Source organism: Sediminicola luteus (genome assembly GCF_040566555.1).
Lineage (GTDB): Bacteria > Bacteroidota > Bacteroidia > Flavobacteriales > Flavobacteriaceae > Sediminicola.
The window spans coordinates 1-57,671 of record NZ_JBEWYP010000009.1; the positions used below are offsets into that span (position 1 = coordinate 1).

The 57,671-nt window shown below is 39.6% G+C and carries 48 protein-coding genes and 1 tRNA gene (1 of these 49 running past the window's edge); 26 read left to right on the forward strand and 23 right to left on the reverse strand.

All coding sequences use genetic code 11. From position 1 onward, the window contains the following. Positions 1-41 precede the first annotated feature (41 nt). Positions 42-326 (reverse strand): GIY-YIG nuclease family protein, encoded by a 285-nt coding sequence (locus ABXZ32_RS13690; protein ID WP_354619254.1) that lies wholly within the window; start codon positions 324-326, stop codon positions 42-44. Between the two features lie 146 nt (positions 327-472). Continuing rightward, positions 473-545 (reverse strand) — tRNA-Phe (locus ABXZ32_RS13695). A 101-nt stretch (positions 546-646) separates the two neighbouring features. Here ABXZ32_RS13695 and ABXZ32_RS13700 point away from each other — a divergent pair. The 6 genes from ABXZ32_RS13700 to ABXZ32_RS13725 all read left to right on the forward strand — a co-directional run bounded on the left by ABXZ32_RS13700 (position 647) and on the right by ABXZ32_RS13725 (position 8,499). Next, positions 647-1,375, forward strand: coding sequence for a type III pantothenate kinase (locus ABXZ32_RS13700; protein ID WP_354619255.1), 729 nt, complete (start codon positions 647-649; stop codon positions 1,373-1,375). Beyond that, a complete protein-coding gene (locus ABXZ32_RS13705) occupies positions 1,376-2,638 on the forward strand; it encodes a hypothetical protein (RefSeq protein ID WP_354619256.1) in 1,263 nt (420 codons plus the stop codon). Between the two features lie 32 nt (positions 2,639-2,670). Continuing rightward, positions 2,671-4,047 (forward strand): tetratricopeptide repeat protein, encoded by a 1,377-nt coding sequence (locus ABXZ32_RS13710; protein ID WP_354619257.1) that lies wholly within the window; start codon positions 2,671-2,673, stop codon positions 4,045-4,047. Between the two features lies 1 nt (position 4,048). Then, positions 4,049-4,648 (forward strand): LPS export ABC transporter periplasmic protein LptC, encoded by a 600-nt coding sequence (lptC, locus tag ABXZ32_RS13715; protein WP_354619258.1) that lies wholly within the window; start codon positions 4,049-4,051, stop codon positions 4,646-4,648. Positions 4,649-4,852: 204 nt separating this feature from the next. Continuing rightward, positions 4,853-6,142 carry a hemolysin family protein gene (locus ABXZ32_RS13720; RefSeq protein ID WP_354619259.1) on the forward strand — a complete coding sequence of 430 codons (1,290 nt, stop codon included), beginning with the start codon at positions 4,853-4,855 and terminating at the stop codon, positions 6,140-6,142. Positions 6,143-6,378: 236 nt separating this feature from the next. After that, the gene (locus ABXZ32_RS13725; protein WP_354619260.1) at positions 6,379-8,499 is read left to right on the forward strand and encodes a peptidylprolyl isomerase; all 2,121 of its coding nucleotides are present in this window, start codon (positions 6,379-6,381) and stop codon (positions 8,497-8,499) included. A 56-nt stretch (positions 8,500-8,555) separates the two neighbouring features. Here the strand turns inward: ABXZ32_RS13725 and ABXZ32_RS13730 are convergent, their stop codons facing one another. Together ABXZ32_RS13730 and ABXZ32_RS13735 are read right to left on the reverse strand one after the other, a co-directional pair. Next, the gene (locus ABXZ32_RS13730; protein WP_354619261.1) at positions 8,556-9,488 is read right to left on the reverse strand and encodes a GYDIA family GHMP kinase; all 933 of its coding nucleotides are present in this window, start codon (positions 9,486-9,488) and stop codon (positions 8,556-8,558) included. Further along, on the reverse strand, positions 9,485-10,804 hold the full coding sequence (locus ABXZ32_RS13735) for a hydroxymethylglutaryl-CoA reductase, degradative (RefSeq protein ID WP_408017260.1): 1,320 nt from the start codon (positions 10,802-10,804) through the stop codon (positions 9,485-9,487). The genes ABXZ32_RS13730 and ABXZ32_RS13735 overlap by 4 nt, the downstream gene beginning before the upstream one ends. Positions 10,805-10,973: 169 nt before the next feature. On the opposite strand from ABXZ32_RS13735, the gene ABXZ32_RS13740 reads away from it, so the two are divergent. Together ABXZ32_RS13740 and ABXZ32_RS13745 are read left to right on the forward strand one after the other, a co-directional pair. Continuing rightward, positions 10,974-13,139 carry a S9 family peptidase gene (locus ABXZ32_RS13740; RefSeq protein WP_354619263.1) on the forward strand — a complete coding sequence of 722 codons (2,166 nt, stop codon included), beginning with the start codon at positions 10,974-10,976 and terminating at the stop codon, positions 13,137-13,139. A gap of 14 nt (positions 13,140-13,153) precedes the next feature. Further along, the gene (locus ABXZ32_RS13745; RefSeq protein ID WP_354619264.1) at positions 13,154-14,686 is read left to right on the forward strand and encodes a peptide MFS transporter; all 1,533 of its coding nucleotides are present in this window, start codon (positions 13,154-13,156) and stop codon (positions 14,684-14,686) included. Between the two features lie 2 nt (positions 14,687-14,688). Here ABXZ32_RS13745 and ABXZ32_RS13750 read toward each other — a convergent pair whose 3' ends face one another. The 5 genes from ABXZ32_RS13750 to surE are packed head-to-tail and all read right to left on the reverse strand — an operon-like array spanning position 14,689 to position 19,513. Further along, positions 14,689-16,710: a ComEC/Rec2 family competence protein gene (locus ABXZ32_RS13750; RefSeq protein WP_354619265.1), complete on the reverse strand. Its 2,022-nt coding sequence runs from the start codon at positions 16,708-16,710 to the stop codon at positions 14,689-14,691. Continuing rightward, positions 16,700-17,278, reverse strand: coding sequence for a C40 family peptidase (locus tag ABXZ32_RS13755; RefSeq protein WP_354619266.1), 579 nt, complete (start codon positions 17,276-17,278; stop codon positions 16,700-16,702). Before ABXZ32_RS13755 ends, ABXZ32_RS13750 begins: the two co-directional genes overlap by 11 nt. A gap of 46 nt (positions 17,279-17,324) precedes the next feature. Then, positions 17,325-18,437, reverse strand: a complete 1,113-nt coding sequence (gene lpxB, locus ABXZ32_RS13760; RefSeq protein ID WP_354619267.1) for a lipid-A-disaccharide synthase — start codon at positions 18,435-18,437, stop codon at positions 17,325-17,327. A gap of 22 nt (positions 18,438-18,459) precedes the next feature. Beyond that, complete coding sequence (locus tag ABXZ32_RS13765; protein ID WP_354619268.1) at positions 18,460-18,741, reverse strand: hypothetical protein; 282 nt, start codon at positions 18,739-18,741, stop codon at positions 18,460-18,462. Then, positions 18,734-19,513, reverse strand: a complete 780-nt coding sequence (surE, locus tag ABXZ32_RS13770) for a 5'/3'-nucleotidase SurE (protein ID WP_354619269.1) — start codon at positions 19,511-19,513, stop codon at positions 18,734-18,736. Before surE ends, ABXZ32_RS13765 begins: the two co-directional genes overlap by 8 nt. A 213-nt stretch (positions 19,514-19,726) precedes the next feature. On the opposite strand from surE, the gene ABXZ32_RS13775 reads away from it, so the two are divergent. Together ABXZ32_RS13775 and ABXZ32_RS13780 are read left to right on the forward strand one after the other, a co-directional pair. Beyond that, complete coding sequence (locus ABXZ32_RS13775; protein WP_354619270.1) at positions 19,727-21,856, forward strand: carboxy terminal-processing peptidase; 2,130 nt, start codon at positions 19,727-19,729, stop codon at positions 21,854-21,856. Positions 21,857-21,948: 92 nt separating this feature from the next. Then, a complete protein-coding gene (locus ABXZ32_RS13780; RefSeq protein WP_354619271.1) occupies positions 21,949-22,749 on the forward strand; it encodes a DNA/RNA non-specific endonuclease in 801 nt (266 codons plus the stop codon). Here the strand turns inward: ABXZ32_RS13780 and rodA are convergent. The 6 genes from rodA to ABXZ32_RS13810 form a co-directional block, all read right to left on the reverse strand. After that, complete coding sequence (gene rodA / locus ABXZ32_RS13785) at positions 22,746-24,029, reverse strand: rod shape-determining protein RodA (RefSeq protein WP_354619272.1); 1,284 nt, start codon at positions 24,027-24,029, stop codon at positions 22,746-22,748. The two genes, ABXZ32_RS13780 and rodA, sit on opposite strands and share 4 nt — an antisense overlap. Continuing rightward, positions 24,019-25,887, reverse strand: coding sequence for a penicillin-binding protein 2 (gene mrdA / locus ABXZ32_RS13790; RefSeq protein WP_354619273.1), 1,869 nt, complete (start codon positions 25,885-25,887; stop codon positions 24,019-24,021). The genes rodA and mrdA overlap by 11 nt, the downstream gene beginning before the upstream one ends. Positions 25,888-26,381: 494 nt before the next feature. Beyond that, positions 26,382-27,200: a rod shape-determining protein MreC gene (gene mreC / locus ABXZ32_RS13795; protein WP_354619274.1), complete on the reverse strand. Its 819-nt coding sequence runs from the start codon at positions 27,198-27,200 to the stop codon at positions 26,382-26,384. Positions 27,201-27,292: 92 nt separating this feature from the next. Continuing rightward, positions 27,293-28,321 carry a rod shape-determining protein gene (locus ABXZ32_RS13800; protein ID WP_354619275.1) on the reverse strand — a complete coding sequence of 343 codons (1,029 nt, stop codon included), beginning with the start codon at positions 28,319-28,321 and terminating at the stop codon, positions 27,293-27,295. A gap of 55 nt (positions 28,322-28,376) precedes the next feature. Beyond that, positions 28,377-29,909, reverse strand: a complete 1,533-nt coding sequence (gene purH / locus ABXZ32_RS13805; RefSeq protein WP_354619277.1) for a bifunctional phosphoribosylaminoimidazolecarboxamide formyltransferase/IMP cyclohydrolase — start codon at positions 29,907-29,909, stop codon at positions 28,377-28,379. Between the two features lie 95 nt (positions 29,910-30,004). Continuing rightward, positions 30,005-30,457, reverse strand: coding sequence for a GAF domain-containing protein (locus ABXZ32_RS13810; protein WP_354619278.1), 453 nt, complete (start codon positions 30,455-30,457; stop codon positions 30,005-30,007). Between the two features lie 144 nt (positions 30,458-30,601). Here ABXZ32_RS13810 and ABXZ32_RS13815 point away from each other — a divergent pair, with 144 nt between their 5' ends. From ABXZ32_RS13815 to ABXZ32_RS13825, 3 genes are all read left to right on the forward strand, one after another. Then, the gene (locus ABXZ32_RS13815; RefSeq protein WP_354619279.1) at positions 30,602-31,015 is read left to right on the forward strand and encodes an HYC_CC_PP family protein; all 414 of its coding nucleotides are present in this window, start codon (positions 30,602-30,604) and stop codon (positions 31,013-31,015) included. 106 nt (positions 31,016-31,121) lie between these two features. Beyond that, the gene (locus tag ABXZ32_RS13820; RefSeq protein ID WP_354619280.1) at positions 31,122-33,356 is read left to right on the forward strand and encodes a TonB-dependent receptor; all 2,235 of its coding nucleotides are present in this window, start codon (positions 31,122-31,124) and stop codon (positions 33,354-33,356) included. A 52-nt stretch (positions 33,357-33,408) separates the two neighbouring features. Beyond that, entirely contained in the window at positions 33,409-33,765 is a 357-nt protein-coding gene (locus tag ABXZ32_RS13825) for a heavy-metal-associated domain-containing protein (RefSeq protein ID WP_354619281.1), read from the forward strand. Positions 33,766-33,835: 70 nt separating this feature from the next. Here the strand turns inward: ABXZ32_RS13825 and groL are convergent, their stop codons facing one another. From groL to miaB, 7 genes are all read right to left on the reverse strand, one after another. Next, a complete protein-coding gene (gene groL / locus ABXZ32_RS13830; protein ID WP_354619282.1) occupies positions 33,836-35,464 on the reverse strand; it encodes a chaperonin GroEL in 1,629 nt (542 codons plus the stop codon). 20 nt (positions 35,465-35,484) lie between these two features. Then, entirely contained in the window at positions 35,485-35,763 is a 279-nt protein-coding gene (locus ABXZ32_RS13835; RefSeq protein WP_062056033.1) for a co-chaperone GroES, read from the reverse strand. Between the two features lie 140 nt (positions 35,764-35,903). Further along, positions 35,904-36,260, reverse strand: coding sequence for a preprotein translocase subunit SecG (gene secG / locus ABXZ32_RS13840; protein WP_062056031.1), 357 nt, complete (start codon positions 36,258-36,260; stop codon positions 35,904-35,906). Positions 36,261-36,267: 7 nt separating this feature from the next. Then, positions 36,268-37,185: a hypothetical protein gene (locus ABXZ32_RS13845; protein WP_354619283.1), complete on the reverse strand. Its 918-nt coding sequence runs from the start codon at positions 37,183-37,185 to the stop codon at positions 36,268-36,270. Between the two features lie 6 nt (positions 37,186-37,191). Beyond that, entirely contained in the window at positions 37,192-37,710 is a 519-nt protein-coding gene (locus ABXZ32_RS13850; RefSeq protein ID WP_354619285.1) for an LptE family protein, read from the reverse strand. Position 37,711: 1 nt separating this feature from the next. After that, positions 37,712-38,992, reverse strand: coding sequence for a sigma-54 interaction domain-containing protein (locus ABXZ32_RS13855; protein ID WP_354619286.1), 1,281 nt, complete (start codon positions 38,990-38,992; stop codon positions 37,712-37,714). 72 nt (positions 38,993-39,064) lie between these two features. Then, on the reverse strand, positions 39,065-40,510 hold the full coding sequence (miaB, locus tag ABXZ32_RS13860; protein ID WP_354619287.1) for a tRNA (N6-isopentenyl adenosine(37)-C2)-methylthiotransferase MiaB: 1,446 nt from the start codon (positions 40,508-40,510) through the stop codon (positions 39,065-39,067). Positions 40,511-40,666: 156 nt separating this feature from the next. Between miaB and ABXZ32_RS13865 the strand changes: the two genes are divergently transcribed. From ABXZ32_RS13865 to ABXZ32_RS13900, 8 genes are all read left to right on the forward strand, one after another. Further along, entirely contained in the window at positions 40,667-41,911 is a 1,245-nt protein-coding gene (locus ABXZ32_RS13865; protein WP_354619288.1) for an LVIVD repeat-containing protein, read from the forward strand. A gap of 121 nt (positions 41,912-42,032) precedes the next feature. Beyond that, positions 42,033-44,528: a type I DNA topoisomerase gene (gene topA, locus ABXZ32_RS13870; protein ID WP_354619289.1), complete on the forward strand. Its 2,496-nt coding sequence runs from the start codon at positions 42,033-42,035 to the stop codon at positions 44,526-44,528. Positions 44,529-44,530: 2 nt separating this feature from the next. Continuing rightward, the gene (locus ABXZ32_RS13875; RefSeq protein ID WP_354619290.1) at positions 44,531-45,688 is read left to right on the forward strand and encodes a formimidoylglutamase; all 1,158 of its coding nucleotides are present in this window, start codon (positions 44,531-44,533) and stop codon (positions 45,686-45,688) included. Between the two features lie 117 nt (positions 45,689-45,805). Then, positions 45,806-47,164, forward strand: a complete 1,359-nt coding sequence (gene porK, locus ABXZ32_RS13880) for a T9SS ring complex lipoprotein PorK/GldK (RefSeq protein WP_354619291.1) — start codon at positions 45,806-45,808, stop codon at positions 47,162-47,164. 74 nt (positions 47,165-47,238) lie between these two features. Then, positions 47,239-47,892: a type IX secretion system motor protein PorL/GldL gene (gene porL / locus ABXZ32_RS13885; RefSeq protein WP_354619292.1), complete on the forward strand. Its 654-nt coding sequence runs from the start codon at positions 47,239-47,241 to the stop codon at positions 47,890-47,892. A gap of 55 nt (positions 47,893-47,947) precedes the next feature. Then, positions 47,948-49,516 (forward strand): type IX secretion system motor protein PorM/GldM, encoded by a 1,569-nt coding sequence (gene porM, locus ABXZ32_RS13890; protein WP_354619293.1) that lies wholly within the window; start codon positions 47,948-47,950, stop codon positions 49,514-49,516. A 109-nt stretch (positions 49,517-49,625) separates the two neighbouring features. Further along, positions 49,626-50,528: a type IX secretion system ring subunit PorN/GldN gene (gene porN / locus ABXZ32_RS13895; RefSeq protein WP_354619294.1), complete on the forward strand. Its 903-nt coding sequence runs from the start codon at positions 49,626-49,628 to the stop codon at positions 50,526-50,528. Between the two features lie 79 nt (positions 50,529-50,607). Beyond that, complete coding sequence (locus tag ABXZ32_RS13900) at positions 50,608-51,669, forward strand: NAD(P)/FAD-dependent oxidoreductase (protein WP_354619295.1); 1,062 nt, start codon at positions 50,608-50,610, stop codon at positions 51,667-51,669. Here ABXZ32_RS13900 and ABXZ32_RS13905 read toward each other — a convergent pair. Then, the gene (locus tag ABXZ32_RS13905; protein WP_354619296.1) at positions 51,659-52,042 is read right to left on the reverse strand and encodes a DUF983 domain-containing protein; all 384 of its coding nucleotides are present in this window, start codon (positions 52,040-52,042) and stop codon (positions 51,659-51,661) included. The genes ABXZ32_RS13900 and ABXZ32_RS13905 overlap by 11 nt on opposite strands. A gap of 64 nt (positions 52,043-52,106) precedes the next feature. Here ABXZ32_RS13905 and ABXZ32_RS13910 point away from each other — a divergent pair, with 64 nt between their 5' ends. The 5 genes from ABXZ32_RS13910 to ABXZ32_RS13930 form a co-directional block, all read left to right on the forward strand. Further along, positions 52,107-54,029, forward strand: coding sequence for an ABC-F family ATP-binding cassette domain-containing protein (locus ABXZ32_RS13910; protein ID WP_354619297.1), 1,923 nt, complete (start codon positions 52,107-52,109; stop codon positions 54,027-54,029). A 180-nt stretch (positions 54,030-54,209) separates the two neighbouring features. Next, positions 54,210-55,100: a leucine-rich repeat domain-containing protein gene (locus tag ABXZ32_RS13915; protein WP_354619298.1), complete on the forward strand. Its 891-nt coding sequence runs from the start codon at positions 54,210-54,212 to the stop codon at positions 55,098-55,100. Positions 55,101-55,112: 12 nt separating this feature from the next. Next, positions 55,113-56,015 (forward strand): leucine-rich repeat domain-containing protein, encoded by a 903-nt coding sequence (locus ABXZ32_RS13920; protein WP_354619299.1) that lies wholly within the window; start codon positions 55,113-55,115, stop codon positions 56,013-56,015. A gap of 158 nt (positions 56,016-56,173) precedes the next feature. Next, entirely contained in the window at positions 56,174-57,307 is a 1,134-nt protein-coding gene (locus tag ABXZ32_RS13925; protein ID WP_354619300.1) for an efflux RND transporter periplasmic adaptor subunit, read from the forward strand. Further along, positions 57,307-57,671 carry the start of an efflux RND transporter permease subunit gene (locus ABXZ32_RS13930; RefSeq protein ID WP_354619301.1) on the forward strand. 2,911 nt of this gene lie beyond the right edge of the window, so the window shows 365 of its 3,276 coding nt (coding positions 1-365); its start codon is at positions 57,307-57,309; its stop codon lies off the right edge, out of view. Before ABXZ32_RS13925 ends, ABXZ32_RS13930 begins: the two co-directional genes overlap by 1 nt.

Below are 57,671 nucleotides of genomic sequence, written 5' to 3' on the forward strand. Positions count from 1 at the left end.
GTGGTGCCTCCAGTCCCGAAGTTTCGGGAGAACCAGGGACTTTAATTTTTGTTGAGGATGTCCTCGAGGATTGTCGGGTTGTCAATTAATTTTTCAATGAAACTTCTGCTTTTCATCCTTTTGACGAATCTCTCCAGATACACGGCATCTTCTTTTGAGGTCACTTCTTTTTCCAGCTTTATATGCCAGTCATTGGCTATTTTGGTGTAATTGGTTTTGAAGTGGTGATCTAGGTGTTGTTTCAGCCTATTGCCAGGGTCAGAAGTTTCCCCAACATAATATTTGTCGGCCGAATTGCTGTATAATATGTATATCCAGTGACTCATGGGTTTCTTAAAAAAAATCCTTAACGAAGCACCTATTTTTTTGTGGTGCCTCCAGTCCCGAAGTTTCGGGAGAACCAGGGACTGTATTTTTTATTGAGGATATTTCTTAAAAACAAAAAATCCCTACCGAAGTAAGGATTTTTTTGTGGTGCCTCCAGGAATCGAACCAGGGACACATGGATTTTCAGTCCATTGCTCTACCAACTGAGCTAAGGCACCATGCCGTTTAAGCGGTTGCAAATATAATTTCAATTTTGCGATATCCAAACAAAAATCAAAAAAAAGCAAATAGTTTTTTTTCAAATGATGATCTTTGTAGTATGAACCTGATAGTTGACGCTGGTAATACTTTTGTTAAACTCGCTGTGTTTGATGGAGATAGGATGCTATCTGATCAAAAAGTGGAGTTGGATGGATTCTGTAAAAAAATCAAAGAATTTTTTGAGGAATACCCAGATATTAATCATTCCATCGTCTCTTCAGTAGGTTTTTTGGAGAAAAAGCATCTCGCAATGGTCGCTATTTTTAGTAAGGTCCATATTTTAAGCTCCAAAAGTTTGGTTCCATTCAAAAATTCTTATGCTTCGCCCCACACCTTGGGGGTGGATAGGATCGCATTGGCAACCGCTGCTTTTTATTATAACCCAAAAGGAAATACGCTGGTCATTGATGCAGGGACCTGTATCACATATGACATGATTAACGATATAGGAGAATACTTGGGGGGAGCCATATCTCCTGGGATTGCAATGAGGTATAAGGCCCTACATGAACAAACCTCCAAATTACCGCTACTTGAAACCGATGATATATTGGATTTTATTGGTAATACTACCGCATCATGCATCCATAGCGGAGTAGTGAACGGGGTTTGCAATGAAATAGATGGGGTAATTGAGCAATATAATGCCAGATTTATAAATTTAACAGTTATTTTAACGGGAGGGGATATGCAATTTTTGTCAAAACGATTAAAAAATACCATATTTGCGCATTCTAAATTTCTCCTAGAGGGGTTAAATTATTTGCTCGAATACAATAAACGATAAATGATCAAAAAATTTGTAATTGCAATTGTCTACTGTGCAACTTGTATTATCTATTCCCAAAACGGTACAGTATCCCCTTATTCATTTGGTATTGGCGATTTAAAAGCGGCAGGAACTGTTGAAAATCAGTCGATGGGTGGCGTAGCCATTTATGCGGACAGCATCCATATCAATCTTAGAAACCCTGCGGCCTACAGTAAATTGTCACTGACCACTTATACTGCCGGACTTACCAGAAAAGAATCAAGATTAAAAACATTTGACGATCAGGAAAATGCTTCTGTGTCCAATCTGGAATATTTGGCCATTGGATTGCCCTTGGGGAAAGGCTTTGGTCTAGGGTTTGGACTGATGCCATACTCTTCCGTAGGATACAACTCTGTAACACAAGGGGTCAACGCAGAAGGTGCTTCCCTAACCTATTCAGCTTCTGGTGAAGGGGGTCTGAACAGATTATACACTTCCCTAGGTTATGAAGTTTTTAAGGATTTCAGTATTGGTGCCACAATGAACTTTAATTTTGGAACCTTGAACAACGAGAGGGTCCAGACCGTAGAAGGGGTGCAATTTGGTACTTTGGACAGGAGAGAATCAAGAGTAAACGGATTCGATTTTAACTATGCAGCCAATTATACGCCCAAAATTTCTGAAAAATATAGGCTATTTACATCAGTAAGTGTTAATACCCAAATGAATTTAGTTTCAGAAAATACACGTACTATTGGATCATTTTCCTTGTCAACAGGGGCTGATGTTGAGGTAATTAATGTAAATTTGCAAGCACAGGGCTTAAAGAGTACCGAAATTAAGGTACCCACAACCACTACTTTGGGGCTCGGAATTGGAGAGGATAAGAAATGGTTTGTTGGAGCAGAATATAGTTTGCAGGGGTTGTCTTCTTTTGAAAATGAATTTTTGAATAGAAACAATGTAGATTATAACGATGCCAGTACTTTTGGTTTTGGTGGATTTTATGTACCTGATTATTCTTCTTTCACAAGTTACTTTAAAAGAGTAACTTATAGGGCGGGAGCCAAGCTTACGAAATCAGGTTTGGTGATCAATGATAAGGAGATAAATAACTTTGGCATAACTTTTGGAGTTGGATTACCATTGGGAGGAAGTTTCTCAAATCTCAACATCGGTTTCGAGTTGGGAAGAAGGGGAACAACCGATGCCGATCTAGTTGAAGAGAGTTACCTAAAAATGAATTTAGGGCTTTCGTTAAACGATAGGTGGTTCCAAAAAAGAAAAATAAATTAATAAGAACATTAACCATTTAAACTCATAAGAAAATGAAAAAGATACTTTACATCGCTGTCTTCACAGTATTGGGGTATGGGAGTATATATAATGCTCATGCTCAGGCTCAAAATCCTGAATGCAGCAATAACCTTTCTATATATGTTGAGCACGCCAAAGTAAAAAATTACGATGCTGCCTACACGCCATGGAAAATGGTTTATGACAATTGTCCTGATCTAAACTGGGCCAACTTCCCATATGGTGAACGTATTCTTGCCGATAGAGTGGAAAAAGCTACTGGAGCAGAAAAGACAACGGCCATTAACCAAATGGAGAAATTATATGATGATAGGCTAAAATATTTTCCTCAAAAAACAAATAAGGCCGAGACCATTATCGATAAGATCATCTTAAAATACGATAATAAATTAGCCTCAAACAGTGAGATCTACGAGCAATTGCATAAAGCTTTTACTGAAGATCAAGATAACTTTACAAATCCAAAGGCTTTGTACCTTTATTTCTCAAGTCTAGTGGATTTGAATGCTGAAGGAAGCAAGGATCTAGATTTGGTATTCTCCACGTATGATGCTGTAATGGCCAAAATAGATGTAGAGAACGATAAGTATACGACCATAATTCAAAAATTACTTCCAAAAGAGGATGCAAATACGTTGACTTCTAAGGAAAAAAGCCAGTTGAAGTCGGCCAACAGCTATTCTGAAACATATGGTAAAATATCTGAAAGTATCGATGGTAAACTAGGTGCCTTGGCAAATTGCGAAAACTTGATTCCATTATATGAGAAGAATTTTGAAGCTAAAAAGACCGATGTAAACTGGGTAAAAGGTGCCGTTGGTAGAATGTTCTCCAAAGAATGTACAGATGATCCTTTGTTTAAAAAATTATTCGAAGCTCAATTGGCTTTGGATCCATCAGCAGAGGCTTACATGTACGGGGCAACTTTAAAGTTGAAGGCAGGTGATTCTAAAGGAGCTGTATCAGATTACAACAAAGCACTAGAATTGGAAACCAATGCAAAAAAACGTTCAGACATTGCTTATAAAATTGCAACTACCTATGTAAGGTCTAGCAAATCCTCAGCAAGGAGTTATGCCCAAAAGGCGTTGGATGCCAACCCTTCCAATGGTAAGGCTTATTTGTTGATCGCAAGTCTATATGCTAGTAGTGCCAATGATTGTGGTACTACCACTTTTGAAAAAAGAGCAATTTATTGGAAAGCTGCCGATGTTGCAAGACAAGCCGGTAGAGTAGATCCTGCATTAAGTGGTAGATCTGCACAGGCTGCAACTAGTTATGCGTCCAAAGCTCCTTCAAAAGAAGATATATTCAACTCTGGAATGGCTGGTAAAACTGTTTCTTTCAGCTGTTGGGTTGGAGGTAGCGTAACTGTGCCTAGCTTATAAGATGTACAATCTTTTTAAAAATAATTTCAAGAGCATTGCCGTAGTTTTTTCTATGGCAATGTTTTTTTTATCCTGTAAGGACAATTATAAAAGAGTGGGGAAGGAGGCAGCGGAATTGATATATCCCCAAGGCGTAGCCGAAAATTTCACACTTACCTATACAGAAACTAAAAACGATGTGGGTAGCGAAGGTGTTGAGTCCACCAAGATTATTGCCGTTTTGTCCAGTCCCAGCACAGAAGATTTTGATAACCTCAGATTTAGGCATAGAACTTTTCCCGATGGCTTGAAGGTCGATTTTTACGATGACCAAAATAATAAAAGCATCATAAAGGCCGATTATGGGATTATTTATTCTGATACAAATTTGATAGATTTACAGGGTAATGTGGTGATCGAGACCCATGATGGTAAAATGCTTGAAACACCCCAGCTATATTGGGATAGGGCAAATGAATGGATTTTCACCCAGGCAAAATTTAAGTATACCAATCCGGAAGACGGTACTGTAATGGACGGGGAAGGAATGGATTTTAATAAAGATTTTAGTTTTTTCAGCGCCCATAGGACCTATGGTTTTATGAGTATTAAAGAAGAGTAATATGATCAAAGTTTTAAGATATACAGAATACCTTTATTTAGTGGTTGCTATCATTTCAATATATAAAATAATAACTCTTTGGAGTGTATCTCCTCAAGAGACCTACCTTTTTATTTTTTTTGCAGTAGTATCTTTGGGTATGTTCTTTTTCCGAAGAAATTATAGAAAGAAATTTGAACAACGTAAAAAAGACAATCAGAAATAGTGGAAGCCTCTATCATTGTAATCGTTGCAACACTTTTATTGTCCGCTTTTTTTTCGGGAATGGAAATAGCATTCATTTCTGCGAATAAGATTCATATAGAAATAGAGAAAAAACAGGAAGGTATTCTTGCCAAAGTGCTCACTAGGCTTACTCGGAAACCATCCAAGTTTATCGCTTCCATGCTTATAGGCAATAATATCGCCTTGGTGGTCTATGGTTTTTATATGGGGGATCTCCTCATGAATTGGTTTCAAGGGTTGTATCCGTCGCCATATGGTTTGGTCAATATCATGTTGACCGATTTTAGTTTAGTGGCCCAAACTATTATTTCTACTTTGGTCATTCTTTTTACGGCAGAGTTTTTGCCCAAGGTGCTTTTCCAGATCTATTCCAATACCCTTCTTAAGTTATTGGCAGTCCCAGCCTATCTTTTTTATATACTTTTCTCTGTTATTTCCGAGTTTGTTATTTGGGTATCCGATTTTATACTAAAGGCCTTTTTCAAAACAGATGGGGATGAGGTGCAATTGGCATTTAGTAAAATTGAATTGGGGGATTACATCACCGAGCAAATGGGAACCGTGGAGGAGGAAGATGATGTTGATTCTGAGATCCAGATCTTTCAGAATGCCCTAGAATTTTCTGCTGTAAAAGCAAGGGAGGTCATGATACCTCGAACTGAGATCACTGCGGTAGAGTTACATGAAAAACCAAAAAATTTAGTCAAGCTTTTTACTGAGACAGGGTTTTCAAAAATTCTTATATATAAGGATACAGTGGACAATATCATAGGCTATGTGCATTCCTATGAGCTTTTTAAAAAGCCAAAGACGATAAAAAGTGTACTACTGCCAGTCGAATTTGTCCCTGAGACCATGATGATCAGTGACATTTTAAACGTCCTTATTAAAAAACGAAAGAGTATTGCTGTAGTTTTGGATGAATACGGAGGGACCTCTGGTATCATGACTGTGGAGGATATTGTAGAAGAGCTTTTTGGCGAGATTGAGGATGAGCACGATTCCACAGACCTGCTTGAAGAAAAAATTGACGATTATAATTATAAGTTTTCCGCTCGGCTAGAGGTGGATTATATCAACGAAAATTATAAGCTCAACCTACCGGAGAGTGACGAATATGAAACCCTAGGTGGACTTATTGTCAATGAGACAGGTGAAATTCCAGAGCAAGATTCTCAAATTGTAATCGGTAATTTTACGTTTACGGTGTTGGAGGCATCCAATACAAAGATCGACCTGGTCAGTCTTCAAATTTCGAATAACGATTAGGATACCTTTATAATTCCCAATTAATTTACTGGTATCCCTACAATAAAAAAGGGGCCGTAAATCTTCATTTATGAGGTAGTGTCCTCCTATTATTTTTGCTTATTCCTTGTAATGGAACCACAATAGATTTAGAATCCATCAGTTATCCCATATTTTCTTTGCTATTTATAAAATAAAAATTTTAATACAAGAAAGAAAATGGTAATTTCGCCAACTGATTTAAAATAGTTTACATAATGGCAGTATTAGAGAATATTAGGAAACGAACCACCGTATTGATTTTGATCATAGGGTTGGCTTTGTTTGCATTTGTGATTTCAGGTGTATTCAGTAGTGATGGCTTTTCTGATGGGAAGGTTGGTTCTTCTGTGGCAGAAATTAATGGTGAAGAAATCTCTATAGATGAGTTTAGGCAAAAAGTAGAAGCGGCCTCAAGAAGATATGGCCCACAAGCATCTTCCATGCAAATGGTGAATACTGTTTGGGAACAAGAAGTTCGTAATATGGTATTGGGTCAGCAATTTGAAGAGCTTGGTATCGATATTGAACAAGATCAGATTGTAAATTATATCAGCAGTAATCCTGCGTATAGTCAAAGTCCTCAGTTCTTAAATGAAAGTGGGGTATTCGACGCCAATAAATTCCGTGGGTTTATTGCGGATCTTAAAACGAATAATCCAGCTCAATATGAGATCTGGTTGCAAGAGGAAAAGGCTATTATACAAATGGCCAAAGAGCAGACCTATTTCAATTTGATAAGAGCAGGTGTTGGAGCTACCCTAAAAGAGGGAGAGTTCGAATATAAATTGGCAAATGATAAGGTAGATCTAAGTTACGTACGCGTACCTTATACTTCGATTTCCGATAGTGCTGTTCAGGTAAGCAAAAAAGAGATTGAAAATTATATTTCTGCCCATAAGAAAGATTTTAAACAAGAAGAGGCTAGAGATATCCGTTTTGTTTATTTTGAAGAGAAAGCATCTTTGGAAGATGAAAATGCCGTTAAGGAAGAAATAGTTAAATTATTGGACGATACTGTAGAGTATAACGCTTCTAAGGACGCGAACGATACTCTAGTTGGTTTTAGAAAGAGTACTGATTTGGCAGCTTTCTTGGATAGGAATTCAGACTTGAAGTATGATACCATCTACAAGGCTAAAAATGATCTGCCAGCAAAATTTGCGGATTCTTTGATCAATTTGCCTATCGGTGGCATTTATGGCCCATACAGAGATGGAAATTTCTTCAAGTTTTCTAAAATGGTCGACAAAAAATCGAAAGGTTCTGTGAAAGCGAGTCACATCCTAATTTCTTTTGCAGGCGCTGAAAGAGCTAATCCAGAAGTTCAAAGAACCAAGGAAGAAGCGGAAAAAGAAGCAAAAGAACTTTTAGCAGAAGCTAAAAAGACTGGGGTTGTTTTTGCTGAATTGGCGAGGGACAAATCAGACGGACCTTCTGCTCCACGTGGAGGAGACCTTGGGTATTTCCAAGAAGGTGTAATGACAGAAAAATTCAATGATGTTGCTTTTAATAACCCGGTAGGTTATATCGGCCTTGTGGAAACAGAATTTGGATTTCACATTGTAAAAGTAGATGATAAACAAGATATTTATAAGATAGCAACTCTAGCCAGGGAAATAGAGCCTTCAGAGGAAACTACAAATAAATTGTTTACAGATGCCACTAAATTTGAGATGGAAACTGCAGATTCAAAAGAAAATTTTGCTGCGTTGGCAAAATCCAAAGATTATATGGTAAGACCTGTAAATAAAATAAAGGCGATGGATGAGAACCTTCCTGGACTGTCTGCTCAAAGACCTGTTGTTCAGTGGGCCTTTAACGAGGATACCAAGGTTGGTGATATCAAACGTTTCAACATCAATAATGGCTATGCAGTGGTTCAATTGACAGCAACTTATAAAGAAGGTGTTATGTCTCCTGAAGATGCATCAGTGATTGTGCTTCCTAAAATTAGAAAGGACAAAAAAGCAGAACGTATTATGGAAGCCAATAAAGGAAAATCAATGGACGCTTTGGCCAAGGACAACAATGTGAGCATGGCAACTGCATCGGCCCTAACCATGCAGTCACCTACAATTCCAGGTGCTGGAAGAGAACCATTGGTTGTCGGCAAAGCATTTGCAATGGACAAGGGGATTACTTCTGGATTAATTAAGGGTGAAACAGGTGTGTTTATGGTAAAGGTTACAAATAAGGAGGCAGCTCCTAAATTGGACAATTACAGTACATATGCCAATAATGTTAAGGCCGCTAATGAATCTAAGGTAAGTTCGGCAGTATTTGCAGCTTTAAAAGAGGCAGCAGAGATTGAAGATAAAAGATCTATCTTCTACTAATCGAGTTAGAAGTTAATTCATAATAAAAAAGCCTCCCAATGGGAGGCTTTTTTATGTTATAGAATCATTTCAGAATAGGGAATAACAGTTTTGAAGCCCTTTTTATTGAAGTAGGATATGGTTTCTTTTGTGCCTGTGGCCAAAATAAAATCACCTCCCCAGGCCCCTAAACTTTTGATACTTCCCGGAAAATCGGGAAACAGCTTTTCTTTAACGGTTTCCATTTGCAAATTATCGGCTAATAATCGCTCGTGTTCGTCAATCAGAGAATTGAATTCCTGTATATCCTGACACTTTAGAATACTTTTGGTGATCTGATTGACTGCGGAGATCAAATTGAGAAGATCAAACTCCTTTTGTCGATATTGGGCAATGCCCTCACGGCTATTTTGTTTCTCATTAAGATATATAAAGTACAGTTGATTTTTAAAAGGAGGATCAAAGCTTACTGCCTCTACTACTGGTATATCCTTTTTTAAATGGTATAGGATAGATGTTCTATGTTGTGCGCATGCGATATCATACCCACTACCAGAAAATGAGTCCCAAAGCAATTTAAAGGCATCCACTTGAGCCCACTGGGCTATGTTATTGATTAGGGTAGAGGAGGATCCCAAACCCCAATCCCTTGGAAAATTTAAATGGGTCTCTACCAGTAGTCCTTTAGTGTTCTTTAGGAAATTGGAATTTAATTGATAGGCAGCATTCAAGATACGTAGTAGGGTATTCCTAACCGAAGCTTCTGTTGTAGTATTGCCGGTCTTTGAAACAGGTATTTGATGTCTGATATCGGCTAGTTCAAGAGTGGTTTCGAACCATATTTCTTCTGTGTGGGTGTAACTCTTCCACACGATGTTTTCACCTTCTATTGAGGAAATATTTAGGGATTGCCCATACTTTGTAGGCAAGGCCAGGCTTAGGGCACCATCCAAGACGGCGTATTCACCTGTTATCAAAAGTTTACCGTTGCTGTAGTAGTGTTCTTTCATTGCCCTTTTCGTAATACCTGCATTGCCTCTACAACAGCATTGTGTGTAACCGTATTTTTTTTAAAGTGATGTACCAAAGTGTTTTTTTCTGCCTCCGTTGCCTGCATCTGGTTCAAGATATTCATCAAATGCATTTTCATATGCCCTTGTTGTATCCCTGTGGTGACCAAGGATCTTACTGCTGCAAAATTCTGTGCCAAACCAGCAACTGCAACCAACTGCATTAATTCCTTTGCTGAGGGTCTATCCAAGATATCCAAGGCCATTTTTGCCAAAGGATGTAAGCTCGTCAATCCGCCTACGGTCCCCAGGGCCAAAGGTACTTCTATCCAGAATCTAAAGATCCCATCTTCTATGGTGGCATGGGTCAAACTAGTATATTGTCCGTCTTTGGACGCGTAGGCGTGGATTCCGGCTTCCACGGCCCGGAAGTCGTTTCCGGTTGCCAGGACCACTGCGTCGATGCCGTTCATGATACCCTTATTGTGGGTAACCGCTCTATAGGGTTCTACTTTTGCTATGTCAACGGCACGCACCATTTTTTCTGCAAATTCAAGGGCTGAGACTTCATTTCCCTCTTTCAGGTCATTAACGGGACAGCTGACCTCAGCTCTTACCAAGCAATTGGGTACATAATTGGAAAGGATGCTCATTACAATTTCAATATCCTTCTCTTCTTCGGAAAACCCCGAATATTTCAACGCTTCTTTTTTAAGTGTGAGTGCCAATTGTTCCAAACAGGAATTGATGAAATTGGCACCCATGGCATCCAGTGTTTCAAAGGTGCAATGGAGTTGATAGTAGTCCTTAAGTTCTTTGCTCTTATTTCGTAAAAGGATGTCAGTGATGCCGCCACCCCTTTTGGTCATATTTTTGGTTATTGGAATCGTTTCCTCCAATAACTTGGATTTTATGCCCTTAAAGAATGTCTCTAATTTTTGGCTGTCCCCTTTGTACATAAAATGTACCTGTCCAATTTTTTCTGTACCCAATACCTCGGTCTTAAATCCACCGCGATGGAGCCAGAATTTAGCAGCTTTACTTGCAGCGGCCACCACAGAGCTCTCCTCAATGGCCATAGGTATGGCGAACAGTTTGTCATTTATTAAAAAGTTGGGTGCTATACCCAGGGGAAGGTAAAAGTTGGTGATGGTGTTTTCTATGAACTCATCATGTAGCTTTTGGAGTTCTTCGTCCGAATTCCAATACCGTTTGATTGTCGCCTTGGTTTCCTTGGAGTTATCTGTGTATTTAGTAGAAATCCAATCAATTTTTTCTTCTTTGGTAAGCTTTGAGAATCCTTCTATAGGGGCCATCTTCATTTATTTAATCTGTACGCCAAAGATAGTGATAAACACAATAATTGGAGGGGCCAGATGCCTTAGTGGCCATACTATCCTAAAGTTGTGATTATTTAGGAACAAAGTTTATTTTTTTGTGAAATTATTAGTAAACTTGGACGTTTTAAACAATTTTTGAAAATTAATGAAAAAACTACACTTTTCACTCTTATTTATTTTAGGTTTTATAGTGGCCGGAACGGCCCAGGACAAGCAAATTCCTTTAGAGGAAATTTGGAATGGTGAATTCAGGACAGAGGGCATGGATGTCCTGAGATCTATGAATAGCGGAACCGAATATACCGTTCTAAACAGCGATCGGGATACGAAATCTTCCATGATCGACAAATATGCTTATTCTACCCTGGAGAAGTTGGAGACTATTGTTTCATCTGCTGATAGCAAGGAAATTCCATATTTTACTTCCTATGAATTTAGTCAGGATGAAAGTAAAATTTTATTGGCAACAGAGATAGAGCCCATTTTTAGACGTTCTACATTAGGTGTTTTTTATTTGTACGACGTTGCTTCCAAAGAGGTCATCAAAATAGCTGACTCAAAAATCCAGGAACCAACATTATCCCCAGATGGTGCTAAAGTGGCCTATGTGCAGGACAACAATTTATTTGTGTTCAATTTAGCAGATGAAACTACGGTCCAAGTCACTATGGACGGAGTTAAAAACAAGATCATCAATGGGGTAACCGACTGGGTATATGAAGAGGAATTTGGATTTGTTCGTGCCTTTGAATGGAATTCCGTAGGAACCAAAATTGCATTCATTCGCTTTGATGAATCAGAAGTACCAGAATTTTCAATGGATTTGTACGGGTCTGAATTATATCCAAGCAGACACGAGTTTAAATACCCGAAGGCCGGAGAGAATAATGCTGTTGTTTCTTTGCACCTATACGATGTTGCTAATGGCAAGGTCTCTATGGTTGACCTTGGAGATGCCTATTACATTCCACGGATAAAATGGATGAACAATGCAAATAATCTCAGCGTTCAAATATTGAACCGCCATCAGGATCTTTTAAAATTTATGTCTGTCAATGCGGTTAATAATAAGGTGTCGCTTCTTTTAGAGGAGAGTGACAAGGCCTATGTTGATATTACAGATAACCTTACTTTCTTGGCTGATGACAGTTTTATCTGGAGTAGTGAAAAGGATGGTTACAACCATTTGTACCTATATGATTCCAAAGGAAAGTTGAAGAACCAGGTTACAAAAGGTCCATGGGAAGTAACCAGTTATTATGGTTATGACAAGAAAACGGATAAGATCTATTACCAGTCTACAGAAAACGGATCTATCAATAGGGATGTTTACAGTATTGGCCGCAGTGGGAAAAGCAAAAAAAGGCTGACCGAAAAAATAGGACAGAACTATGCCTCTTTTAGTGCCGATTTCACCTATTTCATAAATACATTTTCCAGTGCAACTACACCACCGGTGTATACCTTGCATAAGGCCCAAACTGGAAAGGAACTAAAGAAAATTAAAGATAACCAGGCCCTTCTAGAGAAATTGGAGGCATATGCCATAAGTCCAAAAGAATTTTCTACACTTGCGATCAACGGCAACGACCTCAATATGTGGATGATCAAACCACAGGATTTCGATGCTACAAAGCAATATCCATTGTTAATGTTCCAATACAGTGGTCCAGGCTCACAGTCCGTCGCCAATAGATGGATGTCCTCCAATGATTATTGGTACCAGATGTTAGCTGCCGAAGGATATATCATTGCTTGTGTTGATGGTAGGGGTACAGGATTGAAAGGCAGGGATTTTAAGAAAGTTACCCAATTGGAATTAGGAAAATACGAGGTTGAAGACCAAATTGCCGCAGCTACAGCCTTGAGTGATCTTTCATATATTGATGAAAATCGTACTGGTATATGGGGGTGGAGCTATGGTGGCTTTATGTCCACTAATTGCTTGCTTAAGGGAAATGAGGTGTTTGAAATGGCAATTGCGGTTGCTCCGGTGACCTCTTGGAGTTTCTACGACACTATTTACACGGAGCGGTTTATGAAGACCCCAGCGGAAAACCCTAGTGGGTATGATGATAATTCACCATTTAATTACCCGGAATTACTAAAGGGCAAATACTTATTGGTACACGGATCGGGTGATGATAATGTTCATGTACAAAATTCCATGCGTATGATTGAAGCCTTGGTACAAGCAAACAAACAGTTTGATTGGGCCATCTATCCCGATAAAAATCACGGAATATATGGGGGCAACACCAGACTGCACCTGTTTACTAAAATGACCAACTTTATTAAAGAGAACCTTTAACCAAAACAACTTATATGTCAAATACCATCAAACCAAGCGAACAGCAAGAACTTTTTGGACATCCCAAGGGATTGTTTTATCTCTTCTTCGCTGAACTATGGGAGCGTTTTAGCTTCTATGGTATGCGTGCCCTATTGACCCTCTACATGGTAGAGGTTATTTTTGAGGCCCTGGCCGAACGGGATTTTGCTACGGCGGCCGTTTATGCTTCTTATGGATCCCTTGTATACGCCTCAACAGTGATCGGAGGGCGTATTTCCGATCAAATTTTAGGAATGCGGAACTCTATTTTTCTGGGAGGGATATTAATGTCCGTAGGTCATTTCGTATTGGCGATTGAAAACGATATTGCTTTTTACTTGGCTCTTTCCCTAATCATTGTGGGAAATGGGTTTTTTAAACCAAACATATCAACGTTCGTAGGTGCCTTGTATGAAGAAGGGGATGTGCGAAAGGATTCTGGTTTCACCATATTTTATATGGGTATCAATATCGGAGGATGGGTCGCCCCATTATTGTGTGGTTGGTTGGCGTACAGCTATGGCTGGCACTATGGTTTTGGCTTGGCAGGAATAGGGATGCTGACCGGACTGATCTTCTTTTGGAGCGGTATACGTAAGAATGTTTTTGGGGATAAGGGTATGCCCCCCAACCAAGAGGTAATGCAAAAGAAGGTATTGGGAATAAAACAAGGGATTCTCGTTCCTGTTTTGGCAGTTCTTTCTGCGCCATTGATCGCCTATCTTTTGTCTGCTTATAAATCCTTAGGGGCTGAAGGCACCTTTTTTGATGATCAGAATATAGTCAACGTAATTTTCAAGGGTATTGGAGTAACAATTTTGGCTTATCTGGGCTATATCATGTACCAGGCTACTTTGGACGAACGTAAAAAGCTGTTCGTGGCTGTTCTGATCACCTTTTTTATGACCATATTCTGGGGTTTCCATGAGCTATCTGGAAGTGTGATCACCTTGTTCGCTGCAAGAAATGTGGAGTTGGACTTTATGTCAGCAGCCCAGACCAATTCATTAAATTCAATGTTCATTATCATCTTGGCGATTCCTATTTCTTTGATGTGGACCTTTCTAAATAAAAGAAACCTGAATCCAAGGACACCTTATAAATTTGGACTGGGGCTTTTGTTTGCAGGGGTCAGTTTCTATATCTTGGCAATAAGTGGTGCGAGTGCCAATGCCAATGGTTTGGTGCCATTTGCCTATTTATTGTTGATGTACTTTTTAATATCTGTCGGGGAACTGTTTATGTCTCCGGTTGGACTGTCCAAAATCACCGATCTCTCGCCTAAAAGAATAGTGGCATTTATGATGGGGGTTTGGTTTTTATCTTCTGCCTTTGCTTTTCAAGTGGTAGGCTTTATTGGTAAAAAATTGGCGATAGAAAGTACTGATAAAAACGTGGGTGGGTTTGAAACCCTTTCTGTGTATACAGATGGTTTCCAGCTTATTGCAGAATATGCGATAGGTGCTGGATTACTAATTCTTATAGCTTCTCCTTTGATCAAAAAATTAATGGGTAACGTGCATTAGTACTAGTCGTTTACAATAAAATAAAAAGCTCCCTTTTCACCAGTATAGTGAAAAGGGACTTTTTTTTGTTCACATGTCCGCTGCCACCGCAATACATCACTTCTGTAATTACTACCGTCTGCGATAATTTGTTTTGGCTTTATGGAATCTATAAATCGAATTAAATTTAGTTTAGGGGATTGCGTTACCAAAATCAAATCTGGTTGGTACCCCTTTGGAGGGTACATTCCCGTACTATCTAAAATATATAATTGCTGATCTTGTATGTTATATGCATTTTTTAAAGGAACATGGTTCACAGTTTCTATGCGTTCGGCAGTGTTATAATCTTCCTGTAGTGACTCTGCTTTTATATTATTGGTGGTGCTTATAGATAAGTTGTTCCCTATGCGATGAAAAAGAACCGAATTTCTTGTTTGGTGCAGTATTATGATTTCTTCCTTGTGCTGCCCAGTATATTTGGCATAGATTAGATACGATTGAAAACACATCACAAGTGCCATGCTGATGAATAATCTTTTAGGGGAGCGTTTTGAAAAAAAGACCAATACACTTGCCAAGAGGGCATAACCCAATATCACTTGTGCTAGGTCAAAAGAAATGTTTCTAAAAATAAAGCTTTCCTGCTTCCCTACCCATCCGACAATTAAGTTCATGAAGGAAATCATTTCATTATATAGGGCGGCAATAAAAGAAGGCAAGGTATGGGTCACGGCCAATATAATCACTAGGATTCCCAGACCTAGGATGATGCCTAAAAAGGGTATTATGGCCAAATTTGAAATAAAGAACAGCCCTGGAAACTGATGAAAATAAAACAGGGCAATGGGAAGAACGCCTAATTGAGCTGCAATGCTAACACTGGTCAATTGCCAAGTCTTTTTTAGGATCAGATTGTTGGGCGACCATAACTTCTGTAACAGAGGATAGATCCAAAGAATGGCAAAAACTGCTGAGTAGCTCATCTGGAATCCCACTTGAAAGAGAAACATGGGCTCTATCAGAAGGATAAAAAATAAAGACAATGCCAAGATGTTAAAGGAGTTGGTGGGCCTATTAAGAAACATCGCATACGCCAAAAAAGAGAACATGCTTACTGCCCTGACAATAGAAGCGGAGAGACCAGCAAGAAAGGCGTAGCTCCAAAGAATGGCAAGGATAACTAACAATTGTATGGTTTGTCCGTGCTTTAATTGCTTTAAGGGTGCCAAAACATATTGAAGGATCAGTAATAGTATCCCAATGTGCAGTCCAGATACGGCCAAGATGTGGATGGCACCTGCGTTGACATAATTAGTATAGGTGTCTTCAGAAATATCGGTACGTTGTCCCAACAAAAGAGCTTGGATTATACTTAATTCCTCTTGGCCTATTTGTGCTTTTTTCAATTGTGCGATGATATTTTCCCGAATCTTGAATGTCCAGCCATAAGGCGTGGAAAGCGACTGATCCCTTATTTCAAAAAGATGGGGCTCCAATTGTATGCGATGGTAAATCCCCAAGGTATTCAGATAGCTCTTGTAGCTAAACTGATGTGGGTTTAGGGGTTTGTTTATTTCACCATACGATCCATAAAAGACTATTTGTTGGTCTGGTTTTAATCTTTGCCCTAATGAGTCTGGTTTTGAGGATAAGAGGATCATTCCGTCACTTTGCCTGTGGTCAACTTCTAGTACCGAAGCGATATAGTTATCGGAGAAGGTGTTTGATTTTAGTACTTCTTGAATTTGTAAATGGTATAAGTGGAGACCAGAATCTGTGCTTCTGGAATAATGATCTGCGTGATTTTTGGGCTGGGCAAGGTTTACGGCCAAAAAACCTATACAAAGGGTGGTGCATGCTGCTAGGATTCCAAATGAGACGGAATGGGATTTGCCAGTCCTATAATAAATTATGGCAAGAAGGATAAAGGAAATGATAGTGCACCATAATGGAATGCCTGGTGAGGTATCCAAAAAGTACCCTAGAAGTATCCCGAAAATCAGGAACAGAGAAAGTTTTACCGAGTTTTGCCTAAAGAACACGGGTTGCTTTTACAAAAGCGCTGTTCCAATAGCCTTCCCTTAAGGAAGAAACAATAACACCCCTAGAGGTGGAAGAATGAATAAATTTAATTTCATCCCCTTCTGTAGTGACTACCAACCCCACATGGTTTATTTTTCTATTACGCCTACCGGTGCAGAAAAATAACAGGTCTCCTTTTGCTACTTCGTTTAACTTCACTTTTTTGCCCTCCTCGGCCATCTGAGAGGACGATCTTGGCAAGTTGTAGTCATGCTCCCCAAAGGAGATCATCATCAAACCAGAGCAGTCTAGCCCGTCTTTAGAGGTGCCTCCATATTTATAACGAACTCCAGAATATTCTAAGGCTGTATTAATAATCCTATCTGCGAAATTAAAGGAAGCCTCTGATCTTGCATCAGCCATTTCAGTGCTGTTGCTTATTGAGATTTCCTCCCTATTGTTGGGTACACTGACAGAATTTCTTGGAACACTGACCTTTCGCTCAACATGGGTTACAGTTGTTGATTTAGAAGAGCCACAACTGGCCATTAAAAAAAGGAAGGCTATAAAGGAGACTTTACGTATCATTCTGTTGGGTATTGGTTTTTAACTTTCTACCGGTTACCTATCAAATTTAAGCATTTTCTACAATAAGCGTAGCCGTATTCTCGCTAGCCCCTATTCCGCCCAATTTTTTTTCGAGGTCCTCGTAGGCGTCAAAGATCATTTTTCGCTGCTTACCGTCCAATATTTTTAACAATTCCGATGTCAAATTTTTAGTATTCAAATCGTCCTGTATCAATTCCCTTACTACCTCCTTCTTCATAATTAAATTCACTAGGGAAATGTATTCCAAGGTGATGATCCTTTTGGCAATCTGATAGGAGATCCAATTAGCTTTGTAGCAAACCACCTGAGGTACTTTGAACAAGGCTGTTTCCAAGGTTGCAGTGCCACTGGTCACCAGGGCAGCGTGGGCCAGGCTCAACAGGTCATAGGTTCTGTTATTCACAAATCCCACCTGTGGGCCTTTTAAAAAAGGTTCATAAAACTCCCTTTCCAAACTTGGCGCACCAGCGATCACAAATTGATATTCCGGAAAGGACTTGGTAACAGATAACATTACAGATAGCATTTTCTGAACCTCTTGTTTTCTACTTCCTGGTAATAAGGCTATAATGGGTTTGGCGGGGTCCAGTTGATTGACTTTCCTAAAGTTATCTTCATCGGGTTTTTTTCTGTCCCCAATGGCATCGATCAGGGGGTGGCCCACAAAATTCACTGGAAGGTTGTGTTTTTTTTCGTAGAACTCCTTTTCAAAGGGTAAGATGACATACATGGCATCTATATCCCTTTTAATTTTTTCAATTCTTCCTTCTCTCGAGGCCCATATTTGAGGGGCTATATAGTAATTTGTTTTTATGTTATTTTCTTTGGCCCATTTGGCAATCCTGAGATTGAATCCTGAATAGTCTATAAAAATGAGTTCATCGGGCTTAAATTTTAAGATGTCTTCCTTGCAAAACTTTATGTTTTTGAAAATGGTATTGATATTTCCCAAGACTTCGAGGAACCCCATAAAGGCCATTGCTTTGTAATGTTTTACAAGGACTCCGCCAGCTTTTTGCATTAGATCACCACCCCAGCATCGGATATCCGCGGCAGGGTCCTTTTTTTTAAGGGCCTTGATAAGATTGGAGCCGTGTAGGTCTCCAGAAGCTTCACCGGCAATGATGTAATATTTCATCTGTAGGTTCTGAATTTTTGGATTAAAACATTTTATAGTAAAGGATAACAAAAGCAGTCAAAAGGGTCGCTATTAGTACCCCTCTGGCTCTGTGGTCCCTATTTAATTTCAGAAAGCCAAAAAAGGCAATAAGGTTCAAGATGGCACCAAGGGCCAATAAACTACCAATATGCTCTTGTTTTATTGCGGCTGCAAAGGTCTCCGCGATGCCCAAATCGGAAAATAGAACGATATATGCCAAAGTTCCTATGGTATTGGCAATAATGCCTACCAAAAAACCGATGATAATTTCTTTTTTATTCATGTAAGTTCCAGTTATTTATGTTTTGTATGGCGTGGTGTGCCGTAAGATCAAATTGTGTGGGCACCAAGGAAATATAGTCATTGGCTAAGGCCCACTCATCGGTGTCCTCCCCTTTGTCCAATAATTCAAATTCCCCGGTAAGCCAATAGTATTCCTTGCCCATGGGGCTGATCCTCTTGTCGAATTTTTCCTTCCAATTGGCCCTAGCCTGTCTGGAAACTTTAATGCCCCTGTATTCCTTGCCTTCCAACTTGGGGATGTTTACATTTAAAACCACCCCTTGAGGCATCCCTTTGTCCAGAGCCTCCCTAACTATTCGCTTTATGGCATCCCCAGCCTTTTCAAAGTTGGCATCCCAAGAAAAATCGCACAATGAAAATCCTATGGCGGGTATTCCTTCTATCCCGGCTTCAATAGCTGCGCTCATCGTACCGGAATAAATAACATTGATAGATGAATTGGATCCATGATTGATGCCACTGACACAAATATCCGGCTTTCTATCCAACAGTTCCTGTAACGCTAATTTCACACAATCCGCGGGAGTGCCGCTGCAACTATATTCTTCCGTACCCCCATTCTCTGTATCTATGGTGACCTTTTTTGAGTATAACGTATTGTCCAGTGTTATTGCATGTCCCATCCCCGATTGTGGGCTGTCTGGTGCCACGACGACCACGTCTCCAATCTCTTTCATATACCTTACCAAGGCTCTTAATCCCGGTGCTGTTATGCCGTCATCATTGGTGACAAGAATCAAAGGTTTTTCCATAGATTATAATTTATGGTGTAAAAATACGTTTTTCATTAGGAAAAGCCTTTGATGTCGTTTAACAAAAATTTAATGGATACAGAACAATGTGGCATGGTTTTTTCAGTATCTTAGAGGATTCCAGATAATGTCAGGTAGTGCATATATAGTGGGTTAGACCTAAATTATTTTGCAATCCAAGATGGAATAATACATCAAAAAAAGAAATAGAATATGAAAAAGAAATTGGCTTTTGCATTGTTGGTGATGCTGATTGCTGTAGCCTCCTGCAGTTTTACAAATAAATCATTTGAGACCAGTGATAAGGACAAATTATTGTTGGATCTCATTACTTATGTTCTTGAAAAAGGACATTATCAGCCCAAAGATATCAACGATGATTTTTCGGTGGAAGTCTTTGAGGATTTTATCAATGTTATAGATCCTACCAAAAGATATTTCCTGGAAAAGGATATCCATGAGTTTGAAAAATATAAGTTTCAAATTGATGATCAAATTAAAAATACCGATATCAGCTTTTTTGATTTAGTTCATGAAAGGTTGATACAACGTATGCAAGAAGCCAAGGGCATCTATAAGGATGTGCTTTCAGAGCCTTTTGATTATAATTCCGATGAAAAGATCAATATCGATTATGACAATCAGCCTTTTGCAAGTACAAAGGGCGAATTGAAGGAACGATGGAGAAAGCAATTGAAATATGCCACTTTGGGCACCTATGATTCCAAATTGACAGATGAGGAGCAAAAGAAGACCAAAGATGCCGCTTACAAGGCAAAATCAGTAAAAGAGATCGAATCGGAAGCTAGGGCTTCTACCGAAAATACCTTGGATGAATTCTATGACTTTGTAGATGAATTGGAGCGTAAGGACTGGTTTGTACAATACATCAATACCATAGTTGACGAGTTTGATCCGCATACTTATTATTTTGCACCGGACGATAAAGAGAAGTTCGATGTGAGCATGTCAGGGAAGTTTGAAGGAATCGGTGCGCGTTTGCAAAAACGTAAAGATGAGACCACCATTGTGGAAATTATATCAGGAGGTCCGGTTTGGAGAGACAAGCGTTTGGAAGTAGGGGACGAAATATTGAAAGTAGGCCAGGAAGGTGAGCCACCAGTTGATATTGTTGGGATGAGACTTGATGATGCCATTAAATTTATCAAAGGCCCAAAAGGTACGGTTGTAAATCTTACAGTAAAAAAAGTAGATGGTTCTATAGAAATTATTTCCTTGACAAGAGATGTTGTGGAATTGGAGGAATCTTATGCCAAATCCGCTACGGTTAAAAAAGGAGAGCAGAAATTTGGGTTGATCAATCTACCAAAATTTTATGTAGATTTTGAAGACTATAACAATAGAAATGCCGCAACTGATGTTGCCAAAGAGGTAGAACGATTAAAAGAAGAAGGTGCAGAAGGATTGATCTTGGACCTTAGGGACAATGGTGGGGGATCTTTAAAGACTGTTGTAGAGATGGCCGGACTATTTATCAAGGACGGACCAATTGTACAAGTTAGGTCTTCAGGACAGCGCAAGGAAGTTTATGACGATAAGGATGAGCGAATCCAGTGGGATGGACCCTTGGTAATTTTGGTAAATGAGTTATCGGCATCCGCTTCAGAAATTTTGGCTGCAGCGATGCAAGATTACAAAAGAGCAATTGTCATTGGAAGCAAACAGACTTTTGGAAAGGGGACTGTACAAAATGTTATTCCTTTGGACAACATTGTGAGAAGCAATGAGCATGGAGATCTTGGAGCTATTAAATTAACTACACAGAAATTTTATAGAATAAACGGAGGATCCACCCAGTTGGAAGGAGTAAAGAGTGATGTGGTCGTTCCGGACAGATATAGTTATATTGATCTTGGGGAAAGAGATCAGCAAAACCCATTGCCTTGGGACAAGATTTCAGCGGCTGATTATAAGCCTTGGGAAGGTTATATAGATTATGAGCAGACCATTGCCAACAGTGCTTCTAGAATGGCCCTTAATTCACAGATAAAGTTGATCGAGGAAAATGCCAAATGGTTAAAGCAACAACAAGATGAAAATGTAATATCCTTGAACTATAGCACTTATAAAAGCGAAGAGGAAAGGATGAAGAAGAAATCTCAATATTTTAAGACGATTCAGGAATATGATTCGCATTTGTCCTTTGAATCCCTAAAATATGAAAAGGAGTTGTTTACACAAGATGAGGTATTGAGGGAGAAAAGAGATCGCTGGCACCAAGATTTGGCCAAGGATGTCTATGTTGAGGAAGCCATAAATGTTTTACAAGATTTAAAATCTAACAATATTAAAGAAACAAAATTGGCAAGTGTAAAAGGATAATCTTATTTAATTTTGATAGAATAAAGGCCCGGTTTATCCCGGGCTTTTTATTTTTGTGGCAAGCCCATACCTTTTATAATTGAAGGCCCATTATGAAAAAACGAAATATTTACACTCTTTTGACCTTACTCTTAATCATAGCTTTCTGGCTTTTTGATAATTTTTATGAGGTAGAAACCTATGAAGATGATTATGATAGTGGAAAAGTGGGTAAAAATGTGAAATTGCTTTTTCCAACTTCGACCACTGGTGTTATTGTGAACCATAATTACTATTCCCTGTCTTATAATGAGCGTTATGAGCAGGCGGAGTGGGTGGCGTATGAACTGAAGAAGGAATACCTGACCTATGATGATAGGAAACGACCTTATTTTATTGAGGATCCAAGGGTGCGCACTAAATCTGCGGATTGGAAAAATTATAGGGGATCGGGATTCGATAGAGGTCACTTATGCCCTGCTGGAGATATGCGATTTTCAGAATCGGCCTACAATCAAACCTTTTATACCAGTAATATAAGCCCCCAAGAGAATGCTTTTAATGGGGGGATATGGAATAGATTGGAACAAAAAGTCAGGTACTGGACCAAAAAATATGATAGTGTTTTTGTAGTAACTGGCGGGGTGTTGGAAGAAGGACTCGAGGAAATAGGGGAGGAGGATGTAGCGGTTCCCAAGTTTTTCTATAAAATTATTGCCAAAGGGAATAATGAAAATCTAGAGGTTTTGGCATTTCTTATGCCACATAAAGAAAGTTCCCTCCCATTGGAGAAGTTTTTGGTGCCCGTGGATAGTTTGGAAAAGCTAACAGGGATCGATTTTTTTGAGAAGCTCCCTAACGATCGGGAAGACCGTTTGGAAAAAGAGGTCCTTATAAAAGGGTGGAAATTTTAGTTCCACTCGTTCAACCGGTTCGAATCTAGTTTTAAAAAGATAAATAATAGGGCCGTAAAGAATAAAAGTCCAGATCCTCCATAGCTGAAGAATGGCAAAGGAATACCTATAGTAGGTAAAACGCCAATGACCATGCCTATATTGATGAAATAGTGTATTAGGAGTATGGAGATGATGCCATAGCCGTACATGCGGCTAAAGCCGCTCTTTTGCCGTTCTGAGAGGTAAACCAAGCGCAGGAAGAGCACGGTAAATAGGATGACCACCACAGAGGTTCCCAAGAAGCCCCATTCCTCCCCCACGGTGCTAAAAATATAATCGGTATGTTGTTCAGGGACAAAGTCACCTTTGGTTCTGGTACCTTCCATAAAACCCTTACCAAAGAAGCCTCCAGATTCAATAGCCTTTTCTGATTGATAGGTGTTGTACCCTATTGTTTTTTTGATCTCCTCCAGTTTTGCGGGGTCTTTTTCCAGGCGCAACCAAAGGCTAAAACGGTCCCTATGCCGTTGTTCGAAAACGTTATTGAAAACGAAATTTACGGAGAGTGAAAATACGATGGCAATAACAAAAAATGTTAGGATGGGCATGATAGGAACTCGAAAGGATTTCTTTTTCAACAAAAAGATCAGGGCTATCAATATGGCAAATACGATGCCTACCCAAATAGTGCCAAACATTAAAGTAGCAACAAATACTAGTAAAATCAATAAGAGGATGCTCAAATAATAGAGGGGCAGGCCTTCACGGAACATTACAAAAATTAGGGCAAAGAATACCAAAGCACTACCAGGGTCTGGTTGTGGGATAACAAGTATGGCGGGTATCAAAATGATCAAAAAGGCAAAGAATTGATCTTTTCCCCTTTTAATATCCGTCTGAATATCACTTAAATATTTAGCTAGGGCCAATGCGGCACCCACTTTTGCCAATTCTGAGGGCTGTAGATTAAAAAAACCTAGGTCATACCAAGAAGTTGCTCCAGCAATCGTTTTCCCGAAAACAAAAAGTCCGACCAAGAGGATAAGGGAGATAATATATATAACACTAGAAAAACGTTCATAAAAATCGGCCTCAATTCCAAGGATGATGACAATTGAAAAAACACTGACCAAGATAAAAAAAAGTTGTTTTCCGTATAAGGTGCCAAAATCCAAAAGTGCCTTGTCTTCCTCCGAGTAGGTACTGGAGTAGATGTTGATCCACCCAATGCCCACCAACAAGAAGTAAATTAAAACGGTTAACCAGTCTATACGTTTTAAGATGCTTTTACCAGACACGCTCGTTGATTATAAAGGGTTGACCGCTATGAGGTTTGGCATATTCTGCTTCCAAGTTTTTCTCTAACATTCTCTTTTCTAAATCTGTTCTTGTAATTTTACCCTTGAGGTATTTTTCAATCAAAAGGGAAGCAATATGTCCGGCATATCTAGAGCCAAAATATCCATGTTCAATATAAACGGCTATGGCAATTTTTGGGTTTTCCACTGGAGCAAAGGCAATAAAGACAGAATGATCCGTAAGTTGTGTTTTCACCCCATCGATTCTAGTGAAATTCTCCACAGTTCCAGTTTTCCCGGCAATTTCTATATCCGGTATTTGTAATCTGCTCGCTGTCCCCTGTTTGTAAACCAAAGCCATTCCGTTAATAACCGGATCAAAGTGTTTCTTGTCTATTGTAGTATATTTAGCTTTTGTAAATTCTGGGATACTAATATCCTCGTGGTCAATTTTCTTAAGCACGTGGGGGGTATAGTAAAAGCCTCTATTTGCAATTGCGGCGGTCATATTGGCCAATTGAATTGGGGTCGCAGAAACTTCTCCCTGTCCAATGGAATTGGAAATTATATAGGATGAAGACCAGCGATTATCTCCATACCACTTATCGTAGTACTCCTTGCTGGGGATTCTACCTCTTTTGCCCGTGGGCAGATCATATCCAAGGAAATCACCCAATCCAAAACTCTTCATATGTTCTTCCCAAACATCCATTCCCTCATCCGTGGTTGGAAATTGTTCGTAAATTTTCCTAAATGTACCGGCAAAATAAGCATTACATGAATTGGAAATACCAGAGGTCATATCTCTCATGCCTCCTCCACAGTGGCATCCTCTTTTTGTGCTACCTACATAAAAACCGTGGTAGCACATAATTCTTGTATCCGGGGTAATGGCCCCTTCTTGCAGGGCAACAAGGGCGTTCAAGATTTTAAATGGAGAACCTGGAGAGGTTTCGGCCAGAAGGCTTCTATCATAAGTTGGCTTGGAAATGGAATCGTAATATAATTTCGTGTAATTCTTAGATCTCTCCCTTCCTACCAATAAAGCCGGGTCATAGGTTGGACCAGAGATTAGGGCCAAAATTTCTCCTGAACTGGGCTCAATGGCTACAACACCACCATGCTTTCCTTGCATTAAAAGTTCACCGTATTCCTGTAGTTTCTTGTCTATGGTGACATGAATTTCTTTCCCCTGTTCAGGTAAGGTGTCCAATGCTCCATTTTTATAGGGGCCTATGTCCCTGTTAAAACGGTCTTTTTGAATGTATTTAACACCTTTCTTACCTCTAAGGAGGTCTTCATATTCCTTTTCTATTCCAGTTTTTCCTAGCAATTCCCCTTGTTTGTAATATGGGTTGTTCGCAAGGTCTCTTTCATTTACTTCGCTGATATATCCCAAAACGTTGGCACCACTGTTGGTGGCATAATAACGCAGTGATCTCTTTTGAATATAAAAACCGTCGTATTTCCTCATTTTTTCTTGGAGACGGGCATAATCCTCTTTTGATAATTGATGCACTAGAACGGAGGGAAGTCGAGGGGAATACACTTTGGCCTTGTTCAAATTTTTAATGAATTGCTCTTTTTCCAATCCTAAAAGGTTGCAGAATTCCAACGTGTCCAAGGGTTTTACATCCTTGGGTATGACCATGACATCATATGCGGGCTGATTGGCTACAAGAAGCTCCCCGTTTCTGTCATAGATATAGCCCCTTTCTGGGTAATCATAAATGGCTTTGACCGCTACATCGTCAGATACTTTTTCCCCGGCATTATTAAATACCTGTAAGTAGGAAAGTCTACCTATGAAGGTAATTCCTATTATGACAATGAAGGCGGAAAGAAGAAACTTATTCATTCTTTTTGGTACTAAATAGTGAACTTATCAATAAACAGACCAACAAGGTCACTGCGCTTGTTGATGCTATTTTTTTCAAAATTATCAGTAAATTGGAGAAACTGAAAATTTCTAGTGAAAAGTATACTATGTGATGTATTAGTATTAATAACGCAATAAATGTAATTTGTTGTGCCTTAGTACTGTTAGATAGCTTAAAACTCTGAAATTCATAGTTTACCCCAAAGCAAAATCTCATGATACTTGGTCTTAAATAGGCTATGGTTATAATGGACGCGGTATGTATTGCCATGGTGTCCGAAAATAAATCGACGGCCAGCCCTAAAAAGAAACTTATCAAAAGAAAAAGGGAACGGTTTTCTTTGATAGGATACCAGTATATAAAGAGAATATAAACCATTGGATTTATATATCCAAAGAAATTAAGTTGATTGAATACGAGTACCTGAAAAAATACAAGCAGCACAAAGCGAACGATATTTATAAAATAGTATTTACTGCCCATTTTCTAATTCAGATTCCAATTGTAATATTTCAGGTCTATCTATGTTGTTGATGATATATACGTTTTTAATGTTGGTCATATCATTGAATAGATCGACATCTATGCTATAATAACTTTTTGAGGTCGTTAGGTCAAATGATTTAATGGTCCCAATGGGTATATTTTCTGGAAATATACTGGAACTTGCTCCGGTTACTATGGTATCCCCAATCTTTAATGGTACCAATCGTGGTATATCCACTAGTTGTACGACATTAAACTTTTTTGTGTTCCATACCAAGGAGCCAAAACGATCCGTATTCTTGATTTTTGCGTTGATATTGGATTTGGTGTTCAAGATACTTTGAACAATTGCAAAATGCTCAGAGGTGCTTTCTATGATTCCCAAAATACCGGTAGCGGTAATGACCCCCATATCTTGTTTCAGTCCGTCTGCTTTTCCCTTATTGATGGTGATATAGTTCCTAGGATTCGCAAAACTGTTCTTGATCACCCTGGCAGAAGTAACCACATAGGTGGTAGTACTTGTATCCAATTCTATAGTTTCAGGAACTTTAAGGTTAAAAAGTATAGTCTTTAGCCTTTTGTTCTCCTCCAATAGTTTTTGGTTTTCTGTTCCCAGCCCAAAATAAGAGGTGAAGTTATTTGTAGTCTGATATATGCCTCCAGTAAAACTATTGGCAGAATTAAAAAATCTTGACTTATGAAAGGAGTGTGATTGAACGGTCAGGGCAAAGGCAACTGTTAACAACAAGACATAAAGCAAGGAGATTTTATATCTTATTATAAATCGAATAATCTGTTGCATTCACTTTAGCTATTTTGGGGGGTTATATAAATGACCATCCATATAGGTTGTGCCTAATGAAAAAAATGACCGTCCTACGCTGTATGCCTTTTTTATTTGATCAAGATACTCTTGTATCGTTCCAAGTTTTTCAAGGCAATTCCAGTTCCTCGTACTACTGCCCTCAATGGATCTTCAGCAATATAAACCGGTAAATCTGTTTTTTGTGACAATCTTCTGTCCAATCCTCTTAACATAGAGCCTCCACCAGCCAAGTATATCCCGGTGTTATAGATATCCGCCGCCAATTCTGGTGGTGTTTGTGATAGGGTCTCCATAACAGCGTCCTCTACTCTTAAAATGGACTTGTCCAATGCTTTCGCTATCTCTCTATACGAGACTTGTACCTGTTTTGGTTTTCCTGTCAATAAATCTCTTCCTTGAACCGACATGTCCTCTGGAGGGGTCTGAAGATCTTCCGTAGCGGATCCAATGGTTATTTTTATATTTTCTGCGGTGCTTTCCCCTACATATAGGTTGTGCTGGGTACGCATATAATAAATGATGTCATTGGTAAATACGTCACCCGCAATTTTTACGGATTTGTCACAAACTATACCACCCAGGGCGATAACGGCAATTTCCGTAGTACCACCTCCTATATCCACAATCATGTTACCTTTAGGCTGCATGATATCCAATCCAATACCGATAGCTGCCGCCATAGGTTCGTGAATAAGATAAACTTCCTTCCCATTAACCCGTTCAGCAGATTCCTTAACCGCTCGCATCTCCACTTCAGTAATCCCTGAGGGAATACAAATGACCATACGCAACGCCGGTGGAAACCATTTTTTCTTTAAAGCAGGGATATTTTTGATGAACATGTTGATCATCTTTTCCGAAGCGTCAAAATCTGCAATTACCCCATCTTTCAAGGGGCGTATGGTTTTGATGTTCTCATGGGTTTTTCCTTGCATCATATTGGCTTCTTTCCCAACTGCAATTATTTTACCAGTAATCCTATCTCTAGCAACTATGGATGGACTATCAACGACTACTTTGTCGTTATGAATAATAAGGGTGTTCGCCGTTCCTAAATCTATGGCTATCTCCTCGGTCAAGAAATCAAAAAATCCCATTTATACAAATTTGGTTTCGGATTAAAAGTAAGTTTTATCGGTGAAAGTAACAAAATTAATGTTTAAAATGACGAGTGCCTGTCATTACCATGGCAATTCCATTTTCATTACAATAATCTATGCTCAATTGATCCTTGATTGAACCTCCTGGTTGAATCACGCTTTTTATGCCGCTATTGCCAGCAATCTCAACACAATCGGGGAATGGGAAGAATGCATCACTTGCCATTACGGCCCCTTGAAGGTCAAAATTGAAAGACTGGGCTTTGTGGATCGCTTGGTTCAAAGCATCTACCCTTGAGGTCTGTCCCGTACCACTCGCGAACAATTGTTTCCCTTTTGCCAAGACAATGGTATTGGATTTGGTGTGTTTACATATTTTTGAGGCAAAGATCAAATCTTCAAGCTCGCCTTCAGATGGTTTATTGTCAGTGGCGTAAGTCAAACCTTCAATCGCATCCGTGATATTGTCCCTCCCTTGTACTAAAACACCATTTAAACAGGTGCGCACCATAGTCTCAGGTAGTTCAACATCGTTTTGGATCAAAATAATCCTGTTCTTTTTTCCTTTCAATATTTCAAGGGCATCAGTGGCATAGGAAGGTGCAATTACAACTTCACAGAACAACTGGTGTATTTCTTCTGCCGTGGCTTTGTCTATTTCCTTATTGCTGATCAATACCCCTCCAAAGGCTGAAACAGGATCCCCGGCCAGGGCATCCACATACGCCTGGTGAAGGGTGTCCCTCATGGCAAGCCCACAGGCATTGTTATGTTTTAGGATGGCAAAGGTTGGGGCGTCATTTTTGAACTCGTTCATTAAATTTACCGCGGCATCTACGTCTAAAAGGTTATTGTAGGAAAGTTCCTTGCCGTGCACCTTATTGAACATGGCATCAAAATCTCCAAAGAAGAAACCTTTCTGATGTGGGTTTTCACCATAACGCAAGACCTGCCCATTAGGCTCGCTTATTTTTAATACTGCTTCTTCGTGGTTTTTATTAAAATAGTTGAAGATGGCGGTGTCATAGTGGGAGGAGACGTTAAAGGATTTGGCCGCAAATCTCTTGCGATCCTCCAAAGTAGTACTTCCCTTGCCCTCTGTGATCAACTCCAAGACCTCACTGTAATCATCCATAGAGGATACACAAAGAACATCCTTAAAGTTTTTGGCAGCGGCCCTGATCAAGGAAATGCCACCTATGTCAATTTTTTCTATTATATCTTGTTCTGAAGCTCCACTTGCAACTGTCTTTTCAAAAGGATATAGGTCAACAATCACAATGTCCAATTGTGGAATATCAAATTCCTTTAATTGTTCTTGGTCACCAGTATGATCCTGTCTGTTTAATATTCCTCCAAAAACTTTTGGGTGCAAGGTCTTAACCCTACCGCCCAATATAGAAGGATAGCTGGTCACATCCTCCACGGGAACCACATCTATTCCTAATTCTTTGATGAACTTTTCTGTTCCTCCAGTCGAGTAAATAGTGATTCCAAGTTCATTGAATTTTTGTACTAATGGCGCTAGACCGTCTTTGTGAAATACAGAAATTAGGGCCGATGTTGCTTTTTTTGTGGTACTCATTTTTTGTGTGCTTATCTAAAGAAATTAATAAGGACACAAAAGTAGGTCTTTACCTTTAAAAAAGGAGGCAGGTTATCAACAAAACAACCAAAGTTTTAAAGAATTTTGGCCACTTCCTCATTTATAAATTCCAAAAACCTCTCATCCTCAAGGGTAAATGGATCTGGAGTGTTGGAATCTATGTCTATTTGTCCAACGTTTTCCCCATTTACGAACAAGGGAACCACTATTTCAGCCTTTACCGTAATGCTGCAGGCAATATAGTTGTCCTGGGCCTTAACATCCGGGACCACAAAATTTTGATTGGAGACGGCCACTTGTCCACAAATACCTTTGCCGAAAGGGATAATGGTATGGTCGGTAGGGGTGCCGGCATAGGGTCCCAATTTCAACTCATTCTTATCGCCATTTTTAAAATAAAAACCTACCCAATCATAGTGGGTTACTTTTTCCTTTAATAGGTTACAGATTTGTTGCAGTTTGGTGTCTACATCTGTAGTTTTATTGTCTAGTATAGATAAAATGTGTGGTCTTAAAGTAGCTAACATTAGGGTGATTTTTTGCAAAAATATTCAATTAGTAATTCTAGGTCGCATTTTTATTTGAAAATTACAAACCTGCGATATGTAAATTTAAGTTAATACTTATGCCAGCGATATGGTGAGCGTGAGTTTATTTTATACTTTTGACCCATGAAATCAATATTTCAAAAAGTTTTTTCTATTGCAATGGCCTTGCTTCTTTTGGTCTCCACGGTCTCATGGACCATAGGAATGCATTATTGTGGAAAAGCCTTGGTTGATATTGCTTTTTTTGAACATGCCGAAAGGTGTGGTATGGACCAACCCTCCAATAAAAATTCTGAAAGCGTCGAATGGAGTATCAAGTCTTGTTGCGCCTATGAATTAGCTGTGATTGTGGGTCAGGACGACCTAACAACGTCGCAAGTTGAATGTTCTATAGGACAACACTACTTTTTTAGTCCATCAAAAACCGATTACACCTTATTTGCTAGTTCGGATGCTAAGTTGGCATCTTACGATATATATGTACCTCCCGTACTGGTTAGGAACGTGCAAGTCCTTAACCAGGTCTTTATAATTTAATTTTTTTAGATAATTAGTAATTCTTTCCAATCATGTTGGAGAGCAAAAAGGAATTTTTAACGGAAACGGTTTTAATTCCAAGTTTCAATTATATAAAAGAAATTAAATGAAATACTATTTATCTATCTTATTGTTCTTGCCATTGCTATCGCTTTCCCAAGAGAAAGTGGAAGGTATGGTGATGGAGGCCAATGAAGATAACAAACATATCGGTCTATCCGGGGCGAATGTCTATTGGTTGAACTCCCAAATTGGCACCATGACCAATGAGGAGGGTTCTTTTTCCATTCCTTACTCAAAAAAGCATAATAAATTGGTGATAAGTTATGTTGGTTTTAAAACCGATACACTCACCGTCAACGGACCAAAAATGGTGCATCACTCCCTGCAACCTTCAAATATGTTGAATGAGGTGGTGGTTGAGAAAAAGAGGGATGCCCTGCAAAAAACATTCTTTAGTGCGCAAAATGTGGTTACCGTCAACAGTGCAGAACTTCTTAAGGCGGCATGTTGCAACCTTTCTGAGAGTTTTGAGACCAACCCGTCCATTGATGTGAATTTTACAGATGCCCTTACAGGGACCAAACAGATTCAGATGTTGGGATTGACCAGTCCTTACTTGCTCATTACGCAAGAGAATATACCAATGGTGCGAGGGGCATCCCAAGCTTTTGGATTAACCTTTACCCCGGGAACCTGGGTTGAGAGCATTCAGATTACGAAAGGTGCGGGAAGTGTGGTCAATGGTTACGAAAGTATATCCGGACAGATCAATACGGAATTAGTAAAGCCCCTTACCGATAGTGAACTGTTTGTAAACGGATATGCTGCATTAAATGGCAGATATGAGCTCAATACCCATATCAATAGAAAACTGACCGATAAATGGAGCACAGGTCTTTATGTACATGGTAACTTGAGAGATTCGAATGTGGATGATAATGGAGATGGATTTTTGGATGTGCCCCTGGCGAACCAGATCAATGTGATGAACCGCTGGCAGTACCAAAATCCTGAAACGGGCTTTATCAGTTTTTTGAATGTTCGTTTTTTGAACGATGAGAAGCAGGTAGGGCAGACCGACTTTGATCCTAACAGTGATAAATTTACTACCAACGCCTGGGGTGGAGAAATAGATACGCGTCGCTTTGATACTTCTATTAAGTTGGGGTACGTCTTTCCAGAACTGCCATTCCAAAGTTTGGGATTCCAAGCCTCGTACAGCATGCACAAGCAGGAATCTTATTACGGGTTCAACCAATACGATATAGATCATCATAGTCTTTATTCCAATGCGATCTTCAATTCAATCATAGGGAGTACACAACATCACTTTAAAACCGGGCTCACCTTTGCCTTGGATACCTATGATGAAATTGTAAATGCTGAAGATTACGGGCGTACGGACAATTCCGTGGGTGCTTTTTTCGAGTACAGCTATGATAATCTGGAGACATTGAGTTTGGTTGCCGGGCTACGGGTAGACACGCACAATAGACTGGGTACCTTTGTTACACCTAGATTACATGCTCGGTATACTCCATGGGAAAATTCCAGTTTAAGAGGGTCTTTTGGAAAAGGGAGAAGAGCAGCAAATATTTTTGCAGAAAACCAACAGCTTTTTGGTTCCTCAAGACAGATCAATATCCAGAACATGGGAGGTGAAATCTACGGATTGGACCCTGAAGTGGCCTGGAACTACGGAGTAAGCTTTTTACAGGGCTTTAATCTCTTCAATAGGAAAGGGAATTTCACGGTAGATTATTATCGCACAGACTTTGAAAACCAAATCGTGGTAGATTGGGAGAATCCTCAGGAAATATCGTTCTATAATTTAGAAGGGAGCAGTTATGCGAACAGCTTTCAGGTTGAACTGGATTATGAGTTAGTAAAAAATGTGGAAGTCCGTGCCGCGTATAAAAATTACGATGTGCAGACCGATTATAATTCTGGGAGCTTTCAAAAGCCCCTACAGGCTAAAAATAGATTTTTTGCCAACATAGGATATGTGACCTTGCCCAAAGAAAATGGGGCGCAATGGCGTTTTGATTATACTTTGCATACTATTGGGGAGCAACGCTTGCCAAATACTGGTTCTAACCCTTCAGAATATCAATTGGGGGAAACTGCTGCGCCATACAGTTTAATGAATGCGCAAGTAACCAAGGTGTTTTCCAAACATTTCGAAATATATGTTGGTGGAGAGAATTTGACTAATTTTATGCAGGATAAGGCGATTTTGGGTGCAGATGACCCTTTTGGCCCTTATTTTGATACAAGTATTGTGTATGCGCCTATTATGGGTAGCATGTATTATACAGGATTTAGATATAAATTATAAGATGTATTCCTTACTATAAGAGAATCTGAATATTAACTTTAAAATCAAAAATATGAAAAAAGGATTTTTAGCAATAGCGATGATATGTATTACCTTGGTGACCTACGCCCAGGATAAAAACAAGAAGTTGACCATGGAGGTCGATGGGAAATGTGAGATGTGCAAGACGCGCATAGAAAAGGCTGCCTTGGGAGTGCCCGGTGTAAAGTTTGCCAATTGGGATATCCCGTCCCACCAATTGTCCTTGATTATGGACGAACGCAAGACCAATGCCATGGAAGTAAAGACGGCCTTAGTGGCTGTGGGGCATGATACCAAGGAACTAAAGGCTAGCAAAGAGGCTTATGAGCAGGTACATCCTTGTTGTCGATACCGGGAAGATAATACGGATGACAGTAAGAAACATTAGACAATAAAAAAACGCTCTGGATACCAGAGCGTTTTTTTTATATTCAATAGATGCTTTGGGCGATTGCCTTTTACATCATTCCTGGCATACCGCCACCCATTGGTGGGCCTGCAGGAGACTCTTCTTTAATGTCGACCAATGCACACTCGGTAGTCAAGATCATTCCGGCAACAGAAGCGGCATTTTCCAATGCTACCCTAGTTACTTTCTTAGGATCAATAATACCTGCTTTAAGCATGTCTACATAGGTTTCAGTTTTGGCATCGTAACCAAAATGACCTTTGCCTTCCAATACTTTGGCAACAACTACAGATCCTTCTCCACCGGCATTTTCAACGATAGTCCTCAAAGGCGATTCAATGGCCCTTGCAACAATCTGTAATCCTGTTTCTTCGTCTGCGTTTTCTACCTTCACAGAAGCAAGAACGGCTTTGGCGCGAACCAAGGCAACTCCACCTCCAGCAACAATACCTTCTTCTACTGCAGCTCTAGTGGCATGTAGGGCATCATCAACACGGTCTTTTTTCTCTTTCATTTCAACTTCAGAAGCAGCACCTACATAAAGTACAGCTACCCCACCGGCCAATTTGGCCAAACGTTCCTGAAGTTTTTCTTTATCGTAATCTGAGGTTGTGCTTTCAATCTGAGATTTGATTTGGTTTACCCTTGTTTTGATGTCGCTTGCATTTCCGGCACCATTAACAATTGTAGTGTTGTCCTTGTCGATGGTTACTTTTTCACAAGTACCCAACATATCCAAAGTGGCATTTTCCAAAGAGAAACCTCTTTCTTCAGAAATTACAGTTCCACCAGTCAAGATAGCGATGTCTTCCAACATGGCTTTTCTTCTATCTCCAAATCCTGGAGCCTTAACGGCTGCAATTTTTAAAGAACCTCTTAATTTGTTCACTACCAACGTAGCCAAAGCTTCCCCGTCAACATCTTCAGCGACAATCAAAAGTGGCTTGCCTGATTGGGCTACCGGCTCCAATACAGGAAGTAAATCCTTCATGGAAGATATTTTCTTGTCAAATAAAAGAATATATGGATTGTCCAAATTGGTCATCATCTTTTCAGAATCTGTCACAAAATATGGAGATAGGTAACCTCTATCGAATTGCATACCTTCCACAACATCCACATACGTGTCTGTTCCTTTAGCTTCCTCAACAGTGATAACTCCTTCTTTTCCTACTTTACCAAAAGCTTGGGCAATAAGTTCCCCAATGGTATCATCGTTATTGGCAGAAATGGAGGCAATTTGTTTTATTTTTTCAGAAGAATCACCAACTTTTTTGGTTTGTTTGGCCAAATCTGCAACGATAGCATCAACAGCTTTATCTATTCCTCTTTTAAGATCCATTGGATTGGCTCCAGCGGCAACATTCTTTAATCCTTCTTTTACAATAGCTTGGGCCAATACGGTTGCAGTAGTTGTTCCATCACCAGCAAGATCGTTGGTTTTAGAGGCAACTTCTTTTACCATTTGCGCTCCCATATTTTCTAAGGGATCTGCCAATTCTATTTCTTTTGCAACGGTAACACCATCTTTGGTCACCATAGGGGCGCCAAAGGATTTGCTGATGATAACGTTTCTTCCTTTTGGTCCTAAGGTTACTTTTACCGCATTTGCCAAGGCATCAACGCCTCTTTTTAGGCCATCACGTGCTTCAATATCAAATTTTATATCTTTTGCCATTTTCTTAGTTGTTTTTTTAATTAAATAATTGCAAAAATGTCACTTTCGCGCATGATAAGGTAATCCTTACCTTCCAATTTTAGCTCTGTACCGGTATACTTTCCATAAAGTACGGTATCGCCAATCTTTACTGTTATTTTGTCGTCTTTAGTACCTGGACCAACGGCCACTACCTTACCTTGTTGTGGTTTTTCTTTTGCGGTCTCTGGAATGTAAATACCTGAGGCAGTTTTTGTTTCAGCAGCCATAGGCTCTATAAGGACCCTATCCGCTAATGGTTTGATGTTTACTTTAGACATATTTTTAGTTTTTAAATTTTAAAATTCTGGTTTACTATACGTCAGAAATTATGCCAATGGTTTAAAACTGACATATTGTAAAACAAAAATGCCAGCTTGTCATTCAGGCTGGCATTTTATTGTTTCGTATAATATGTTTATTACTCCTGGTTTTCCACTGGAGCAGCTTCATCCGTTGTCGGTAAAGCTTCCGGTAAACTTTCAGGAACCGTAGTTTCTATATCATCCCCTTGCAACAACTTGGAATCGTTTGTGCCAAGGCTACCTTTTATGGCAACGTTGGACAACAAGATCAAAACGATCAATAAGGTTGCCAAAGTCCAGGTACTCTTATCCAAGAAGTCTCCTGTTTTTTTAACGCCACCAACTACTTGGTTTCCGCCTCCTCCAAATGAAGAAGATAATCCGCCACCTTTAGGGTTTTGCACCATAATAACCAACACCAATAGTAGGCAAACAACAATGATAAGAATCAGGAAAATTGAAAATGTACTCATTATATTATTAGTTTTCTTTTTGTATTTTCTCTACCGTTTTTATTCGGTCTGCAAAGAAACTACTTTTTTCTGGATATTTCAAACTTAAAATTTTGTAAGCCTGTATCGCTTTTTTATACTTTTTCTGTTCCAAATAAACTCTGGCCAAGGTCTCGGTCATTAGTTCGTTCTTATCCATTTTCAAGGATTCCGAAATATCTACCTTATCTATTTTTTCGCGAGGAACAATTTTTGGATTGTTTTCAATGAACTTGTCTATCAGGTCGAACTTTTTCCTCTTGGCCATTTCTTCATCGTCGTCTACATGATCCAATGACACATCCTTGCTGTCCTCTTTTACGGGTTCCCTTTCAATTGGGGTAGCTGAGGTAAGCTGTAGCCATTCGGTAAAGGAATATTTTTCTTTTTTGGTAAAGGGGAGGGGTTTGCCAATTTCCAATTCTTTTTCGGCCTCCTTTTTTGCCTTGGCAATGGCCACGTCCATATGGGGGTCCATCGACTTAAAAAGGGCGGGGTCCAGAATTTGCTCTGCCTCCTTTACATTCTGCGGCAAGGGTTTGTCCTCGGAACTTTCATTGAGCAGTGTTTCAATAGGGGCATCTGAAGTAACCTCCTCAGAAATAATTTCATGTTCATTAATGGATAGGCTTCTGCCAGAAATAGAATCTGCAATGGCATTCTGGAGAAAATCCCTAGAAGTGATAAAATCAAAAAGCACATCCCTGTCAGTAGTATGGGCAGCAGTAATTTTAAGCGCATTGTTGAATTTGAAACTGTTCAAATTTTTTAGTCCTTTTAAATGGACGGCCCGTGCTGCTTGAAAATAGGGGTATTCTTCAATAATGTCCTCCAGGTGCTTTGTCTGCACCGCCGAAACTACCTTGTTTGGATGTTGCAATAAAAATGTAAAATCCGATACGTTCATACCTATCTACCAATCTGCTAATGATGCATTAAAAATATCCTGGGTTATCCTTTCAAAAATAACTTCATGTGCCTCGCCTTTTACACTATCCAATAGCGTATTGGCATCGTAATCATAAAAGAACGAAAAATTCTTCTCAAAATCGGAATCTTCTTTGGTCTTATTGAAAAAGCGAACCTTTACCCCAATGGTCAATCTGTTTTGGGCGGCTGTCTGGTTAGAGGTAGCTGTCATGGGAGCAACCCTATATTCAATAATTTCCCCTTCGTATATCAGATCCCCGCCAGCGGTGACCAGGTCTAGACTGGTCTGGTTTAAAATTAGATCTTGTAGGGCCAAGGTGAAATCCCTGTCCAAATTGGGCTCGATGGTAGAGCCGGGACTTTGGGCGGCATAATTTTGAAAATAATTTACTTGGAACGTCTTTGCCGTTCCTACGTTCCCTCCAGTAAAGTTATATACCCCACATCCTTGAAGGGTAAAAACAACCATGAGTAGAACAACTATATTTTTTATTCTGTTCATGTTATAGATTGTATTGTTTGATCTTGCGGTATAAAGTGCGTTCTGAAATACCCAATTCTGCCGCTGCTGCTTTTCGTTTGCCCTTGTTGCGTTCCAAAGATTTTTTGATCAATTCAATTTCCTTTTCGTGTAAAGATAGGGTTTCCTCTTCTTCTATTTCCTCGGCAAAATGATACTTGTCCTCCTGAGCGGGCTTAGGTAAACTACTGTCAGTTTTTGATTCTGGGAGACTTAAAACTTCCAGTTCACTGAGCTGCTCTTCCTCTTCTGTAAAGTCTTCCTCATCACCTTCCTTACCATATATTTTTCGGATCAGGTTTTCATTTTCTTCCTGAACTTTATCAGTGTCATTGTTTTTTAACAGCTCCAACGTTAGTTTTTTAAGGTCGTTTAAATCGCCTTTCATGTCAAAGAGCACCTTGTAGAGAATTTCACGTTCATTGCTAAATTCACTCTCCTTTCGTTCTTGTTTAATGACCGCAGGTAAATTTGAACCGCCGGCATTGGGGAGGTAGCTGTTTAAAGTGGTAAAAGAAATAGATCTCTGCTCCTCTAAAACTGAAATTTGTTCTGCAATATTCCGCAACTGTCTAATGTTCCCCGGCCAATGATATTTGGATAAGGTTTCAACCGCATTATCCTCAAGGCGGATAGTAGGCATTTTGTATTTCTGACCAAAGTCGGACGCGAATTTTCTGAAGAGCAAATGAATGTCTTCCTTTCTTTCCCGCAAGGGTGGTATATTGATTTCTACAGTGCTGAGCCTATAGTAGAGGTCTTCCCTGAACCGTTCCTTTTTTATGGCCTCGAACATATTCACGTTCGTGGCGGCCACGATACGAACATCTGTTTTTTGGACCTGTGAGGAACCTACTTTTAGGAACTCACCATTTTCCAATACCCTTAAGAGGCGTACTTGGGTGGTGAGGGGTAATTCCCCAACTTCATCCAAAAAAATGGTTCCGCCATCGGCAACCTCAAAATAACCGCTTCTGGTAGCTGTTGCCCCTGTAAACGCACCTTTTTCATGACCAAAAAGTTCACTGTCTATAGTGCCTTCGGGAATCGCCCCGCAGTTGACGGCAATGTATTTGGCGTGTTTTCTATGGGATAGTGCATGGATGATCTTGGGAATTGCTTCTTTTCCCACCCCACTTTCTCCTGTGACCAAAACAGAAATATCGGTAGGCGCTACTTGAATGGCCTTTTCTATGGCCCTATTGAGCTTTACATCGTTCCCGATGATTTCAAATCGTTGTTTTATGGCTTGTACCGAATCCATTTTTATACGTTCGTTAAGGATATGCAACTAGAAAGAAATTGATCTAAATCTCGGTTGCAGTTCTTGCCCTTGTTAGTTATTATCACTGTAGCCTACCGCTTCCCCTATGAGGGTTGCAGAGGTACAATCGTTTATTTTTACGTTTACAAAATCGCCAACTTTGTAATTTTCCTTAGGAAAAACAACCACCGTGCTTTGTGAATTCCTGCCCATCCATTGCGAATCAGATTTTTTTGACTCCCCTTCAATCAGGACCTCTTCTACCTTGCCTAAATGCTGTTTTGTTCTAAAGTGGCCATGCTCCCTTTGTAAGGCGATTATTTCGGCCAACCTTCTTTTTTTGACAGGCTCTGGAACATCATCTTCCATTTTGCGTTCTGCCAAGGTGCCCGGTCTTTCCGAATAGGCATACATATAACCAAAGTCGTATTTCACCTTTTCCAAGAGAGAAAGGGTGTCTTGGTGGTCTTCTTCGGTTTCTGAAGGAAATCCGGCTATCATATCCTGGGAGATGGAACATTCAGGGATTATTTGTCTTATATTATCTATAAGCTCAAAATATTCTTCCCTGGTATGTAAACGGTTCATCGCCTTAAGGATCCTATTGCTGCCACTCTGTACCGGCAAATGGATATAGTTGCAGATATTCCTGTGCTTTGCCATCACATGGATCACATCCAATGTCATATCCTGAGGGTTGGAAGTAGAAAAACGGATTCTTAATTTGGGCTGGGCATTGGCTACCATATCCAAAAGATTGGAGAAATTAACGGCCGTGGCCTTTTGCATCTCACTTGCGTTTTCAAAATCTTTTTTCAAGCCTCCGCCATACCATAGGTAGCTGTCTACATTTTGTCCCAGAAGGGTAACCTCCTTAAAACCTTTGGAACAAAGGTCATTTACCTCCTCCAAGATAGACTGTGGGTCCCTGCTGCGTTCGCGTCCTCTGGTAAAGGGGACAACGCAAAACGTACACATATTGTCGCAACCACGGGTAATGGAAACAAAGGCCGAAACTCCGTTTGATTGCAGTCTTACAGGGGCTATATCCCCATAGGTCTCCTCTTTGGAAAGGATTACGTTTACGGCATTTCTACCTTCATCGATCTCCTGTATCAAATTGGGAAGGTCCTTGTAGGCATCTGGCCCAACGACCATATCCACTATTTTTTCTTCTTCCAGTAATTTGGTTTTCAAACGCTCTGCCATACATCCCAAAACCCCTACCTTCATCTGTGGTCTTAGTTTTTTTACGGCGTTGAATTTCTCCAATCGCTTGCGGACCGTAAGTTCTGCCTTTTCCCTGATGGAACAAGTGTTGACCAATACAAGATCGGCCTCCTCCAATATATCGGTAGTATTGAACCCGTCATTGGCCAAGATGGAAGCGACAATTTCACTATCGGAAAAGTTCATGGCACAGCCATAACTTTCTATATAAAGCTTGCGTTTGTTTTCTTGGTTTTTACCTACGGATAGGGGTGTCCCTTGAACCGATTCGTCTATTATCTTCTCCATTGTATCGTAATTGCCTTTAACTCTAATAGGCCTGCAAAGATAGGATTAATTGAAGATTCGTGACAATTTGACAGTTAAATATTTATCAAAAATATGCGCAACTTATTGTAATAACGCACATCCAAAGATTATCAACCTAATTAAACACCCAAGAAGATGCCAAAAATAAAAATACTCTTCCTCCTAATCCTCTTTATGGGAATTGGTGCGTGCAATGATAAACATGACGATGGTGCTTACGCTGATTATCTTGTGGCGAGGCCCATGACCATGCTAAAGACCGATTTTAGAAACAATGCTGATATTTTGCCTCCCAAGGCGATTGAGGAATCTGGAAAACTGTATGCGTACCAGAATATTATTTTTGTCAATGATCTATATAAAGGAGTACATGTCATAGATAACAGTAATCCGAAAGCGCCCCAGAAAATTGCATTTATTGAAATAGCCGGGAACGTGGATATTTCTATCAAGGATGATTACCTCTATGCGGATAGTATAACGGATCTCCTTGTTTTTGATATTTCTGATATTTCCAATATCCGGCAGGTGAACAGATTGGAAAATGTGCTCAGGGACAATGTTGTTTTTCCTGCTGAGGCCGATTTTTATGAATTTGATGGTATTGATTATTCCAATGAAATTATCGTCGGGTGGGAAGTGGTTACCGAGAGAAGATTGGTTGAGGAATATCAGAATAGGTGGGGAACAATAGATTTTGCAATGGCCGAAGCTATGAATGACGGATCAGTGGGCGAGGGAGGCTCCATGGCTCGCTTTAAAATAGTGTCCGATTATTTATATGCCGTGGACAGTCATAACATCAATGTGTTCAAAATCGAAAATTTGGAGAATCCAGAAGCCCTGGAGCCCGTATTTGCCGGTTTTGATATTGAGACTATCTTTAATAGGGGCAATAATTTATTTTTGGGTAGTAGGAGTGGGATGTATATATATGATATAAGTTCTCCGGCTACTCCAGGTTTTATTTCCGAATTCCAACATGGAACAGCTTGTGACCCTGTTGTTGTGGATGATCAATATGCATATGTTACATTGAGAGGTGGTAATGAATGTGGGGCAACGGAAAGTGGTCTGTTCATTGTGGATATTACGGATATTGCCAATCCCGTTTTGGCGAAAAGTTATAGCATGGACGGCCCCTATGGTCTTGGTATAAAGGGCGATATGCTGTTTGTTTGCGATGGGGAGTCTGGTTTAAAGGTCTATGATAAAACCCAGATTCAGGAGTTAAGATTATTGGATCATTTTAAGGATATCGTCACCTTTGATGTTATTCCTTTGGAGAATCAATTACTGATGGTGGGGGATGATGTATTATATCAATACCGATATCAGGAAGGGGGGATAGAATTTCTAAGTTCCTTGAATTTAGATTGATAAAATGCTCCTCGAATACCTTGGGCACCCTCATATAAAGGGTGCTTTTTTTATATGTGATGATGGGATAAAGCATTAAATAAAAAAATTGATATACTTTTGTGACAACAAAAAAGATTGAATGGCAAAGAATTTAGTAATTGTAGAGTCGCCTGCTAAAGCAAAAACGATAGAGAAATTTTTAGGGAAAGATTATAAGGTAGAGTCCAGTTTTGGGCATATTGCCGATCTGCCCTCTAAAGAGTTGGGAGTTGACGTGGAAAATGGTTTTAAACCAAAATATATAGTTGACAGCGATAAAAAGGCACTCGTAAAAAAACTAAAGGACCTAGCCCAAAAAGCAGATACCATTTGGTTGGCCAGTGATGAAGATAGAGAGGGAGAAGCCATATCATGGCATTTGGCAGAGGAATTGAATCTGGACAAGGCCAAGACCAAAAGAATTGTTTTTAACTCCATTACCAAAGCCGCAATTCAACGGGCTATTGAGAATCCACGTGAGATAAATTATAATTTGGTCAATGCCCAACAGGCCAGAAGAGTATTGGATAGGTTGGTAGGTTACGAGCTTTCTCCTGTACTTTGGAAAAAAATTAAGCCAGGACTATCAGCTGGAAGGGTGCAATCTGTTGCCGTAAGATTGATCGTGGAACGCGAAAGGGACATTGAAGGCTTTTCCCCAGAAGCGTCCTTTAAGATCTCCGCAGTTTTTAAAACTAAAGAAGGTGCCGCCTTTTCTGCGAAAATGAATAAGACATTTTCATCGCAAGAAGAAGCAGAAGCATTTCTAAAACAAAATATTGGCGCCAATTTTTCTGTCGCCAACCTAGATAAAAAGCCTGCCAAAAAATCTCCGGCAGCTCCTTTTACCACATCTACCTTACAGCAGGAAGCTTCCAGGAAGATCTATTTTTCCGTAGGCAAGACCATGCAGGTAGCGCAGCGTTTATACGAGGCGGGATTGATTACCTATATGAGAACGGATAGTGTGAACCTTTCCAAAGAGGCATTGGCGGAAGCCAAGGAGGCCATTATCAGTAATTACGGTAAGGAATACAGTACGGTAAGAAACTTTACGGGCAAGAGCAAAGGGGCACAAGAGGCCCATGAGGCGATTCGCCCAACGGATATGAAAATACAGTCACCTTCCTTGGAGCGTGACCAATCAAAACTATATGATCTGATCTGGAAACGTACCCTGGCCTCTCAAATGAGTGATGCCCAGTTGGAACGTACCAATGTAAAGATCAGTGCCAGTACCCATAAAGATGAGTTCAGTGCCAACGGAGAGGTGATCAAGTTCGATGGTTTCCTTAAAGTATATATGGAAGGCATTGACGATGAGGATATGGCTGAGGAGCAAGACGGAATGCTACCGGCAATGAAAGAAGGGGAGGCTCTAAAAAATACCAATATATCGGCTACGGAACGATTTTCGAGAGCACCTTATAGGTACAGTGAAGCTTCTTTGGTTAAAAAGTTGGAAGAATTAGGGATTGGAAGACCATCTACCTATGCCCCAACCATATCCACCATACAAAATAGGGGGTATGTAGAAAAAGGCACCATTGAAGGCACGGAGAGAAACTATATGCAATTGGTGCTTAAAGGCGATAAGTTAGCGTCCAAAGAACTGACAGAAAAAGTAGGTTCGGATAAAGGGAAGTTAGTACCTACAGATATAGGTATGATTGTCACCGATTTCTTGGTGGACCATTTTGCCAATATTTTGGATTATAACTTTACCGCCAAGGTGGAAGAAGATTTTGATGAGATTGCATCCGGGGATGAGGATTGGCAAAAGGTGATGAGCAATTTCTACAAGGATTTCCATCCCAATGTGATAGATGTTGAAGAAAATGCAGATCGCGCGAGCGGGGAACGTATTCTAGGAAAGGATCCTAAATCGGGCAGACAGGTATCTGTTCGCTTGGGAAGGTTTGGGCCTATGGTACAGATTGGAACCGTTGAAGACGAAGAAAAGCCATTATTTGCAAGTTTGTTACCTGAACATTCCTTGAACACCATTTCCTTTGAAGAGGCTATGGATCTCTTTAAATTACCAAGGAAATTGGGAGTTTATAAAGGGGAGGAAGTAGAGGCCAATGTTGGACGTTTTGGCCCTTATGTAAAATTTGGGAAAACATTTGTTTCCATGGCACCTGGCGAAAGCGCTTTGGATATCACTATGGAAAGGGCGGCAGAGCTTATTCAAGAGAAAGAACTTGCCGATGCTCCTATAGCCATGTATGAAGAAAAAGAGGTGACAAAAGGAACCGGACGCTTTGGGCCTTTTATAAAATGGGACGGCATGTTCATCAATGTGAACAAGAAGTACGATTTCGACAACCTTTCCAAAGAGGATATTGTTGAGCTGATAGAGGCCAAAAAACAGAAGGAAATTGATAAAGTGGTCCAAGATTGGCCAGAAGAAGGAATACGCATTGAAAAGGCTAGATGGGGCAGGCACAATATCTTGAAAGGAAAGATCAAAGTTGAACTTTCCAAAGATGTGGATGCTTCGAAAATGAAACTGGAAGAAGCCAAGGCATTGATAGAAAAGAAGACACCCAAGAAAAAAACAAAAGCAAAAGCAAAACCTAAAGCGAAGAAATAAGTATGGCATTTGATTTTTTGGTTCCTATTGAGGATAAGGTTTTGGCCCATTGTGAATTACTTCCACCTCAGGCACTGGGAAAGAACATTTTTAAGCACACGGAACGCAAAGGTCTACCGGTTTTGGCCAACGCTACTATAGCCATCTTTGGGGTGCATGAATCCAGAAATGCTTTTGAGAAGAAAATGGGGCGTCTGGATATTTCAGGTCTCCGCCTCCAATTGTATAAACTCATGTTGGGCAATTGGAACTCTACCATCGTTGATTTGGGCGATGTGGAACAAGGAGAAGAGGTAGAGGACTCTTATTTTGTGGTGAAGGAAATCGTGGCAGGTCTGCTCGAAGAGAATATCATTCCTATTATAATAGGTGCCACCCAAGACATAACCTATCCCACCTATAGGGCCTTTGACGGCCTTAAGAACATGATCAACCTTGTGGCTGTTGATAGTAAGTTCGATTTTGGGGATGCGGAAGAACTGATATCTTCCAATTCGTATATGAGCAAGATCATTACGGACAAGCCAAACAATCTTTTTAATTTCTCAAATATTGGGTATCAAAGTTATTTTAATGCCCAAGAGGAAATAGACCTTATGGAGCGTCTGCTTTTTGATGCCTATAGGTTAGGGGAAATCGCCTTTGATGTTTCTCTGGCGGAACCTGTGTTGAGAAATGCAGATATTGTTAGCTTGGACGCACGAGCCATTAGAGCGTCCGATATTGGCATGTCCGACAATTTTTCCCCTAATGGATTTACTGGAAGGGAAATATGCGCCATTGCCCGATATGCGGGAATCAGTGATAAAGTATCCCTCTTTGGGCTTTATGAAATGGAAAACAGTGTACAGTCGTTCCAACTGATGTCACAAATAATTTGGTACTTTATTGAAGGGGTCAATTTTAGAATAAAAGAATCCCCATACCTTGATAAAGACTCCTTTACCAAGTTTATAGTGCCTACGGATGACGAAGATTTAATATTCTACAAAAGTAATCTTACCGAAAGGTGGTGGGTAGAGGTCCCATCAATTTTAACTTCACATAATAAAACAAACACACCTGCGTTATTACCATGCACGGAAAAGGACTATTTGGAAGCATGTAATCAAAATATTCCCGAAAGGTGGTTTAAAGCCTATAAGAAAGGCTTTAATTAATCAAATTTTTTTTCAAGTATAAACTGTTTTAATACAATATTTTATTTAAAAAGCAGTTTTAGAAAGTAATAAAAGCGTTTGCAGTTTGCATTCTTAAATCGAAATTTAACCTAAAGTATGAAGAAGCTATTGTTGTTATCTATAGCATTTGTTTTTTTACTCGCAAGTTGTGGGTCCAAAACAAAAGGGGAATTAGTTGGAGCCCAAGGTAAAAAGTGGTACCCGGAAAAACCATATGGAATGGAATTGATTCCAAGGGGCGCCTTTACCATGGGTAAGTCAGAAGAAGATATGGCCCAAACCCTAAATGCACCGACCAAGACCGTAACTGTAACCTCCTTTTATATGGATGATACGGAAATTACGAATAGTGAATACCGTCAGTTTGTGGATTGGGTGAAAGATTCCATTACCAGAACAAAGTTGGCCATCCTTGCAGATGAGTTGGGATTAGGCCCTGAAGACGGAGGAATTGGTGATTATGCATTTAAGGATGCAGATACTACTAGAATGTCGGCCTATGAAAAATACATGATGAACAATTATCAGGGTATGGGTGAAACAGGATATGAAGGTAGGGCCTTGAACAGAGACCAGGATTTGGTATGGGATATCAATGATTATCCAGATGAATATTATACTGAGATCATGGTAGACTCCATGTACTTAACAGAGGAAGAGTCTTATAATGGTCAACGCATCATAGATGTCAAAAAATTAAAATACAGCTACAAGTGGATGGACATAGAGGCTGCGGCCCGTTCCAAGACCGGTAATAGAAAGGATTTCATCAGACAGGAAATGTTGGAGATCTATCCAGATACCACAGTATGGATCAAGGATTTTGAATATTCCTATAACGAACCAATGCACAATGATTATTTCTGGCATGATGCATATAGCGATTATCCTGTGGTTGGGGTGTCATGGCAACAGGCAAAGGCCTTTTGTAATTGGAGGACCAAATTTAAAAACGATGATCAAAAAAGCAGGAACAAGCAATTTGTGAATCAATTTAGATTGCCAACCGAGGCCGAATGGGAATATGCAGCAAGAGGTGGAATTGAAGGAGGTACCTATCCTTGGGGTGGACCTTATGTAATCAGTGATACAGGATGTTTTATGGCCAACTTTAAACCTCAGAGAGGGGATTATGCCGCGGATACTGCTTTATATACGGTAGAGGCAAAGTCTTTTGAGCCAAACGATTTTAACCTTTATAATATGGCAGGTAACGTTGCGGAATGGACAAATTCCAGTTATGATCCAAACTCATATGAATTTGTTTCTACAATGAACCCTAATGCTGTATCTGCTCAAAACAGAAGAAAGGTGATCCGTGGAGGATCATGGAAAGATGTTGCTTATTTCTTGCAGGTAAGTACCAGGGATTACGAATATCAGGATTCTGCCCGTAGTTATATTGGTTTCAGGACCGTACAAGACTATATGGGAGAACAGGATTCAACCAACTAAAGAAATTCACTAAGTGATTAACAATAAACCAAATTCTTATTATTTAACATTAAACTAAAATTAAATTTACTATTATGGCACAGTCAAAATCAACAAAAAAATTATTTAACATGGCCTACGGGCTTGGAGCATCTATCGTAATTATTGGTGCATTGTTTAAAATTCTACACTGGGAGTTCGGTCCCCTTACTGGAGGACTATTATTGGCAGTTGGACTTATTACTGAAGCATTAATTTTCGCGATCAGTGCATTTGAACCTATCGAGGAAGAATACGATTGGTCTTTAGTTTATCCAGAATTGTCTGGTGGTGAATTGTCCGCTAGAAAAGCGAATGGATCTACCGAGGTTAAGGATGCTGAAACTTCTTTGTCTAAAAAATTAGATGATCTATTAAAAGAAGCTGGAGTTGACGCTGAGTTAATGAACAGCTTGGGAAGTAGCATCAAAAATTTTGAAGGTGCAGCCAAAGGTATCGCCCCTACAGTGGATGCTATGGAATCTACCAAGAAATATTCTAACGAAATGTCACAGGCAGCAGCCCAAATGGAATCTTTGAACAGTCTTTATAAGGTTCAATTGGATAGCGCAAGCAGACAAGCTTCTATGAACGAAGAAGTAATACAAAATTCAAGTGCCCTTAAGGAGCAAATGGCTTCATTGGCTACTAACCTTTCTTCTTTGAACGGAGTTTATGGTGGAATGCTTTCTGCAATGAGTAAAAACTAATTAGCGTACTTAGTTAACCCAAATCAAATTATTAATTAAAACCTAATTAGAAAACATGGCAGGAGGAAAACAATCACCGCGTCAAAAAATGGTAAACCTTATGTACTTAGTCTTCATTTGTATGTTGGCTTTGAATATGAGTAAGGAAGTACTTGCAGCTTTCGGTCTTATGAACGAAAAGTTGGAGGCGTCCAATACCAAAACAACACAGAATAACCTTGCCTTCTTGAGCGGCTTGGAAACAAAAGCAGGCGAAAACGAAGAAAAGTTCGGCCCACTTTTACAAGATGCCAAGAAAATAAAGGTATTGTCCCAAGAGTATTTTGATTACTTGGAAAATCTTAAAAAGGAAATGGTCAAGGGTGTTGAAGACCCTAAGGATTATCAGGTCATGGACAAAACAGATTACCTAGATCAAAAATTCTTCCAGGGCGATAACCTAGGTAAGGAAGGTAAAGAATTCATGAAAAGGATCAACGAGTACCGCAACCAGGTCTCTACCGTTTTACCTGCAAGCATGCAAGATGTCAAAGATGCTGTAAAGGCAAGATTTGAAACTGGCGATGCTCAAGGTAAGGTAGAAAATAGGGATGGGATCAAAGTTGATTGGTTGGCTTATCACTACGAAGGGTTTCCTTTGATAGCTTCATTGACCAAGCTTACTGCCCTACAAGCTGATATTAAAGCTACCGAGCAAGATGCCCTTAAGGCTATGTTGCAAGGTCAGTTGACCAGTGAGGTATCCATGACCAACTATACCACTTTGTTAGAGCAGGAGAAATCTGCTTACTACCAAGGAGAGAAGTTTACAGGAAATATTGTTTTGGGTCGTAAAGATGCCTCTACAAAGCCTAACGAGGTAAATTTAACCTTGGATGGTAGAAAATTAAAAGAAGGTCCTGATTATACTATCGAAGAAGGTAAAGTGAAATTATTGGTAAGTGCCGGTAGTGCAGGAGACCATACACTAAAAGGTAACTTGGTCTTTATGCAGGATGGTGAGCGTACAGAAGTACCTGTAAACTCTACTTTTGCAACTATTACAAAGCCAAATGCAGCCGTAATCTCTGCCGATAAAATGAATGTGGTTTACCGTGGGGTTTCCAATCCTATTACCATATCCATTCCTGGTATTCCAGATAATAATGTAAATGCAAATGCTCCTGGTCTTTCTAGATCTGGCGGAAGCAAGTATGTTATGAATCCTGGTACGGGTAGAACAGTGACTATCAACGCTTCAGGTAAATTGCCTGATGGACAGGTGGTTGGTTCTAAGACAGAATTCAGGATCAAGGATATTCCTAGACCAGAAGGTTCTATTAGAGGTGAAAGCGGAAGTGTGAAAATGCCAAGGACTAACTTGGAGATCTCTACTGTAGGTGCTATGTTGGATGATTTTGATTTCGATTTGAACCTTGCTGTTAGCGGATTTAAATTCAAAGTGCCAGGTCAGCCAACGGTTAGTGTAAATGGAAACAAGCTTGATGATAGAGCTAAATCTGCCCTTAAGAGAGCAGGTCGTGGAGATGCGGTTCAAATATTTGATATTGAAGCTTATATTACCAACAACAGAAGTTATAAACTTAAGAAAGTTTCTCCTGTAGTTGTAGAGCTTACAAACTAGTAAATTTAAAAAAGAGTCCGGGAGTGGTATGTTGTTAGTATATGTATAACAGTATACCACTAAAGGACAAATTACATGTAAGGTGTAATAAATATATAAATAAGAAGAAATGAATTGGAAGAATGTTTTATTAATCGGAGCTGTTGCACTATTGCCAATCTCAATGATGGCCCAGGCAAATATTCTGAATGCCAAAATGCCCGATGAGGTAGGTAAGAAGACAGCCGCGCAAAAAGCGAATGATAATGATGCCCCATTGAAATATGGTTATGTGGATGATAGGGATATCCTTTGGTCCAAAACCGTTTGGGAAGTCATTGATTTGGATGAGCGTGTCAACTTTCCATTGTACTATCCTTTGGATACCATTGGTATTGGTTCTGATAGAAGATCATTGTACGATGTTCTGATGAAGAACATTAAGAGTGGGAAGCTTAAGGATATTTATGCCGATGCGTATTTCACTGAAAAAAGGACTCTTGATGATCTTCAGGCGACCCTTCAAAAAGTGGATACCACGGATTATGGATACGAGCAGTTGAATGCTGGGGAGCAAATTTCCCAGGAATACATCAATAGGAGAGATCTTACCGCTGCCGATCTTGAAGAATATCTTATCAAAGGAATTTGGTATTTTGACAAGCGTCAAGGGGAATTGAAATATCGTTTGTTGGGAATTGCACCCGTTGCACCCGATGTTAACTTTATTGACGATGAGTCCATGGACCTTGCCGAAGCCAAAGTGCCTTTGTTTTGGGTATGGTACCCAAGTGCCAGAGAAATTCTTCACGAGGCAAAAGTATTCAACCAAAGAAATACGGCACAGCCCATATCTTTTGATATGTTGCTCAATGCCCGTAGGTTCAATGCCACAATTTATAAAGAGGATAATGTTCACGGAGACCGTGAGATTAAAGATTACATAGCGGACAACGCTTTATTCCAAGTTCTGGAAGCCCAACGTATAAAAGAGGTGATAAGGGACAGGGAACAAGATATGTGGGCCTATTAGGTTCATAAATAAAACTCCAATTCAATACATATTAGAAAAACGCTGCATTTTACATGCGGCGTTTTTTTATTTTTGCAATATGGTAGATTACTTGGTGGTAGGTTTAGGATTGGCGGGAATTTCGTTTTGTGAGGTTTTGGAACAACACAATAAATCCTTTAAGGTGATTTCAGATGATTCCCAAACTTCTTCCAATGTGGCTGGGGGCTTGTACAATCCTGTTATCCTTAAACGATTTACCCTGGCATGGGATGCCAAGGCACAATTGGACATGGCCATCCCTTTTTACCAAAAACTGGAGCAAAAGCTACAGACCAAGTTAGATTATAAACTGCCCGTATTAAGGCGGTTCGCATCCATTGAGGAACAGAATATGTGGTTCGAAGCAGCGGATAAGCCACAAATGGCCCACTTTTTATCTACAAAGATCCTGGCCAATAAGAACAGCGCCATTGATGCTCCCTTTGGATATGGCGAAGTATTGCATACAGGCCGAATAGCGACCAAAAAATTACTTCAAGTCTATAAAAACTACTTGGTGGAAAAAGATCTGATCTTACAGGAAACCTTGATGTTTGATCAATTGGTTTTTGAAAAAAACCAAGTTAGTTATAAGGGAGTTATAGCCAAAAATGTTGTTTTTGCCACTGGGTATGGACAAAGCTCCAATCCCTACTTCAACTATCTGCCCCTGAATGGTACCAAAGGCGAGTTGTTGACCATAAAAGCTCCAGGATTAAAGGAAGATAAGGTTATTAAATCCTCAGTGTTCATCATTCCATTAGGCAATGATCTTTACCGGGTTGGGGCCACGTACAAATGGAAGGATAAAACCAATTTGCCCACTGATGAGTCCAAAGCGGAACTTTTGGAAAAGCTCAATACTTTTTTAAAATGCGATTATGAGGTAGTGGATCATGTTGCCGGAATAAGGCCGACAGTAGTAGATAGAAGACCTTTGGTTGGGAGGCATCCGGAAAAAGAGGCCCTATATGTGCTGAACGGGTTTGGATCCAGAGGAGTAATGACCGGACCAAAATTGGCATTGGATCTTTTTAATTATATTGAAAATGGAATCTCCCTTGCCAAGGAGATCGATATAGAACGATTTACCAAAAAATATTATCTGGTTAATTCCTAACGGCGTCGGGATCGTATTTCATAAATAGGTTAATCCAAATATTTCTGGACAATCTCATGATCACCGGCATAAAAACAATCATTGTGGCCACAATAGCAATAAAGGTATTGACCAAGGTAGTCCCAACGATTAAAAATGCAATTACAAAGGCAGCTACGGCAAAGGCTATTCCTACTCCATAACTCACATACATAGCCCCATAAAAAAAGGAAGGTTCAATTTTGTATTTGGTGTTACAATGTGAACAACGCTCGTTCATTTTGAGGATATTACCTAAATGATAGGGGTTTTGGTCCAAATACATGCTTTCTTGATGGCACTTAGGGCAACTTCCTGTTAAAATGCTGTAGAGTTTGTTTCCTTTTTTTAACATTTGCATAAAATTTGTACAAAGGTACAATTTATTGATTTTCATAAAGTAACAAGAGTCACAAAACATGCTGAATATACATAATCTTTCTGTTTCATTTGCTGGGGAATATTTGTTTGAAGAAATAGCTTTTAGATTAAATGCGGGAGATAGGGTAGGACTTATTGGAAAAAATGGAGCGGGTAAATCCACCATGCTAAAATTACTGTCCAAGGAATTGGAACCAGATACTGGTGTTATTGCTTCGGATAAAGATATCAGAATTGGATTTCTTAAACAGGATATAGATTTTGAACTTGGAAGGTCCGTCTTGGAGGAGGCCCAACAGGCCTTCAAGGAAATCAAGGATTTGGAACTTCAATTGGATACCATTAACCATCAATTGGTGGAACGCACCGATTATGAAAGTGAAGGATACAACCAGTTGATCATAGATCTCAATGATATTACCCACCACTATGAAATTTTAGGAGGGTACAATTACCAAGGGGAGACAGAGAAAGTACTCCAAGGTCTTGGTTTTAAAAGAGAGGATTTTAATAAGAAGACCGAAACTTTTTCAGGGGGATGGCGAATGCGTATAGAGTTGGCCAAGCTTTTGCTTCAAAACAATGATGTGCTGCTTCTGGATGAGCCTACCAACCACTTGGACATTGAGTCCATCATCTGGTTGGAACAATTTTTAAGAAATTATACGGGTGCCGTGGTAATCGTTTCCCACGATAAGATGTTCTTGGATAATGTCACCAATAGGACCATTGAGATCTCTTTGGGGCGTATCTATGATTACAGCAAACCCTATTCTGAATATCTGGTCTTGAGAAAAGAAATCAGCGACCAGCAGGTGAGTGCCCAAAAGAACCAGGAAAAACAGATACAGCAGACCGAAAAGTTGATCGAAAAGTTTAGGGCCAAAGCCTCTAAGGCTTCCATGGCACAATCGCTCATCAAAAAATTGGACAAGATTGAACGTATTGAGGTAGATGAGGATGATAATAGCGTGATGAAATTGCGTTTTCCGGTTTCTGTAACTCCTGGAAAAGTAGTCGTAGAAATAGAAAATTTATCCAAAAGCTACGGGAAGAACGATGTGCTAAAGGAGATCGACCTTTTGGTAGAAAGAGGGAGCAAAACTGCATTTGTTGGTCAGAACGGACAGGGGAAATCTACCTTGGCAAAAATAATGGTCGGGGATTTGGATCATGAGGGTCATCTAAAATTGGGTCACAATGTGCAGATCGGATATTTTGCCCAAAACCAGGCGGAGTATCTAGATGGGAGCAAGACCGTATTGGATACAATGATAGATGCCGCTAACGAAACCAATAGAAGCAAGGTGAGGGATATACTTGGATCCTTTTTATTTAGGGGAGATGAGGCAGATAAATACGTTAGGGTATTGTCCGGAGGAGAACGCAACAGATTGGCGCTAGCCAAAATGTTATTACAGCCCTTTAATGTGCTTGTAATGGATGAGCCTACGAACCACCTGGATATAAAATCCAAGAATGTGCTTAAACAAGCACTTCAGAGTTTTGAAGGCACCCTTATTTTGGTTTCCCACGATAGGGATTTCTTACAGGGCCTAACGAGCAATGTATATGAATTTAAAGACGGGAACATCAGGGAGTACCTCGGAGATATCGATTTTTATCTGGAAGAACGAAAAGTTCAGGATTTTAGGGCCATTGAGAAAAAGCAACAGGCTGTAAAGACCAAAGAGAAAAATAAGGATAATGAGGTGACCTTTGAGGACCAGAAAAAAATAAAGTCCCTTAAAAACAAGTTGAGCAATGCCGAAAGCTCCATTGGAGTGCTCGAAAAGGAAATTGCCAATATCGACCATGAACTTCTCATGAACTATGACGCCACTATAGCCCAAAAGAACTTTTTTGATTCCTATGAGAATAAGAAAAAGGAGCTAAAAAAGTTGATGGATGTCTGGGAAGAAATAACCATGGAATTGGAGGAAATGACAGAAAAGTCCTAATCCCCTACAAAATTTATAAAGCTACACCACAACTTTCGGCACTTTCACAACAAATATCGATAGGGCACCTGTCCTACATCGATTATTTTTGTTGTTAGTCTTCTTTTGAACTTTATTTGTAAGATAATTCCTAGGAATGTTGAGCTACAACAGTTTGACGCACAATAAAGTGAAAACTACATGAAACAGGCATTTTTTGTTTTAATTGTATTTATGTTATCCGGGCCTTTAGTAAGGGCCAATGTTAGTTCCCAGGAAAAAAAAGTTCTTATAGATTTATATACCAGTACAAAAGGAGCTCAATGGAAGGTGACATGGGATTTGAATACCCCTGTTTCCAAGTGGTATGGTGTACGAGTGGAAAATGGTAAAATTGTTTCTTTGAATTTGTTCAACAACAACCTTCAAGGAATCTTGCCAACATCCCTGGGCAACCTACCTTTTCTTGAAGAGTTGAATTTGGCCTTTAATACCTTACATGGACAAATACCGGAAACCATCACCAAACTAAGAAAATTAAAGGTGCTAAGGTTGGGTAAAAACAAATTGGAAGGTGAGATTCCCGAGGATATTGGGAATCTGGATCGCCTAGCAATCATGGATATGTTCGATAACGGGCTATCTGGTAATTTGCCTGCTAGTATTGGAAAGATGAAGGATTTAAAGATGTTATATCTTTCTTACAATTCATTTAGTGGTAAGATACCAATGGAACTGGGGAATTTAGAATCTCTTGAAAGATTGGAACTTGCAGATAATGAAATAGAAGGTGAGGTGCCCAATGGGATGGCCGAACTTTTAAATTTGAAAGCAATGACGTTGGCAGAGAATAATTTGTCCGGTAGTTTTCCGGAACTCATTTTTTCAATGCCCAAACTGCAATTATTACAGATGCAGAATAATAATTTTGAAGACGTAACTGCTACTGGTATTCGTCAGGGACATACACAATTGGCCCTATTGGATATTGATGAAGAGGCAGATAGATATAAAATTAATGATTTTAAGGATTTGTTCATCCATAGTGCCACAGGTACGGCGGATACCAAGTTCGAAGATGATAGCAACTAAAACATTTAGATTATGATGTTAAAAAAAGAAGTTTGCAGTTTAACGAGTTTCCTATTATTGGGGATTTTTGCATTGGCATCCCACTCGGTTGTCTTTGCTGAAGTTCGCCAAGATGATAGGGAAGCTTTGGTGGCCCTGTATAACAGCACCAATGGTGATGAATGGACCAAGACTTGGGACCTTAACCAACCAGTTTCTGAATGGTATGGGGTAAAAGTGGTCAATGACAAGGTCGTAGAAATTAATTTGTTCCGCAATAACTTGCAAGGAGTACTTCCTGAGAGTATTGGAAAGCTAAGTCACTTAGTGCAATTAAATTTGGCATTTAACGGGATTAGTGGTGAAATACCCAAGACCATGGTTCAGCTAAATGAACTAAAGGTGTTGCGCTTGGAAATGAACCGTATCAAAGGAGAACTTCCTATGGATATGGGAAAAATGAAGAAATTGGAAGAACTTACCGTTTTCAATAATTTCATTTCTGGAAGCATTCCTGAGAGTATAGGAGAAATTACAAACCTTAAGGTATTGAACATCTCCAGTAATAACCTAAAAGGTGCTATCCCAACTTCCTTGGGCAATTTGGCCAAATTAGAAGTATTGGGCCTTTTTGAAAATACATTGGACGGGTCTATCCCTTCAGAATTAGGGAACTTGGTAAAGTTAAAAGAGTTGGTTTTGGCCAACAATGAACTTGGCGGAGAAATCCCAATGGAATTTGGTCAATTGGCCAGTCTTCAGATTTTTCAAATACAGAACAACAGATTTAATTCCTTCAAAAATTTAGAAATGATGAATTCCAATGAATTTTTGGTTTTCGATTATGACAAAGGAAATATAAACACCAAATTTAAAACGGTCGATTTCAACAATACAAGAATGGCCGATACAAAATTTGAAGACGAGAATGAATAGTTGATTATAATTTTAGTTAGTTTGGTTAAAAAGGGTGCTTTGAGCATCCTTTTTTTATGCCCTAAAATTCAGCTTTTTAGGATTTTTTTAACTAAGTAGGCTTAAACTATAGGGTACTTTTGTTGTCTATACAACAATTATCTCATAGCCTTAACTTAATGGATACAAGAAAAATAGTGCTGTCCGTACTTGGATTACTTCTAATTGCAGTTTCATTTTATGCTGCCTCAGTAATTATCGCCAATAAGAACACACAGAAACCAATTCCCAAAAAAGTCGTAAAAACCGTATTTGTTCAAACCGTGGAAAATGGGATAGTACCCATTGTAATTTCTGCCAATGGTAACTTAATGGCCAAAAGAAGGGTTGAACTTTATTCCGAAGTCCAAGGGGTTTTTAAACCCGGAAGTGTTCTTTTCAAACCAGGACAAAAGTACAGTGCAGGACAGACTATAATAAGTATTGACGCCGAAGAGTATAATGCCAGTGTACAATCCTCCAAAAGCAATCTGTATAATTTGATTACGTCCATCATGCCGGATCTTCGGTTAGATTATCCAGAAGTTTTTCCTAAATGGGAAGCCTATCTTAGAAATTTTGACATCCAGAATACTACACCTCCATTACCAACAATGGATTCTGAAAAGGAACGCTATTTTATTTCCGGTAGAGGCATACTCACAAATTACTATAACGTAAAAAACCAGGAACAACGCCTTTCCAAATATAGGATTACAGCTCCCTTTAGCGGGGTAGTGACCGATGCTTTGGTCACTGAAGGTACTTTGGTGCGTTCCGGACAAAAACTGGGGGAATTTATTGATACCAGTGTTTATGAATTGGAGGTTGCCGTAAGTAAAAGCTACAGTGATCTTTTAAAATTGGGAGAACAGGTAGAATTAGTGAACTTGGATAACAGTAAGAAATATATGGGGAAGGTAGCCAGGATCAATGGTAATATAGATCAGCTTTCCCAAACCATTCGCGCATTTATAGAAGTACGCAATCCCGATTTAAAGGAAGGGATGTACCTGCAGGCTAATTTGAACACCAAGGAAGAGGCAGAAGCGATTGAAATAGATAGAGGCCTATTATTGGAAGGGGATAAAATCTTTGTGGTCAGGGACTCTATCTTGGATATGATAGATGTTGAACCCATATTTTTCAGTGATAAAAAGGTGGTGTTGAAAGAAGTGCCCAATGGGACGACCATTTTGTCCAAGCCTGTTATAGGAGCTTATGCAGGAATGTTGGTGAAAGTATTGAAGGACATGGCTAAAACAGAAGAATAATGAGGGGTCTTATAGCATATTTTATAAAGTACCATGTAGCGGTAAGCGTATTTATACTTGCCTTCGTGGTATTTGGAATTGCAGGGGCACTTTCTTTAAAGTCGTCCTTTTTTCCATTATCGGATTCCAAGAACATCGCCATTAATATAGCCTATCCCGGTGCTTCACCACAAGAGGTGGAGGAAGGTATCGTTCTGAAAATTGAGGACAACCTTAAGGGATTGGAAGGAGTGGATAGGGTAACATCCACCTCTAGGGAAAATAGCGGTACCATCAATGTAGAGATAGAGAAGGGAAGGGATATTGATTTTATGCTGCTCGAGGTTAAAAATGCCGTGGATAGGGTGCCTTCGTTTCCAACAGG

Excerpts from the sequence above, each read along its gene's own strand:
- ABXZ32_RS13915 (WP_354619298.1), top strand. The coding sequence starts at position 54,210 with ATGAAACAGGCATTTTTTGTTTTAATTGTATTTATGTTATCCGGGCCT.
- porL (WP_354619292.1), top strand. The coding sequence starts at position 47,239 with ATGGCACAGTCAAAATCAACAAAAAAATTATTTAACATGGCCTACGGG.
- topA (WP_354619289.1), top strand. The coding sequence starts at position 42,033 with ATGGCAAAGAATTTAGTAATTGTAGAGTCGCCTGCTAAAGCAAAAACG.
- ABXZ32_RS13900 (WP_354619295.1), top strand. The coding sequence starts at position 50,608 with ATGGTAGATTACTTGGTGGTAGGTTTAGGATTGGCGGGAATTTCGTTT.
- ABXZ32_RS13755 (WP_354619266.1), bottom strand. The coding sequence starts at position 17,278 with ATGATACGTAAAGTCTCCTTTATAGCCTTCCTTTTTTTAATGGCCAGT.
- surE (WP_354619269.1), bottom strand. The coding sequence starts at position 19,513 with ATGGAAAAACCTTTGATTCTTGTCACCAATGATGACGGCATAACAGCA.
- ABXZ32_RS13925 (WP_354619300.1), top strand. The coding sequence starts at position 56,174 with ATGGATACAAGAAAAATAGTGCTGTCCGTACTTGGATTACTTCTAATT.
- ABXZ32_RS13800 (WP_354619275.1), bottom strand. The coding sequence starts at position 28,321 with ATGGGATTTTTTGATTTCTTGACCGAGGAGATAGCCATAGATTTAGGA.
- ABXZ32_RS13765 (WP_354619268.1), bottom strand. The coding sequence starts at position 18,741 with ATGAATAAAAAAGAAATTATCATCGGTTTTTTGGTAGGCATTATTGCC.
- ABXZ32_RS13710 (WP_354619257.1), top strand. The coding sequence starts at position 2,671 with ATGAAAAAGATACTTTACATCGCTGTCTTCACAGTATTGGGGTATGGG.
- ABXZ32_RS13705 (WP_354619256.1), top strand. The coding sequence starts at position 1,376 with ATGATCAAAAAATTTGTAATTGCAATTGTCTACTGTGCAACTTGTATT.
- groL (WP_354619282.1), bottom strand. The coding sequence starts at position 35,464 with ATGGCAAAAGATATAAAATTTGATATTGAAGCACGTGATGGCCTAAAA.
- ABXZ32_RS13730 (WP_354619261.1), bottom strand. The coding sequence starts at position 9,488 with ATGAAAGAACACTACTACAGCAACGGTAAACTTTTGATAACAGGTGAA.
- ABXZ32_RS13825 (WP_354619281.1), top strand. The coding sequence starts at position 33,409 with ATGAAAAAAGGATTTTTAGCAATAGCGATGATATGTATTACCTTGGTG.
- ABXZ32_RS13835 (WP_062056033.1), bottom strand. The coding sequence starts at position 35,763 with ATGTCTAAAGTAAACATCAAACCATTAGCGGATAGGGTCCTTATAGAG.
- porN (WP_354619294.1), top strand. The coding sequence starts at position 49,626 with ATGAATTGGAAGAATGTTTTATTAATCGGAGCTGTTGCACTATTGCCA.
- ABXZ32_RS13735 (WP_408017260.1), bottom strand. The coding sequence starts at position 10,804 with ATGGCCCCTATAGAAGGATTCTCAAAGCTTACCAAAGAAGAAAAAATT.
- ABXZ32_RS13725 (WP_354619260.1), top strand. The coding sequence starts at position 6,379 with ATGGCAGTATTAGAGAATATTAGGAAACGAACCACCGTATTGATTTTG.
- purH (WP_354619277.1), bottom strand. The coding sequence starts at position 29,909 with ATGAGTACCACAAAAAAAGCAACATCGGCCCTAATTTCTGTATTTCAC.
- ABXZ32_RS13855 (WP_354619286.1), bottom strand. The coding sequence starts at position 38,992 with ATGGATTCGGTACAAGCCATAAAACAACGATTTGAAATCATCGGGAAC.
- ABXZ32_RS13745 (WP_354619264.1), top strand. The coding sequence starts at position 13,154 with ATGTCAAATACCATCAAACCAAGCGAACAGCAAGAACTTTTTGGACAT.
- ABXZ32_RS13780 (WP_354619271.1), top strand. The coding sequence starts at position 21,949 with ATGAAAAAACGAAATATTTACACTCTTTTGACCTTACTCTTAATCATA.
- ABXZ32_RS13865 (WP_354619288.1), top strand. The coding sequence starts at position 40,667 with ATGCCAAAAATAAAAATACTCTTCCTCCTAATCCTCTTTATGGGAATT.
- ABXZ32_RS13700 (WP_354619255.1), top strand. The coding sequence starts at position 647 with ATGAACCTGATAGTTGACGCTGGTAATACTTTTGTTAAACTCGCTGTG.
- porK (WP_354619291.1), top strand. The coding sequence starts at position 45,806 with ATGAAGAAGCTATTGTTGTTATCTATAGCATTTGTTTTTTTACTCGCA.
- ABXZ32_RS13815 (WP_354619279.1), top strand. The coding sequence starts at position 30,602 with ATGAAATCAATATTTCAAAAAGTTTTTTCTATTGCAATGGCCTTGCTT.
- ABXZ32_RS13850 (WP_354619285.1), bottom strand. The coding sequence starts at position 37,710 with ATGAACAGAATAAAAAATATAGTTGTTCTACTCATGGTTGTTTTTACC.
- ABXZ32_RS13905 (WP_354619296.1), bottom strand. The coding sequence starts at position 52,042 with ATGTTAAAAAAAGGAAACAAACTCTACAGCATTTTAACAGGAAGTTGC.
- ABXZ32_RS13920 (WP_354619299.1), top strand. The coding sequence starts at position 55,113 with ATGATGTTAAAAAAAGAAGTTTGCAGTTTAACGAGTTTCCTATTATTG.
- mreC (WP_354619274.1), bottom strand. The coding sequence starts at position 27,200 with ATGCAACAGATTATTCGATTTATAATAAGATATAAAATCTCCTTGCTT.
- porM (WP_354619293.1), top strand. The coding sequence starts at position 47,948 with ATGGCAGGAGGAAAACAATCACCGCGTCAAAAAATGGTAAACCTTATG.
- ABXZ32_RS13845 (WP_354619283.1), bottom strand. The coding sequence starts at position 37,185 with ATGAACGTATCGGATTTTACATTTTTATTGCAACATCCAAACAAGGTA.
- ABXZ32_RS13775 (WP_354619270.1), top strand. The coding sequence starts at position 19,727 with ATGAAAAAGAAATTGGCTTTTGCATTGTTGGTGATGCTGATTGCTGTA.
- ABXZ32_RS13810 (WP_354619278.1), bottom strand. The coding sequence starts at position 30,457 with ATGTTAGCTACTTTAAGACCACACATTTTATCTATACTAGACAATAAA.
- ABXZ32_RS13875 (WP_354619290.1), top strand. The coding sequence starts at position 44,531 with ATGGCATTTGATTTTTTGGTTCCTATTGAGGATAAGGTTTTGGCCCAT.
- miaB (WP_354619287.1), bottom strand. The coding sequence starts at position 40,510 with ATGGAGAAGATAATAGACGAATCGGTTCAAGGGACACCCCTATCCGTA.
- ABXZ32_RS13690 (WP_354619254.1), bottom strand. The coding sequence starts at position 326 with ATGAGTCACTGGATATACATATTATACAGCAATTCGGCCGACAAATAT.
- mrdA (WP_354619273.1), bottom strand. The coding sequence starts at position 25,887 with ATGAATAAGTTTCTTCTTTCCGCCTTCATTGTCATAATAGGAATTACC.
- lptC (WP_354619258.1), top strand. The coding sequence starts at position 4,049 with ATGTACAATCTTTTTAAAAATAATTTCAAGAGCATTGCCGTAGTTTTT.
- lpxB (WP_354619267.1), bottom strand. The coding sequence starts at position 18,437 with ATGAAATATTACATCATTGCCGGTGAAGCTTCTGGAGACCTACACGGC.
- ABXZ32_RS13740 (WP_354619263.1), top strand. The coding sequence starts at position 10,974 with ATGAAAAAACTACACTTTTCACTCTTATTTATTTTAGGTTTTATAGTG.
- ABXZ32_RS13910 (WP_354619297.1), top strand. The coding sequence starts at position 52,107 with ATGCTGAATATACATAATCTTTCTGTTTCATTTGCTGGGGAATATTTG.
- ABXZ32_RS13820 (WP_354619280.1), top strand. The coding sequence starts at position 31,122 with ATGAAATACTATTTATCTATCTTATTGTTCTTGCCATTGCTATCGCTT.
- secG (WP_062056031.1), bottom strand. The coding sequence starts at position 36,260 with ATGAGTACATTTTCAATTTTCCTGATTCTTATCATTGTTGTTTGCCTA.